General features: G+C 71.8%; 57 protein-coding genes (2 of these 57 cut by a window edge). 12 read left to right on the top strand and 45 right to left on the bottom strand.

Annotation, left to right across the window (positions count from 1 at the left end; all coding sequences use genetic code 11):
• From CWN80_RS16055 to CWN80_RS14135, 3 genes are all read left to right on the top strand, one after another.
• On the top strand, nt 1-1092 hold the final stretch of the coding sequence (locus CWN80_RS16055) for a DUF6421 family protein (RefSeq protein ID WP_337590151.1). The gene continues 1104 nt to the left of window position 1, outside the view; the window shows 1092 of its 2196 coding nt (coding positions 1105-2196); its start codon lies off the left edge, out of view; its stop codon occupies nt 1090-1092.
• Nucleotides 1089-2168, top strand: a complete 1080-nt coding sequence (locus CWN80_RS14140; RefSeq protein ID WP_007928936.1) for a threonine aldolase family protein — start codon at nt 1089-1091, stop codon at nt 2166-2168. Before CWN80_RS16055 ends, CWN80_RS14140 begins: the two co-directional genes overlap by 4 nt.
• Before the next feature lie 61 nt (nt 2169-2229).
• Nucleotides 2230-3132 carry a phosphatase PAP2 family protein gene (locus CWN80_RS14135; protein WP_007928934.1) on the top strand — a complete coding sequence of 301 codons (903 nt, stop codon included), beginning with the start codon at nt 2230-2232 and terminating at the stop codon, nt 3130-3132.
• A gap of 117 nt (nt 3133-3249) precedes the next feature.
• Here CWN80_RS14135 and CWN80_RS14130 read toward each other — a convergent pair whose 3' ends face one another.
• Genes CWN80_RS14130 through CWN80_RS14105 form a run of 6 tightly spaced genes read right to left on the bottom strand, consistent with a single transcriptional unit; the run spans nt 3250 to nt 10220 of the window.
• The gene (locus CWN80_RS14130) at nt 3250-4545 is read right to left on the bottom strand and encodes a saccharopine dehydrogenase family protein (RefSeq protein ID WP_007928932.1); all 1296 of its coding nucleotides are present in this window, start codon (nt 4543-4545) and stop codon (nt 3250-3252) included.
• Between the two features lie 14 nt (nt 4546-4559).
• Entirely contained in the window at nt 4560-5375 is an 816-nt protein-coding gene (locus tag CWN80_RS14125) for an ABC transporter permease (RefSeq protein WP_007928931.1), read from the bottom strand.
• 1 nt (nt 5376) lies between these two features.
• Nucleotides 5377-6288 (bottom strand): ABC transporter permease, encoded by a 912-nt coding sequence (locus CWN80_RS14120; RefSeq protein ID WP_051988057.1) that lies wholly within the window; start codon nt 6286-6288, stop codon nt 5377-5379.
• Entirely contained in the window at nt 6285-7460 is a 1176-nt protein-coding gene (locus CWN80_RS14115; protein WP_128277451.1) for an ABC transporter ATP-binding protein, read from the bottom strand. Before CWN80_RS14115 ends, CWN80_RS14120 begins: the two co-directional genes overlap by 4 nt.
• On the bottom strand, nt 7460-8716 hold the full coding sequence (locus CWN80_RS14110; RefSeq protein WP_007928927.1) for a polyamine ABC transporter substrate-binding protein: 1257 nt from the start codon (nt 8714-8716) through the stop codon (nt 7460-7462). The genes CWN80_RS14115 and CWN80_RS14110 overlap by 1 nt, the downstream gene beginning before the upstream one ends.
• 58 nt (nt 8717-8774) lie before the next feature.
• Complete coding sequence (locus tag CWN80_RS14105; RefSeq protein WP_007928926.1) at nt 8775-10220, bottom strand: gamma-aminobutyraldehyde dehydrogenase; 1446 nt, start codon at nt 10218-10220, stop codon at nt 8775-8777.
• 169 nt (nt 10221-10389) lie between these two features.
• Here CWN80_RS14105 and CWN80_RS14100 point away from each other — a divergent pair, with 169 nt between their 5' ends.
• A complete protein-coding gene (locus CWN80_RS14100; RefSeq protein WP_007928925.1) occupies nt 10390-10848 on the top strand; it encodes an Lrp/AsnC family transcriptional regulator in 459 nt (152 codons plus the stop codon).
• The gene (locus CWN80_RS14095; RefSeq protein ID WP_007928923.1) at nt 10845-12236 is read left to right on the top strand and encodes an aspartate aminotransferase family protein; all 1392 of its coding nucleotides are present in this window, start codon (nt 10845-10847) and stop codon (nt 12234-12236) included. Before CWN80_RS14100 ends, CWN80_RS14095 begins: the two co-directional genes overlap by 4 nt.
• A 231-nt stretch (nt 12237-12467) precedes the next feature.
• Here CWN80_RS14095 and CWN80_RS14090 read toward each other — a convergent pair whose 3' ends face one another.
• Nucleotides 12468-13646, bottom strand: coding sequence for a S8 family peptidase (locus CWN80_RS14090; RefSeq protein ID WP_007928921.1), 1179 nt, complete (start codon nt 13644-13646; stop codon nt 12468-12470).
• 267 nt (nt 13647-13913) lie between these two features.
• Between CWN80_RS14090 and CWN80_RS14085 the strand changes: the two genes are divergently transcribed.
• On the top strand, nt 13914-15065 hold the full coding sequence (locus CWN80_RS14085; RefSeq protein WP_128277449.1) for an LOG family protein: 1152 nt from the start codon (nt 13914-13916) through the stop codon (nt 15063-15065).
• Nucleotides 15066-15211: 146 nt separating this feature from the next.
• On the opposite strand, the gene purU is transcribed toward CWN80_RS14085, so the two are convergent.
• The 7 genes from purU to pyrH form a co-directional block, all read right to left on the bottom strand.
• Nucleotides 15212-16087: a formyltetrahydrofolate deformylase gene (gene purU, locus CWN80_RS14080; protein ID WP_007927474.1), complete on the bottom strand. Its 876-nt coding sequence runs from the start codon at nt 16085-16087 to the stop codon at nt 15212-15214.
• Nucleotides 16084-17304 (bottom strand): 23S rRNA (adenine(2503)-C(2))-methyltransferase RlmN, encoded by a 1221-nt coding sequence (gene rlmN, locus CWN80_RS14075; RefSeq protein ID WP_128277448.1) that lies wholly within the window; start codon nt 17302-17304, stop codon nt 16084-16086. Before rlmN ends, purU begins: the two co-directional genes overlap by 4 nt.
• A gap of 18 nt (nt 17305-17322) precedes the next feature.
• Nucleotides 17323-17640 carry a hypothetical protein gene (locus CWN80_RS14070; protein ID WP_007927470.1) on the bottom strand — a complete coding sequence of 106 codons (318 nt, stop codon included), beginning with the start codon at nt 17638-17640 and terminating at the stop codon, nt 17323-17325.
• A 33-nt stretch (nt 17641-17673) separates the two neighbouring features.
• Entirely contained in the window at nt 17674-18003 is a 330-nt protein-coding gene (locus tag CWN80_RS16130) for a GmrSD restriction endonuclease domain-containing protein (protein ID WP_371417910.1), read from the bottom strand.
• Nucleotides 18004-18241: 238 nt separating this feature from the next.
• Nucleotides 18242-19117, bottom strand: a complete 876-nt coding sequence (locus CWN80_RS14060; protein ID WP_007927469.1) for a phosphatidate cytidylyltransferase — start codon at nt 19115-19117, stop codon at nt 18242-18244.
• A 1-nt stretch (nt 19118) separates the two neighbouring features.
• Nucleotides 19119-19676 (bottom strand): ribosome recycling factor, encoded by a 558-nt coding sequence (gene frr, locus CWN80_RS14055; protein WP_007927467.1) that lies wholly within the window; start codon nt 19674-19676, stop codon nt 19119-19121.
• Nucleotides 19677-19752: 76 nt separating this feature from the next.
• Nucleotides 19753-20481: a UMP kinase gene (gene pyrH, locus CWN80_RS14050; RefSeq protein ID WP_007927466.1), complete on the bottom strand. Its 729-nt coding sequence runs from the start codon at nt 20479-20481 to the stop codon at nt 19753-19755.
• A 230-nt stretch (nt 20482-20711) separates the two neighbouring features.
• Between pyrH and CWN80_RS14045 the strand changes: the two genes are divergently transcribed.
• Nucleotides 20712-21293, top strand: coding sequence for an antibiotic biosynthesis monooxygenase (locus CWN80_RS14045; protein WP_040881259.1), 582 nt, complete (start codon nt 20712-20714; stop codon nt 21291-21293).
• Nucleotides 21294-21366: 73 nt separating this feature from the next.
• Here the strand turns inward: CWN80_RS14045 and tsf are convergent, their stop codons facing one another.
• Nucleotides 21367-22194, bottom strand: coding sequence for a translation elongation factor Ts (gene tsf, locus CWN80_RS14040; RefSeq protein ID WP_007927464.1), 828 nt, complete (start codon nt 22192-22194; stop codon nt 21367-21369).
• A 51-nt stretch (nt 22195-22245) separates the two neighbouring features.
• Nucleotides 22246-23139, bottom strand: coding sequence for a 30S ribosomal protein S2 (rpsB, locus tag CWN80_RS14035; protein WP_128277460.1), 894 nt, complete (start codon nt 23137-23139; stop codon nt 22246-22248).
• A gap of 219 nt (nt 23140-23358) precedes the next feature.
• Here rpsB and CWN80_RS14030 point away from each other — a divergent pair, with 219 nt between their 5' ends.
• The gene (locus CWN80_RS14030) at nt 23359-24507 is read left to right on the top strand and encodes a pyridoxal phosphate-dependent aminotransferase (RefSeq protein WP_007927461.1); all 1149 of its coding nucleotides are present in this window, start codon (nt 23359-23361) and stop codon (nt 24505-24507) included.
• Between the two features lie 87 nt (nt 24508-24594).
• Nucleotides 24595-25080 carry a murein hydrolase activator EnvC family protein gene (locus CWN80_RS14025; protein WP_007927460.1) on the top strand — a complete coding sequence of 162 codons (486 nt, stop codon included), beginning with the start codon at nt 24595-24597 and terminating at the stop codon, nt 25078-25080.
• 7 nt (nt 25081-25087) lie between these two features.
• On the opposite strand, the gene CWN80_RS14020 is transcribed toward CWN80_RS14025, so the two are convergent.
• The 9 genes from CWN80_RS14020 to rplS all read right to left on the bottom strand — a co-directional run bounded on the left by CWN80_RS14020 (nt 25088) and on the right by rplS (nt 32378).
• Nucleotides 25088-26032 carry a tyrosine recombinase XerC gene (locus CWN80_RS14020; RefSeq protein WP_007927459.1) on the bottom strand — a complete coding sequence of 315 codons (945 nt, stop codon included), beginning with the start codon at nt 26030-26032 and terminating at the stop codon, nt 25088-25090.
• A gap of 45 nt (nt 26033-26077) precedes the next feature.
• A complete protein-coding gene (gene dprA, locus CWN80_RS14015) occupies nt 26078-27265 on the bottom strand; it encodes a DNA-processing protein DprA (RefSeq protein ID WP_083853708.1) in 1188 nt (395 codons plus the stop codon).
• Nucleotides 27262-28797, bottom strand: a complete 1536-nt coding sequence (locus tag CWN80_RS14010; RefSeq protein ID WP_007927450.1) for a YifB family Mg chelatase-like AAA ATPase — start codon at nt 28795-28797, stop codon at nt 27262-27264. Before CWN80_RS14010 ends, dprA begins: the two co-directional genes overlap by 4 nt.
• Complete coding sequence (locus tag CWN80_RS14005; RefSeq protein ID WP_007927449.1) at nt 28794-29180, bottom strand: YraN family protein; 387 nt, start codon at nt 29178-29180, stop codon at nt 28794-28796. The genes CWN80_RS14010 and CWN80_RS14005 overlap by 4 nt, the downstream gene beginning before the upstream one ends.
• Before the next feature lie 105 nt (nt 29181-29285).
• Nucleotides 29286-29600 carry a DUF2469 domain-containing protein gene (locus CWN80_RS14000; protein ID WP_007927448.1) on the bottom strand — a complete coding sequence of 105 codons (315 nt, stop codon included), beginning with the start codon at nt 29598-29600 and terminating at the stop codon, nt 29286-29288.
• Nucleotides 29597-30379, bottom strand: a complete 783-nt coding sequence (locus tag CWN80_RS13995; RefSeq protein ID WP_238148254.1) for a ribonuclease HII — start codon at nt 30377-30379, stop codon at nt 29597-29599. The genes CWN80_RS14000 and CWN80_RS13995 overlap by 4 nt, the downstream gene beginning before the upstream one ends.
• Nucleotides 30376-31194: a signal peptidase I gene (gene lepB, locus CWN80_RS13990; RefSeq protein WP_007927446.1), complete on the bottom strand. Its 819-nt coding sequence runs from the start codon at nt 31192-31194 to the stop codon at nt 30376-30378. The genes CWN80_RS13995 and lepB (CWN80_RS13990) overlap by 4 nt, the downstream gene beginning before the upstream one ends.
• A gap of 109 nt (nt 31195-31303) precedes the next feature.
• Nucleotides 31304-31987, bottom strand: a complete 684-nt coding sequence (gene lepB / locus CWN80_RS13985; protein ID WP_007927445.1) for a signal peptidase I — start codon at nt 31985-31987, stop codon at nt 31304-31306.
• Nucleotides 31988-32021: 34 nt separating this feature from the next.
• Entirely contained in the window at nt 32022-32378 is a 357-nt protein-coding gene (rplS, locus tag CWN80_RS13980; RefSeq protein ID WP_007927444.1) for a 50S ribosomal protein L19, read from the bottom strand.
• A 183-nt stretch (nt 32379-32561) separates the two neighbouring features.
• Here rplS and CWN80_RS13975 point away from each other — a divergent pair, with 183 nt between their 5' ends.
• The gene (locus CWN80_RS13975; RefSeq protein WP_007927433.1) at nt 32562-32918 is read left to right on the top strand and encodes a hypothetical protein; all 357 of its coding nucleotides are present in this window, start codon (nt 32562-32564) and stop codon (nt 32916-32918) included.
• Nucleotides 32919-32921: 3 nt separating this feature from the next.
• On the opposite strand, the gene trmD is transcribed toward CWN80_RS13975, so the two are convergent.
• The 5 genes from trmD to CWN80_RS13950 form a co-directional block, all read right to left on the bottom strand.
• Nucleotides 32922-34121, bottom strand: coding sequence for a tRNA (guanosine(37)-N1)-methyltransferase TrmD (gene trmD, locus CWN80_RS13970; RefSeq protein ID WP_040881254.1), 1200 nt, complete (start codon nt 34119-34121; stop codon nt 32922-32924).
• 2 nt (nt 34122-34123) lie between these two features.
• A complete protein-coding gene (gene rimM, locus CWN80_RS13965) occupies nt 34124-34672 on the bottom strand; it encodes a ribosome maturation factor RimM (RefSeq protein WP_128277447.1) in 549 nt (182 codons plus the stop codon).
• A gap of 92 nt (nt 34673-34764) precedes the next feature.
• Nucleotides 34765-35007, bottom strand: a complete 243-nt coding sequence (locus CWN80_RS13960) for an RNA-binding protein (protein WP_007927429.1) — start codon at nt 35005-35007, stop codon at nt 34765-34767.
• Between the two features lies 1 nt (nt 35008).
• On the bottom strand, nt 35009-35506 hold the full coding sequence (rpsP, locus tag CWN80_RS13955) for a 30S ribosomal protein S16 (RefSeq protein ID WP_040881253.1): 498 nt from the start codon (nt 35504-35506) through the stop codon (nt 35009-35011).
• 174 nt (nt 35507-35680) lie between these two features.
• The gene (locus CWN80_RS13950; RefSeq protein ID WP_040881249.1) at nt 35681-36142 is read right to left on the bottom strand and encodes an RrF2 family transcriptional regulator; all 462 of its coding nucleotides are present in this window, start codon (nt 36140-36142) and stop codon (nt 35681-35683) included.
• A gap of 159 nt (nt 36143-36301) precedes the next feature.
• Here CWN80_RS13950 and CWN80_RS13945 point away from each other — a divergent pair, with 159 nt between their 5' ends.
• Nucleotides 36302-37228 (top strand): sulfite exporter TauE/SafE family protein, encoded by a 927-nt coding sequence (locus CWN80_RS13945; protein ID WP_007927426.1) that lies wholly within the window; start codon nt 36302-36304, stop codon nt 37226-37228.
• Between the two features lie 21 nt (nt 37229-37249).
• On the opposite strand, the gene CWN80_RS13940 is transcribed toward CWN80_RS13945, so the two are convergent.
• The 7 genes from CWN80_RS13940 to CWN80_RS13910 form a co-directional block, all read right to left on the bottom strand.
• Nucleotides 37250-38338 (bottom strand): amidohydrolase family protein, encoded by a 1089-nt coding sequence (locus CWN80_RS13940; protein WP_128277446.1) that lies wholly within the window; start codon nt 38336-38338, stop codon nt 37250-37252.
• An 87-nt stretch (nt 38339-38425) separates the two neighbouring features.
• Nucleotides 38426-39070, bottom strand: a complete 645-nt coding sequence (locus tag CWN80_RS13935) for an SDR family oxidoreductase (RefSeq protein WP_007927422.1) — start codon at nt 39068-39070, stop codon at nt 38426-38428.
• Between the two features lie 68 nt (nt 39071-39138).
• On the bottom strand, nt 39139-39939 hold the full coding sequence (locus CWN80_RS13930) for an alpha/beta fold hydrolase (protein ID WP_128277445.1): 801 nt from the start codon (nt 39937-39939) through the stop codon (nt 39139-39141).
• A gap of 7 nt (nt 39940-39946) precedes the next feature.
• Nucleotides 39947-41578 carry a signal recognition particle protein gene (ffh, locus tag CWN80_RS13925; protein WP_128277444.1) on the bottom strand — a complete coding sequence of 544 codons (1632 nt, stop codon included), beginning with the start codon at nt 41576-41578 and terminating at the stop codon, nt 39947-39949.
• 57 nt (nt 41579-41635) lie between these two features.
• Entirely contained in the window at nt 41636-43981 is a 2346-nt protein-coding gene (locus CWN80_RS13920) for a [protein-PII] uridylyltransferase (protein ID WP_128277443.1), read from the bottom strand.
• A gap of 12 nt (nt 43982-43993) precedes the next feature.
• Nucleotides 43994-44332, bottom strand: coding sequence for a P-II family nitrogen regulator (locus tag CWN80_RS13915; protein ID WP_007927419.1), 339 nt, complete (start codon nt 44330-44332; stop codon nt 43994-43996).
• Nucleotides 44329-45777, bottom strand: coding sequence for an ammonium transporter (locus CWN80_RS13910; RefSeq protein ID WP_051987974.1), 1449 nt, complete (start codon nt 45775-45777; stop codon nt 44329-44331). The genes CWN80_RS13915 and CWN80_RS13910 overlap by 4 nt, the downstream gene beginning before the upstream one ends.
• A gap of 212 nt (nt 45778-45989) precedes the next feature.
• Between CWN80_RS13910 and CWN80_RS13905 the strand changes: the two genes are divergently transcribed.
• Nucleotides 45990-46676 carry a DUF4333 domain-containing protein gene (locus tag CWN80_RS13905; protein WP_128277442.1) on the top strand — a complete coding sequence of 229 codons (687 nt, stop codon included), beginning with the start codon at nt 45990-45992 and terminating at the stop codon, nt 46674-46676.
• A 66-nt stretch (nt 46677-46742) separates the two neighbouring features.
• Here the strand turns inward: CWN80_RS13905 and ftsY are convergent, their stop codons facing one another.
• The 8 genes from ftsY to CWN80_RS13865 all read right to left on the bottom strand — a co-directional run.
• Nucleotides 46743-48185 carry a signal recognition particle-docking protein FtsY gene (ftsY, locus tag CWN80_RS13900; protein WP_007927415.1) on the bottom strand — a complete coding sequence of 481 codons (1443 nt, stop codon included), beginning with the start codon at nt 48183-48185 and terminating at the stop codon, nt 46743-46745.
• Nucleotides 48186-48288: 103 nt separating this feature from the next.
• Nucleotides 48289-48738, bottom strand: coding sequence for a DUF309 domain-containing protein (locus CWN80_RS13895; RefSeq protein ID WP_128277441.1), 450 nt, complete (start codon nt 48736-48738; stop codon nt 48289-48291).
• Complete coding sequence (locus CWN80_RS13890) at nt 48738-50726, bottom strand: M13 family metallopeptidase (RefSeq protein WP_007927410.1); 1989 nt, start codon at nt 50724-50726, stop codon at nt 48738-48740. The genes CWN80_RS13895 and CWN80_RS13890 overlap by 1 nt, the downstream gene beginning before the upstream one ends.
• The gene (locus CWN80_RS13885; RefSeq protein WP_007927408.1) at nt 50723-50938 is read right to left on the bottom strand and encodes a hypothetical protein; all 216 of its coding nucleotides are present in this window, start codon (nt 50936-50938) and stop codon (nt 50723-50725) included. The genes CWN80_RS13890 and CWN80_RS13885 overlap by 4 nt, the downstream gene beginning before the upstream one ends.
• Nucleotides 50939-51019: 81 nt before the next feature.
• A complete protein-coding gene (smc, locus tag CWN80_RS13880) occupies nt 51020-54613 on the bottom strand; it encodes a chromosome segregation protein SMC (protein WP_128277440.1) in 3594 nt (1197 codons plus the stop codon).
• Between the two features lie 90 nt (nt 54614-54703).
• Nucleotides 54704-55465 carry a type I methionyl aminopeptidase gene (map, locus tag CWN80_RS13875; RefSeq protein ID WP_007927831.1) on the bottom strand — a complete coding sequence of 254 codons (762 nt, stop codon included), beginning with the start codon at nt 55463-55465 and terminating at the stop codon, nt 54704-54706.
• A 4-nt stretch (nt 55466-55469) separates the two neighbouring features.
• Nucleotides 55470-55778, bottom strand: a complete 309-nt coding sequence (locus tag CWN80_RS13870; protein ID WP_128277439.1) for a chorismate mutase — start codon at nt 55776-55778, stop codon at nt 55470-55472.
• 44 nt (nt 55779-55822) lie between these two features.
• A protein-coding gene (locus CWN80_RS13865) for an acylphosphatase (protein ID WP_007927842.1) crosses the window boundary here: on the bottom strand, nt 55823-55935 show its final stretch. 178 nt of this gene lie beyond the right edge of the window; the window shows 113 of its 291 coding nt (coding positions 179-291); the start codon falls outside the window, past its right edge; its stop codon occupies nt 55823-55825.

Raw genomic sequence — 55935 nt, 5'->3', positions numbered from 1 at the left:
GCCTTCCGCCCCGACCAGCACCGCGTCGACGGCACGCAGCACCTCGCCGTCTTCCCGATGTACACGCAGAACGGCAGCCTCGACCGGGTCTTCGAGGCCGTGCTCTTCGACGTCATGTGGCCGCAGTGGCTCGCCGACGTCGAGGCGACCTACGACAACCCGATGTTCCTGCCGGTCCGCTTCATCGACTTCACCCCCGGCTATGACACCAACTCGGCCGTCCTCTTCCCCGAGACCGTCGCCGTGCGCGAGGTGCCGAAGTTCAGCTGGGGCGCGATCTTCTGCGACCGCGAGGCCGCGCGCTTCCGTCGCGTGACCTCCGCCTCCGCGGAGGTGCTCGGCCTCGACCTGCCGCCCGAGGGCGAGCGGCTCGTCGCCTCGCAGGAGGTCGCCCAGGCGACCTTCGCGATGTGGGACCTCATCCACGACCGCACGCACAGCCACGGAGACCTGCCCTTCGACCCCTTCATGATCAAGCAGCGCATGCCCTTCTGGATGTACGCCCTCGAGGAGCTGCGCTGCGACCTCAACACCTTCCGGCAGAGCGTGACGCTGGCTGAGCAGGGTCACCCCTACGCCCGCGCCGTGCAACTGGCGATCCTCTTCGACCGACTCTTCCGCTTCCCCGTCACCGGCGACCGGGTGCGCAACTACGACGGCCTCGGTGGGCAGCTGCTCTTCGCGTGGCTGCACAAGCGCGGGGCGATGCGCTGGACCGACAACACGCTGACCTTCGACTGGGCGCAGGTCCCGGCCGCAGTCGTCGCCCTGTCCGACGAGGTCGAGACCCTCTACCGCGAGGGCATCGACCGCTCGCGCGTCGGTCACTGGATGGCCGCGCACCAGTTCATCGCCGGCTACGTCGCGCCGCACCCGGCCTCGGCGTGGGCGAAGGGGGCCGAGCACCTGCCCCTCGACGGCCCGCCCAAGGGGCTGACCGATCTCGTCCAGCCCGACGAGTTCCCGCTCAACGTCTTCTACGAGGCGCTGCGCAAGAAGCTCGCGCCGGTCATCGAGGCCACCCGCGGCATCACCGGCACCCTCGACCCCCGCGCGGCGGAGGCCGCCGCGGCTGAGAGGATCCCCGCGTGACCGACACGACCACGCAGGCCGCCCCCTTCGCCCCGATCCACGACCCGTCCGTCCGCGGCTTCGCCAGCGACAACTACGCCGGCATCCACCCGGAGGTGCTCGCTGCGCTCGTCGCGGCCAACGGCGGCCACCAGGTGGCCTACGGCGAGGACGTCTACACGGCGCGTCTGACCGACGTGCTCGCCGAGGTCTTCGGCACGGCGGCGCAGGTCTACCCGGTCTTCAACGGCACGGGAGCCAATGTCCTTGCGCTGCAGGCCTGCACGCCGCGCTGGGGATCAGTCCTCACGACGACCAGCGCGCACATCCACGTCGACGAGGCCGCGGCGCCCGAGCGGGTCGGCGGGCTCAAGGTCAACGTCGTCGACACCCCCGACGGCAAGCTGACCCCGGAGCTCATCCGCGCCTACCCCGCGCGGGTCGGCGACGAGCACTTCGCCCAGGTCGGCGTCGTCTCGATCACCAACTCGACCGAGATCGGCACCGTCTACACGCCGACCGAGATCCGCGCCATCGCCGACGTCGTCCACGACATGGGGTGGGTGCTGCACCTCGACGGCTCCCGCCTGTCCAATGCCGCAGCCGCCCTCGGCGTCGAGCTGCGCGAGCTCACGACCGACGCCGGCGTCGACATCCTCTCCCTCGGCGGGACCAAGATCGGCGCGATGCTCGCCGAGGCGGTCGTCGTCCTCTCCCCCGACCGGGTGACGGGAGCGACCTTCCTGCGGAAGCAGTCGATGCAGCTGGCGAGCAAGATGCGCTTCGTCTCGGCGCAGTTGCTCGCACTCTTCGAGGGCGACCTGTGGCGGCGCAATGCGGAGCACGCCAATGCGATGGCGCGGCGTCTGGCGGAGGGGGTCGCCGGGGTCGAGGGGCTCACCCTGCCCCACGAGGTCGAGGCCAATGCGGTCTTCCCGATCCTCGCGCGCGAGTCGAGCGAGCGCCTCATGGAGTCCTTCCGCTTCTACTTCTGGGACGAGAGGACGGGGCAGGTCCGTTGGATGTGCTCCTGGGACACCACCGAGGGCGATGTCGACGCCTTCGTCGAGGCGGTGCGGGCCGAGCTGAGCCGGTGAGGTTGCTCACAGACCGGGGTTTCTTCAGGTTCTGCTCAGATTCATCTACTACACCTGAAGGGTGGCCCGCCTCCCTCGACTGACCAGCGCACCGGTACTCGCCGGTGCGCTCGTCGTCTTCACCCTCCTAGCGGCCGGGCCGCTCCAGCCGTACGACGAGCGCTTCCAGGGCTACTGGGCCAAGCGGTACACCCCCAACTGGTGGCAGTTCCTCGACCAGGTGCCCAATGCCGTCGCCGGTCAGGCGGTCTGCCTGCCCGTGCTGCTCCTCGTCGCCGTCACGCTCGCCTGGCGGCACCGCACCTGGCACCCGCTCGCGATCGTCGCCGCCGCCGAGATCGGCTTCTACGCCGGCATCGGCGGGTTGAAGGTCCTCCTCGGTCGCTCGGCCCCCATCCACGGCAATGGTGGCGGCTTCTGGGACGGTGGTCCCATCGCCCACGGCTGGTACGGCATCGCCTACCCCTCCGGGCACGCGGCCGAGGCGGTGCTCATCTACGGCGCCGCCGCCTACCTGATCCTCGCCTACGCGGGGCCGGACAACCGTCTGCGGCGGCGACTGACGTGGCTCGTCGGGCTCATCGCCGCCAATGCGATCGTCGTCGCCTTCTACCTCGGCTTCCACTGGCCCACCGACCTCGTCGCGGGGCTGCTCGCCGGCGGTCTCGTGCTGCGACTCATCGTCAACGGCGACCGGGCGCTGCAGCGACGGGGCCTCCCCTTCGGCTGGAGCTACGACCTGCCGGGCCGCCATGGCCGCGAGAGCGAGCCCGAGGCCGCCCCGGCACCGAGCCCGCGGCCCCAGCCGGTGCCCGTGCCGGCGGCGGTCTGGCTGCGCACCTCCCCCTTCGACCTGCCCCGGCCGTCGGTGCAGCACCTGCGCCCGCTCACGGCGCAGTGGTCGGTGCGCACCCCGGGCACACCCACCCACCGCCGCCCCGAGCGCGAGCTCCAGCTCCACTGATCCTGCCCCGCGACCCAGATGGTTGTGTGTTGAACCGGTAGGCCTGGAAGCCGGCAGGCGTTGGTGGGGGCTGCCGGCTCCCCCGGCTACCACTTCAGGACACAACCATCGACGAGATCAGCCGGGGGACCGGTTGGGGGCAGCCGGGTCCCGCTCCTCGAGCCCCCAGGGCGAGCCGTAGCCCTGCGGGGCGGGCGCGGCGAGCAGCTCGAGGAAGGGCCTCGCATCGAAGGCCTCCGGCCCCTTGGCCCCCGCACCCGACCAGACGCCTGTCGCGAGCAGCTCGAGCGCGACGACGGGGTTGATCGCCGTCTGCCACACCACCGCCTGGGCGTCGTAGTCGCGCATCGTCGCCTCGTTGTCCGCCACGTGGTGGAGGTACACGGCCCGGGGCGCGCCGTCCGTGGTGCCGGTGACGAGCACGCCCGCGCACGTCTTGCCGGTCATCCGCGGACCGATCGTCGCCGGGTCGGGCAGCACGGCCGCGACGACATCACGCGGGCTGACCCGCACACCCTTGACGTCCACCGGCTCGGTCGAGTCGAGGCCGAGCTCGTGGAGCACCTTGAGCATCGAGATCATCTGCTCGCCGAGGCCATACTTGAAGGTCACCCGCCCGGCATCGAGCCAGCGCGGCATGAGCAGGACCTCCTCGTGCTCGACGTGGACGCACTCGACCGGCCCGATCCCCTCGGGGAAGTCGAAGACCTCCGGCTCGGCGAAGGGAGGCAGGGTCACGAATCCCGCCTCGACGTCACCGCCGGCCCGCTCGCGCTCCCACACCACCGGCGGGTTGAGGCACTCCTCGATGATCGTCCACATCGAGAAGCCGGGGGCGAAGACCTCGTTGCCGTCGTCGTCGCGGACGACGAGGTTGGCCCCGTCGCGGGTGCCGAGCTCGTCGATCTCGTCGAAGAGCTCGTCGGCCGCGTACCGGGCGAAGACGTCGGACAGTCCCGGCTCGACCCCGATGCCGAGCAGCGCGAGCCGCCCCGCGGCCTCCCACTCCCTCGCGCGCGCCAGCTGCTGGTCACCGAGCTTGACCCCCGGCAGCTCGTACGGCCGCTGCGGGTGCGGGCTCGACAGCGACATCGCCATGTCGAGGTAGTCGGCACCCGCTGCGAGCGCCCCCTCGAAGATCGGCATGACGAACCGGGGGTCGACGGCGTTGAAGACGTGCGTCGCCCCGTGCTCCCGGGCCAGCGCCGTCACGGCCGCCGAGTCGGAGGCGTCGACCTGCGCCGCGACAAATGCTCCGTCACTCCCCCTTCGTGCCGTCGCCGCGGCGACCGTCGCCTCGGCTCGCTCCAGGGAGTAGTCGGCGACCACCCACCGCTCGAAGAAGTCGCGCTCGGCGGCGATCTTGGCCGCCGCGTCACCAACCCCGCCGGCACCGATCATGAGCACGCGCATGAGAGCCTCCCGACTCACTTCGAGGTCCGGCTGCTCGCCACCCGCTGGCCCACCACGACGAGGAGGACCGCGATGACGAAGAGCGAGAAGCCGATGACATTGGCCTGGGCGGGGATGCCGCGCAGGTAGCTGACGTAGACGAACTTCGGGAAGGTGCTCGTGTCACCCGAGACGAAGTTGGTGATGATGAAGTCGTCGAAGCTCAGGCTGAAGGCGAGCATCGCGGCGCCGACGATGCCCGGCAGCACGAGCGGCAGCGTCACCCGCCAGAAGGTCTCGCCCGGCCCGGCGTAGAGGTCCTGGGCGGCCTCCTCCATCCGCGGGTCGAGGCTCTGCAGCCGCGCCCGGACGGTGACGACGACGAAGCTCAGGCAGAACATGATGTGCGCGATGACGATCGTCCAGAAGCCCAGCCGCAGCCCCACCTGGGAGAAGCCCTGCACGAAGATCGTCAGCAGGCTCGCGCCGAGGACGATCTCGGGCGTGGCCATCGGCACGAAGACGAGGACATTGCTCGCGGACTTGCCGCGGAAGCGGTGCCGCACCATGGCGAAGGCGATCATCGTGCCGAGCACGGTCGCGACGAAGGTCGCGAGCAGCCCCACCTGCAACGACGTGGCGAGCGACTCGCAGATGCCGGGGGCGCCGCACGGGTTCTGCCAGTGCTTGAGCGTCGGGCCGGCGTTGGAGTTCCACGTGATGTTGGACTTGCGGTAGTCGTTGAAGCTGAAGACGAAGGTGTAGAGGACCGGCAGGAAGAGGTAGAAGAGCACGAGGAGTGCGGCGATCATCGCGAAGCGGTCACCGAGCCAGCGGGTCACGGTGCGCATCTCAGACCAGCTCCTCGGTGCCGAAACGGCGCACGTAGAAGAAGACGAGCACGAGGATCATCGCCATGAGCGTGAAGCTCAGCGCCGCGGCGGTGTCGTAGCCGCCCGGCACCTTGAAGAACTGGCTCTCGATGACGTTGCCGACCATCTTGGTGCTGCGGTCGGACCCGAGGAGCTCGGCGTTGACGTAGTCGCCGGAGGCGGGGATGAAGGTGAGCAGCGTCCCCGCGAGCACGCCCGGCATCGACATCGGCAGGGTCACCCGCGCGAAGGTCGTCATCCCGCTCGCGTAGAGGTCGCCCCCGGCCTCGATGACCCGCGGGTCGGCGCGCTCGAGCGAGGCGTAGATCGGCAGGACCATGAAGGGCAGGAAGTTGTAGGTCAGGCCCGCGACGACCGCCACCCATGTCTCGGTGATCCGTCCGCCCGGCAGCAGGTGCAGCGTCGTGAGCACGCTGGCGACGACCCCGTCGTCGGCGAGGATCTGGCGCCACGCGATCGTGCGCAGGATGAAGGAGGTGAAGAAGGGCGCGATGACGCAGATGAGCATCACCGGGCGCCACCGCCCCGCCTTGAAGGCCATCGCGTAGGCGAGCGGGTAGGCCAGGACGAAGGCGAAGAAGGTCGCCAGGGCCCCGAAGAGCAGCGAGCGCAGCATGTGCGGCCAGAACTCGACGAGCGCGTCGACGTAGTTGGAGAAGTTGACGTCGCGGTAGTAGTAGCCGGGCGCCCCGGGGTAGTCGCTCTGCAGCGAGACGGTGAAGAGCTGCACGACGGGCACGACGAAGAAGACGACGAGCCAGAGCACGCCGGGCAGGAGCAGCAGGTAGGCGATCCGGCGCGAGCGCCGGCCCTCGACGGCGTCGGGATCCGTTGCCGCCGAAGGGGGTCCGCCCGCAGTCGCGGTGGTCACGCCCTCTCCCCCGCGGTGGCGACGAAGGCCTTGTCCTGCGCTCCCTCGGGCAGGTCGTCGGCGGCGACGACGAAGGCGTGGGCGGGGTTCCACGACAGCCACACCTCGTCGCCGGGACGGGTCGCCTGCGGCTCGACGTCGAGGTTCTGCTCGTAGACCGACCAGGTACCCCCGGAGGGGACGGTGACGAGGTACTGCGTCGCGACACCGGTGAAGGAGACGTCGGTGACCGTCGCCCGCACGTCGCTCCCGGCCGCCTCGGGCCGAAGGGTGTGCAGCCGCACCTTTTCGGGCCGGACACCGAAGAGCACCCGCCCCTCGGTGACCGCGGCCCGGGCACCGGGCACCCGCACCGTGGTCCCGGCCGCGTCGGCGACGAGGTGGTCCCCGTCGCGGCCCGTGACGGTGGCGGGCACTAGGTTGGACTGCCCGACGAAGCCGGCGACGAAGGCCGTGCCCGGCAGGTCGTAGAGCTCCTCGGGGGCACCCATCTGCTCGATCCGCCCGCCGTTCATCACCGCGACGGTGTCGGCCATCGTCATGGCCTCCTCCTGGTCGTGGGTGACGTGGATGAAGGTCAGGCCGACCTCGGTCTGGATCCGCTTGAGCTCGACCTGCATCTGCCGCCGCAGCTTCAGGTCGAGCGCGCCGAGCGGCTCGTCGAGCAGGAGCACCTCGGGCCGGTTGACGATCGCCCGGGCCAGCGCCACCCGCTGCTGCTGGCCGCCCGACAGCTGGGCCGGGCGACGCCCGCCGAGGTGGGCCATCTGGACGAGCTCGAGCGCCTCGTCGGCGAGACGGGTCGCTGCGCTCTCCCCGCGGCGCTTCGGCCCGAAGGCGACGTTGTCGCGGATGCTCAGGTGCGGGAAGAGGGCATAGCTCTGGAAGACGGTGTTGACCGGGCGCTCGTAGGGGCGCGAGCCGGTGAGGTCGGTGTCGCCGATGAGCACCCTTCCGGCAGAAGGCTGCTCGAGCCCTGCCACCATCCGCAGGGTCGTCGTCTTGCCGCACCCGGATGGGCCGAGGAGGGCGAAGAAGGAACCCCGGGGAACCCGCAGGTCGAGGTCGTCGACGGCGGTGAAGTCGCCGAAGGTCTTGGTCACCGACGACAGGACGAGGTCGCCCTTCGCCTCGCGGACACCGCCGGCACCGGATCGTGAGAACAGGCCCATCAGTTGCCCACCGCCTTCGCCCACAGCGCGCTGTAGTCCGCGTCCTCCTGGGAGGACAGTGCCCTGAAGCCGACGATGTCGTGGTCGGCGATGTAGTCCTCGCTCGGGAAGATGAAGGGCGACTCCGCGAGGTCGGGGTCGATCTTTTCCATCTCCGCCCGGGCGCCCTCGACGGGGCAGATGTAGTTGACCCACGCGGCGACCTCGGCGGCCACCTTGGGGTCGTAGTAGTAGTCCATGACCTGCTGGGCATTGCGCCGGTGGTGGCTCGTGATCGGCACCATGAGGTTGTCGCTCCAGAGCATCCCGCCGGACTCGGGGATGACGAACTCCCAGTCGTCGTCCTCGGTCTCGGCCCGCAGGACGAAGAGGTCACCGGACCAGACGATGCCGGCCACGGCATTGCCGCTCTTGAGGTCGTTGAGATAGCTGTTGCCCTTGACCCGGCGGATGTAGCCCTCGGTGAGGCGCTTGTCGACCTCACCAATCGCCGCCTCGAAGGCGGCCTGATCGAAGTCACCGGAGGGGTCGACGCCCTGCGACTGCATGATCAGGCCGAGGGTGTCGCGGAACTCGCTGAGCACCGAGATGCGGCCCTTGAGGTCGTCGGCCCACAGGTCCTCGATCGCCTTGAGCTCCCGGCCGACCTTGCCCTTGTGGTAGCCGATGCCGGCGAAGCCGGACTGCCAGGTCAGGGAGTACTGCCGCCCGGGGTCGAAGGAGACGTCCTTGAGCGGGGCCAGGAGGTTGCTCGCATTGGGCATCTGGATCAGCTCGAGCGGCTGGCACAGCCCCTCGCGGATGATCCGGTTGGCCATCCAGTCGGTGAAGGTGAAAATGTCGCGGTTGATGTCCTGCTTGGCCCGCAGCTGCGGCGCGATCTTGTTGAAGTAGGTGTCGTTGTCGTCGACGTCCTCGGTGTAGGAGACCTTGATGCCGGTCTGCTTCTCGAAGGCGGTGAGCGTCGGGTAGGTCTTGCCCGCGTCGTCCATGTCGAGGTAGGCGGTCCAGTTGGCCCACCGCACCGTCTTCTCCCGCTCGGACCGGTCCTCGGGCAGGTCGAGCTCGGCGACGCCGCCGGCCGGCGGCTCGGGCGGGGCGCACCCTGCGAGGAGGGAGGCCCCGAGCCCGAGGGCGCCGGCCCCGAGCATCGTGCGTCGGCTCGGCTGGAAGGAGCCGCGCGAGCGGGCCGAGGCCTGCGCGGCCCGGATCAGCGCGGCGGTTCTGGGGTCGGCAGGTCGCCGGAGGCGGTCCATCTCGGACCTCGCTTCCGTGAGGAGGGACGAAGGGGGTGTGCCGCCGGCGAGGAGCCGGTCAGCTCTCGATGTTGGCCATGACGTGCTTGACCCGGGTGTAGTCCTCGAAGCCGTACATCGACAGGTCCTTGCCGTAGCCGGACTTCTTGAAGCCGCCGTGCGGCATCTCGGCGACGAGCGGGATGTGGGTGTTGATCCAGACGCAGCCGAAGTCGAGGCGCTTGCTCATGCGCATCGCGCGCCCGAAGTCCTTGGTCCACACCGACGACGCCAGGCCGTACTCGACGCCGTTGGCCCAAGCGACGGCCTGGTCCTCGTCGGTGAATCGCTGGACGGTGATGACCGGGCCGAAGATCTCGTCCTGGATCGCCTCGTCGTCCTGCTGCAGGCCGGAGACGACGGTGGGCGCGTAGAAGAAGCCCTCGCCCATCGCGGTGAGTCGCTCGCCGCCCTGCGCGAGGTTGGCATGGTCGGGCAGCCGGTCGATGAAGCCGGCGACCTTGGCCAGCTGGTTGCTGTTGTTGACCGGGCCGAGGAGCGCGTCGGAGTCGTCGGGCATGCCGACCTTGGCGTTGTCGCGGGCGTACTCGGCCAGGGCGGCGACGAAGTCGTCGTGGATGCCGGGGGCGGCGAGCACGCGGGTCGCGGCGGTGCAGTCCTGGCCGGCGTTGAAGTAGCCGGCCGTGGCGATGCCCTCGACCGCGGCCTCGATGTCGGCGTCATCGAAGACGACGACCGGCGCCTTGCCGCCGAGCTCGAGGTGGGCCCGCTTGAGGTTGCGCGCCGCGGAGGCGGCGACCTCGACACCGGCACGCACCGAGCCGGTGATCGCGACGAGGCCGGGGGTGTCGTGCTCGACGACCATGCGGCCAGTGTCGCGGTCACCGGTGATGACGTTGAAGGTGCCGGCGGGAAGGAACTCGCTGGCGACCTCTGCCATGAGCAGGGTGGTCTCGGGCGTGGTGTCGCTCGGCTTGAGGACGATCGAGTTGCCGGCCGCCAGCGCGGGGCCGATCTTCCACGCGGCCATCATCATCGGGTAGTTCCACGGGGTCACCTGGCCGACGACGCCGATGGGCTCGCGGCGGATCCAGCTCGTGTGGCCGGCCATGTACTCGGCGGAGGCGCGGCCCTCGAGCACGCGGGCGGCACCGGCGAAGAAGCGCAGCTGGTCGCACATGACCGGCACCTCCTCGATGGCGGTGAGGGCGTGCGGCTTGCCGGTGTTCTCCCCTTCGATCCGGATGAGGTCCTCGGCGCGGGACTCGAGGGCATCGGCGAACTTGAGCAGCGCACTCTGCCGCTCGCCCGGCGTCGCCTCGGACCACTTGGCGAAGCCGGACTCGGCGCTGGCGTAGGCGGCGTCGACATCGGCCTGCGTGGAGACGGGGGCGTGGGCAACGACCTGCCCGGTCGCGGGGTTGACCAGGTCGATGCTCGCATCGCCGGTGGCGTCGACGTACTCGCCACCGATGAAGTTGCGCAGGGTCCGGGGCTGGGTCACGACTGGGGTCCTTCCGATCGGGAATGTGACCCAGACGATAGTGCGCCGTCGACGAAATCGACAGTCTCTCGCACTCACATTTGTGAAAACATCAGCGATCACCCGTGTTTCGTGCGGATTTCGTCGTGCTCGGCTTGCCATGCGACCGGGATCGCGCCACCATGGCGACATGTCCTCCCCGGTCCACCTCGACGAGATGAGCAAGCAAATCATCGAGCACCTCCAGGAGGACGGACGCCAGTCCTACGCGACGATCGGCCGGGCCGTCGGCCTCTCCGAGGCCGCGGTGCGCCAGCGCGTCCAGCGCCTGCTGGACGCCGAGGTCATGCAGATCGTCGCGGTGACCGATCCCCTGCAGGTGGGCTTCCACCGTCAGGCGATGATCGGCATCACCGTCGACGGTGACCTGCGCCCCGTCGGCGACGCGCTCGCCGACATGCCCGAGGTGTCCTACGTCGTCACCACCGCCGGCAGCTTCGACATCCTCGCCGAGATCGTCTGCGAGGACGACGACGAGCTGCTCACCCTGCTCACCGAGCGCATCCGCACCCTGCCGGGCGTGCGCTCGACCGAGACCTTCGTCTATCTCAAGCTCAACAAGCAGCACTACAACTGGGGGACCAGATGACCCAACCGACCACCACCGCTCTCGGCACCGACATGCAGCAGGCGGCCCGCGACCACCTGTGGATGCACTTCAGCCGCCACTCCGTCTACGAGGAGGGCGGGCGCGTCCCGACGATCGTCCGCGGCGAGGGCCACAAGATCTGGGACGACCAGGGGCGCGAGTACATCGACGGCCTCGCCGGCCTCTTCGTCGTCCAGGTCGGTCACGGGCGCACCGAGCTCGCCGAGACCGCGCTCAAGCAGGCCGAAAAACTGGCCTTCTTCCCCATCTGGTCCTACGCCCACCCGGCAGCGATCGAGCTCGCCGAGCGTCTCGCTGCGGGTGCCCCCGGCGACCTCAACCGGGTCTTCTTCACCACCGGCGGCGGCGAGGCCGTCGAGTCCGCGTGGAAGCTGGCCAAGCAGTACTTCAAGCTCACCGGCAAGCCGAAGAAGCACAAGGTCATCTCCCGCTCCATCGCCTACCACGGCACCCCCCACGGCGCCCTGTCGATCACCGGCCTGCCGCCGCTCAAGGAGGACTTCGAGCCGCTCGTGCCTGGTGCCCACAAGGTGCCCAACACCAACATCTACCGCGCCTCCGAGGACCTGCGCGACGACCCCAAGGCCTTCGGCCGCTGGGCCGCCGACCGGATCGCCGAGGCGATCGAGTTCGAGGGTCCCGACACCGTCGCCGCCGTCTTCCTCGAGCCGGTGCAAAATGCCGGCGGCTGCTTCCCGCCGCCCCCCGGCTACTTCGAGCGGGTGCGCGAGATCTGCGACGAGTACGACGTGCTGCTCGTCTCCGACGAGGTCATCTGCGCCTTCGGCCGCATCGGCTCGATGTTCGCCTGCGAGGACTTCGGCTACACGCCCGACATCATCACCTGCGCGAAGGGGATGACCTCCGGCTACTCCCCCATCGGCGCGATGATCGCGAGCGACCGGCTCTTCGAGCCGTACAAGAGCGGGACCAACAGCTTCGCCCACGGTTACACCTTCGGTGGTCACCCGGTGAGCGCGGCCGTCGCCCTGGCCAACCTCGACATCTTCGAGCGCGAGGGGCTCAACGACCACGTGAAGGAAAATGCCCCGGCCTTCCGCCGCACCCTCGAGCGGCTGCTCGACCTGCCGATCGTCGGCGACGTGCGCGGCGAGGGCTACTTCTACGGGATCGAGCTGGTCAAGGACAAGGCGACCCGCGAGACCTTCGACGCCGCCGAGTCCGAGTCGATGCTGCGCGGTTACCTGTCCAAGGCGCTCTTCGACGCGGGCCTGTACTGCCGCGCCGACGACCGCGGCGACCCGGTCGTCCAGCTCGCTCCCCCGCTGACGGTCGGCCAGGCCGAGTTCGACGACATCGAGCAGCGGCTGCGCACGGTCCTCACCGAGGCACCCAACCACCTCTGACCTCCCTTCGCCCGCCCCTCCCTGCGCATTTCCCTAGGGAAATGCACACCCCGGCCGCATTTCCCTAGGGAGATGCGGCTCCGGCGGTCATTTCCCTAGGGAAATGCGGATTTCCGGCGGCGGGCGAGCAGCGGCGGGCCCGCCCCCTGTCGGTCCCTGAGGAGGTCGCGCAGCGACCGTCTCGAAGGGCTGACGAAGGGAGCGGACCCGCCGCTGTCGTGGGGTCGCCGATCAGCCGGCAGCCACCTGGAGCAGACCCCCGGTCGTGCCGGAGGGGGCATCGCCGATGACGTCGACGGCGCTGTCCTGCAGACCGCTCGTGATGGCGTCGGGCGTCGCACCCGGGTTGGCCTCGAGGTAGAGCGAGGCCGCGCCCGCGACGTGCGGGCTGGCCATCGAGGTGCCGCTGTAGGTGTCGGTACCGCCACCGGGCACGGTCGACTCGATGTCCTGGCCCGGGGCATAGCCCTCGACGACCGACCCGTAGTTGGAGAAGTCGGCGTTGCCGTCCCCGTCGGTCGAGGCGGCGGTCGTGAAGACCCCGTCCGCGCTCGCCGGGGAGACGTTGGCCGCGTCCTGCGACTCGTTGCCCGCCGCCACCGAGGTGAAGACGCCGCTGTCGACGAGGCCGCTGGCCGCGTTGTCCAGCGCCGGGTCCTTGGACCCGCCGAGCGACATGTTGGCGACGGAGGGACCGTCAGCCTGCTGCGCGACCCAGTCCATAGCCTCGATGATCCCGGCCGACGAGCCGCTGCCGCTGTCGTCGAGCACCTTGACCCCCACGAGGTCGACGCCCGGGGCGACACCGTAGCTCTCGCTGCCGATCGTGCCGGCGACGTGCGTGCCGTGGCCCTGACGGTCGAGGCCGTCCCCGCCGGTCACGTCGAAGCCGACGGACGCCCGGCCACCGAACTCGGTGTGGTCGGGGTCGATGCCGGTGTCGAGGATGTAGGCGGTGACGCCGGCACCCGTCCCCGCCGGCTCGTAGCTGCCGTCGAGGGGCAGCGCCGGGTCGTCGATGCGGTCCAGACCCCACGGGGTGTCGGCCGCGGCCTGCCCCTCGGAGGGGTCGACGCGGATGCTCATGTTTTCCGAGACGGCCGCGACGTCCGCGTCGGCGCGCACGTCGTGGAGCTGCTGCGGTGTGAGCCGTGCGGAGAAGCCGTCCATGACCTCGGTGTAGACGTGCGTCGGGGTCACGCCGAGGGAGGAGGCGACAGCCCGCGCGTCCTCGCCCTCGTCGAGCGTGACGACGTAGGTCGTCTCCCCCTGCATCTCCAGCGCTGCGTCACCGTGCGTGGTGAGCGGGGCGAGGTCCTCGCCGTGGGCCTGGGCTGCGAAGGGGGTCACCGCCAGCAGGAGTGCCGCCGAGGAGACGACAACACTGGCGCTCTTCGTCGAGTACTTCATGGGTTCCTTTCGTCTGCCGTCCCGGATCTCGGAGCGGCTGCTGCTGGACACTACGAGTGGCTCACGGGGGTGTCCACGGCTCGAGATCGACCCCTCCCTGGCGTCAACGAACGGTAAGAACCGGTGCGAGAGAGGCGATCTGCCGCGGATCCTGCGGCGGCCGGGCCCAGTCGCCGCAGGCCATCACCCACCCTCCGGAGCCCGATTTCCGGAGAGAATCCATACCGATCCCCGACGCCCCCGACACCCGCGGCTAGGTTGGGCGGCATGACGAGGGAGACCCGCCACCACCCCCTGCGGGACGTGCTCGGACGCCGTCCGGGCGACCCCGCCTTCCGCGAGGTCCACGACGAAGGGGGTCTGCGTCGCCTCATCGGAGCGGGCACCCCGCTCGCGGGCTGGCGCCTGCAGGGCCTGGACCTCGAGCCCCACGCGGAGCACCTCTCCCGGGCCGACGTGCGCGGTCTGGTCGTGCTCGGCGGTCAGGTCCCCGACGCGCTGGCCCGCGACCTCGTCGCGCGCGGCGCGGTCATCATCCCGCCCGACCCCACCTGCCCGGTCGAGGCCTTCCGCTCGCGGCTGTACACCCCCTTCGACCTCTACGACGGCATCGCCGAGCACGGCTACGCCAGCACCGTCGACGCCCGCGCCTACGCGTGGAGCCGTGAGGCGCGGACCCAGCACGATGCGTGGGCGACGCTGCTGCGGGCGGTGCACGACGACGCGGTGCAGGACGCCCTCGTCGAGGCGCTCCACGGTCGCGACGTCGTCGGCGTCATGGGCGGGCACGCGCTGGAGCGTGGGAGCAGCGACTACGCCGACGCCGCCCGGCTGGGCCACGCACTCGCCGCGAGCGGGCGCGTCGTGCTGACCGGCGGCGGGCCGGGAGCCATGGAGGCGGCCAACCTCGGCGCGCTCGCCCCGACCCCCGACGCGGTCGACGCGGCGTTGGGCCGGCTGGCCGCGGTGTCGAGCTTCCGCCCGTCGGTCGAGGCCTGGGCAGAGCTCGCGCTGCGGGTGCGCGACGACCTCGGGGCCGCGCCGGGTCGGGCCCGCAGCTACGGCATCCCGACGTGGTTCTACGGCCACGAGCCGCCCAATGTCTTCTGCGACGGCATCGCCAAGTACTTCTCCAACGCGCTGCGCGAGGACGTGCTGCTCGCCCAGAGCAGCGGCGGGCTCGTCGTGCTGCCCGGCGCAGCCGGGACCGTGCAGGAGATCTTCCAGGCCTGCACGCCGCTGTACTACGCGCCCGAGGGCGAGACGCTGCCGCCGCTCGTGCTGGTCGGCCTCGAGCACTGGACCGAGACCGTCCCCGTCTGGCCCGCCCTGCGCGCGCTGGGGACCGGACGGCCCCTCGGCGAGGTGCTGCACCTCGCCGAGACCCCCGAGGAGGCCGCCGCGCTGCTCGCCGCCTGAGGAGCCACCGCCCCAGTGCACATTTCCCTAGGGAAATACGGAACCCGTGCGCATTTCCCTAGGGAAATACGGCCCCCGCGCGCATTTCCCTAGGGAAATACGGCCCCCGTGCGCATTTCCCTAGGGAAATGCGCACGGGGGTGCGGTCAGTCGAAGACGATGGTGCGCCGGCCGCGCAGGACGACCCGGCGCTCGACGTGCCAGCGCAGGGCGCGGGCAAAGGCCATCGCCTCGAGCTCGGCGCCGGTGGCGGCGAGCTGGGCGGGGCTCATCCGGTGGTCGACCCGCCGGAAGTCCTGCTCGATGATCGGGCCCTCGTCGAGGTCGGAGGTCACGTAGTGGGCGGTGGCGCCGATGACCTTGACCCCACGCTCGTGTGCCTGCGAGTAGGGCCGCGCCCCCTTGAAGGAGGGCAGCAGCGAGTGGTGGATGTTGATGACCCGGCCCGGGAAGTCGGCGCACATGTCCTCGGAGAGCACCTGCATGTAGCGCGCGAGCGCGACCGTCTCGATCCGCTCGGCTGCGATGATCTCGCGCAGCCGTGCCTCGGCCTGGGGCTTGGTCTCCCGGGTCACCGGGACGTGGTGGAAGGGGATGCCGTGCCACTCGACCTCGGCCCGGAAGTCCTCATGGTTGGACACGACGGCCGGCACGACGACATTGAGCTGGCCGGTGCGCACCCGGAAGAGCAGGTCGTTGAGCACGTGGCCCTGCCGGCTGACCATGATGAGCAGCCGGTGCGGCTCCTGCGGGTCGTGCACGTCGACGTCGGCGCCGAGCTCGGTGACGAGCCGCTGGCGCTCGGCCTCGAGCCGGTCGGCGTCGATCGGGGTGTCGGCCTGCAGGTGCATCCGCAGGTGGAACTCCCCTGTCGACGGGTCGCCGAACTGCTGGCTGTCGAGGATGTTGAGGTCCAGCCCGACCATGGCGCCGGTCACGGCGTGGACGATGCCGCGCCGGTCGGGCCCGTTGAGGGTCAGGACGATCTCGCGGCCGAGGCCGCGGTCAATGGGCGCGCTCATTCGGCACCCGAGGTGGCCGCCGCGAGCTGCCCGCAGGCACCGTCGATGTCGCTGCCGCGGGTGTCGCGCACCGTCGTCGGGATGCCGTGTGCCCGCAGCCGCTCGACGAACTGCTGCTCGACGCCGCGCCGCGACGCGGTCCACTTCGAGCCCGGGGTCGGGTTGAGCGGGATCGGGTTGACGTGGACCCAGCCCTTGCCGCGCTCCGTGAGCTTCTTGCCGAGCAGGTCGGCGCGCCAGGCCTGGTCGTTGATGTCGCGGATCAGGGCGTACTCGATGCTCACCCGGCGGCCGGTCCGCAGGTAGTAGCGGTGGGCGGCGTCGATCGCCTCGTCGACCTTGAATCGGGTGTTGATCGGCACGAGCTCGTCGCGCAGCTCGTCGTCGGGAGCATGCAGCGACAGGGCGAGCGTCACGGGGATGCCCTCCTCGGTGAGCCGGTCGATACCGGTCACGAGCCCGACCGACGACATCGTGATGCCGCGGGCGCTCATGCCCAGCCCCTCCGGCGAGGGGTCGACCATGCGGCGGATCGCGCCGATCGCCGCCTTGTAGTTGGCCAGGGCCTCCCCCATGCCCATGAAGACGACATTGGTGACCCGACGCCCCCCGGACGAAGGGAGCGACTCCCCCTCGTCATCGGCCTCGGCCCCGAGCGCGGCCCCGGCGTCGTCGCCGAGCGACAGGTCGCCCGCCTCGGCGAGCATCCGGTTGGCCGCGACGACCTGGTCGACGATCTCGGCGGTCGACATGTTGCGGGTCAGACCCTCCTGACCAGTGGCACAGAAGGGGCAGTTCATGCCGCAGCCGGCCTGGCTGGAGATGCAGATCGTCGCCCGGCGCGGGTAGCGCATGAGCACCGACTCGACGAGCGCGCCGTCGTGCAGGCGCCACACCGACTTCAGGGTCGCGCCCCGGTCGGCGGTGATCGTGCGCACCGGCGTCAGCAGACGCGGGAGCATCGCCGTGACGAGCTCCTCGCGCGCCGTCTTGGGCAGGTCGCTCATCTGCCCGGGGTCGTCGGTGTGGTGGGTGAAGTAGTGCGTCGACAACTGCTTGGCGCGGAAGCCGGGTAGGCCGAGTTCCTTGGCCCACTCGACGCGACCGGCGAGGTCGAGGTCGGCGAGATGGCGCGGCGGCTTGCCGCGCCGGGGCGCGGTCATGGTCAGCTGGCCGGGCGCCGGTCGGGCGGTCGAGGGTGTGGGCAGATCGGTCATCGCCCCCAGTCTCTCAGGTCAGGAGCGTGCCCCGCCAAAGCTGCCCGCCGCGGGATCGGCGGCGTCCCGCCCTTCGCCCTCGCCGTGGGCCGCCTCGTCGGGCGCCGGGGACTCGTCCGGCCCGGAGAGGGCGCCGACGAGGGCGACGTGCACGGCCTCGGCACTACCGATGCTCGGCTCGTCGACGAGGTGGTACCACTCCTGAGCACCCTCGTAGCGGATGCGGTTCGCGACCCGGCCGTCGCGCTCGGTCGTCTCGAGCTCGACGCGACCGGTGGTCGTGCCGACCTCACGGGTGGCGACGCCGGCGCGGGTGGTGAAGGTGCTCGTGGGCACGATGGTCTCCTCAGCAGCTCTCGAGTCGGGTGCTCAGCGCCGTCTTCTCCGCGGACTGCAGGGCCAGGCCCCAGCGGTACTTCGTCGCCACCCACATCTTCGCGTAGGTGCACTGGTAGGCGGTGCGAGTGGGCCACCACGACGAGGGGTCCTGGTCCCCCTTCGACCGGTTGGACGAGGCCGAGACCGCGATGAGCTGCGGACATCGAGGTCGTTGGCGAAGTCCTCGCGCTCCTGGGCCGACCACGAGTCCGCGCCCGAGCGCCAGGCCTCGGCGAGCGGGACGACGTGGTCGATGTCGAGGTCGCTGCCGTCGGTGAAGGACGCGCCGTCGTACTCGCTGTACCAGTCCCCCGACGGCACCCGACCGCCAAGGACCCGCCATGCGCCTGCGCGCCACCTGCTCCCTCCTCGCCGCCACCTCGCTCGTGCTGGCGCCGGCGGCGTCGGCCACCGCCGCACCTCCCGGCATCCCGTCCACGGCCACCGCGATCAGCCAGCTCGACGCCCTCGGGGCACGAGCGACGCTAGGGCGACCTGTGGGACCGCGGGTGAACACGCGATCAGGCCCGGCCGGGGGCCTCGTCAGGGATCTACCAGATCAGTGGGGCGCGATGACCCGCAGCGCCACCCACACGAGCGGCACGACGAGCACGAGCGAGTCGAGCCGGTCCATCAGGCCGCCGTGGCCCGGGATGATGTTGGACATGTCCTTGATCCCGAGGTTGCGCTTGAGGCTGGACTCGATGAGGTCACCGATCGTCGCGACCGGGGCGACGAGGGCGCCGAGCACGGCACCCTGCCACCAGGGACCGTCGAGGGTGAGCGGGATCGCGATCGCCCCGACGAGCGCGCACGAGATGACCGACCCGGCGAAACCCTCCCAGGACTTCTTCGGGGACAGCTTCGGCGCCATCGGGTGCTTGCCGAGCAGGACCCCGAAGGCATAGCCGCCGATGTCGGAGGCGATGGTGATGATGATGAAGACGAAGATCCGCCACTGCCCCTGCGGCTCGGCGAGCATCATCGCGGCGAAGCCGGCCAGGAGGCACGGGTAGAGCAGGATCAGCGCGCCCGCGCCGACGTCACGCACGGCCCCGGCGAGCCCGTCGGCCACCCGCCACACGAGCGTGGCCACGAGCGTGAGCGCCGCCGCGAAGACGAGCGCCTCGGCCCCACGGACGTAGGCGGCGACGATCATGCTCACCGCACCGATGGCCACCGGGGCGAAGGGGGCGAAGAGCCCCCCTTCGCTCAGGGCCTGCCGCATCTCCCAGACCGCGATGACCATGGCGACGCAGATGACGACGACGAAGGCCACCGGGTGCGCCACCAGGGCGCCGGCCGCGCCGGCGCCGAGGACGACGCCAGAGGCGATGGCGACGGGCAGGTTGCGACCCGCCCGGCTCGACGGACCTGCGGCGGCGGGCGCAGCCGCCCTGATGGCGCGCCGGGTGGCGGGCTGGGGTTCGGTCACATCAGACCTCGGAGAGCTCGGCTTCCTTGGCCTTGAGGAGGGTGTCGACGGTCTCGACGTACTTCTTCGTCAGGGCGTCGAGGTCCTTTTCACCGCGGGTGCCCTCGTCCTCGCCGACCTCGCCGTCCTTGACGAGCTTGTCGATCGTGTCCTTGGCGGCGCGACGGACGTGGCGGATCGAGACCTTGGCGTCCTCGCCCTGCGAGTGGGCCAGCTTGATGTACTCCTTGCGACGCTCGGCGGTCAGCTCGGGCATCGTCACCCGGATGACGGTGCCGTCGTTGCTCGGGTTGGCGCCGAGGTCGGAGTCGCGCAGGGCACTCTCGATCGCGCCCATCGAAGACTTGTCGAAGGGGGTGATGAGCAGGGTGCGGGCCTCGGGGGTCTGGAAGGAGGCCAGCTGCTGCAGCGGCGTCGGGGACCCGTAGTAGTCGACCATGACCCCGCTGAAGAGGCCCGGGTTGACGCGACCGGTGCGGATGCCGGCGAAGTTGTCCTTGGCCACCTCGATGGCCTTGCCCATCTTGTCCTCGGCCTCGAGCAGTGCGTCCTCGATCATGTGCGTCCGTCTCCTTCTCCGGCCCCGGGGGCCTCGCGTGCGGCTGGGCCGCGGTGGTCTGGGGTCAGTCTCTCACTCAGGCCGTGACGACGGTGCCGATGGGCTCGCCGAGCAGGGCGCGGGTGACATTGCCCGGACCCTCCATGCCGAAGACGACCATCGGGAGGCGGTTTTCGCGGCAGAGGCTGAAGGCCGCGGCGTCGACGACCTTGAGGTTCTGCTGGATGGCCTCCTCGTAGGTCACCCGGTCGAGCTTGCGGGCGTCCGGGTTGGTCCGCGGGTCGGAGTCGTAGACCCCGTCGACGCCGTTCTTGGACATGAGCACCGCGTCGCACTTGATCTCCAGGGCGCGCTGGGCGCTCACCGTGTCGGTGGAGAAGAAGGGCATGCCGGCCCCCGCACCGAAGATGACGACTCGGCCCTTTTCGAGGTGGCGGATCGCCCGGCGCGGGATGTAGGCCTCGGCGACCTGACCCATGGTGATGGCCGTCTGCACGCGGGTGTCGACGCCGGCGTGCTCGAGGAAGTCCTGCAGCGCCAGGCAGTTCATCACCGTGCCGAGCATGCCCATGTAGTCGGCGCGGCTGCGGTCCATGCCCTGCTCCTGCAGCTCGGCGCCGCGGAAGAAGTTGCCACCCCCGACGACGATCGCGACCTGGATGCCCTCACGGACGGCCACGGCGATCTGTTCGGCGATCCCCCGCACGACGTCGGGGCTCAGCCCGACCTTGCCGCCACCGAAGGCTTCACCGGAGAGCTTGAGGAGGACCCTGCGGTCGGCCTGGGGGGTGGTCTGCTCGGTCACGTGGTGCTCCCTGGGTCGCGTGCGGGTTCGCCCGATCCTTCCACAGGTCCGGCCCCACCGAGGAACTCACCCGAGTCGCACGGGCTGCTTGACATGTGCTCTCCACTTGTCAAGTGACCGCGGGGTCACTAGCGTCGTCCGCACCTTGGCCGGCGCCACCGCCGACCACCCCCTGCGGGTCGTGCTCGAGGCGCTCCGCCCGCCCGCCTGAGCACCTATCCTTGCCCGTCGTGAGCACCGCACCCGCCGACCGGTCGGCCCCCGTCACCGTCTCGATCACCCGTACCGTCCGCCCCGAGGACGAAGCCCTCATGCAGGTCTGGGCCGACGCGGGCACCAACCTCGCCCGGCGCTTCCCCGGCTTCCTCGGCTCGGGCTGGGTGCGCCCTTCGCCCGGGTCCGAGCAGTGGCACATGCTCTACCGCTTCGCCGATGCCGACGCCCTCGAGCACTGGCAGCAGTCCCACGAGCGGGCCCGCTGGCTCGGCGCCGCCACCCGCCTCGTCGAGACGACCCGGATGGAGTCGCGCACCGGCATCGAGGGGTGGTTCGACGAGCCGCACGAGGTGACCGGCGGCGACATCGCCCCGCCCGCCCCGCCGCGGTGGAAGCAGATGGTCGTCATCTTCTGCGCCTTCTTCCCCACGAGCCTGGTGCTCACCTACGTGCTCGCCGTGGTGACCGAGGGGTGGCCGGCCTGGGGCCGCGTGCTGCTCACCTGCGCCATCGCCATCCCGTGGATGACGTACGTCTTCCTCCCCTTCGTCACACGGCTCTTCCTGCCGTGGACCCAGCCGCGGCGCTCGCCGTGATCTGGCGACGAGCATGACGAAGGGCGCCGCCCCCGGATGGGGTGCGGCGCCCTTCGGCGTGGTGCGGGGTTCGTCAGGAACCGACGCGGAAGCGCGCGAACTGCGTGGCGCTCGCACCGGCCTCCTCGAGGACCTTGCCGACGGACTTCTTGGAGTCCTTGGCGAAGGGCTGGTCGAGCAGGACGTTTTCCTTGAAGAAGCCGTTGACCCGGCCCTCGACGATCTTGGGCAGGGCAGCCTCGGGCTTGCCCTCCTCCTTGGCCGTCTCCTCGGCGATGCGACGCTCGTTGGCGACGACGTCGGCGTCGATCTCGTCGCGGGTGAGGACGTTGGGGCTGAACGCGGCGATGTGCATCGCGACGTCACGGGCCACCTGGTCGTCGCCACCCTCGGTGCCCAGGAGGACACCGATCTGGGCCGGCAGGTCAGGGCTGGTCTTGTGCAGGTACGCCGAGACGTTGGGGGCCTCGACGCGGGCGACCCGCTTGACCTCGATCTTCTCGCCGATGGTGGCGTTGGCGTCGTCGAGGAGGTCCTTGACGGTCTTGTCCCCGGCGGGGGCAGCCAGCAGGGACTCCGCGTCGGTGGCCTTGGCCGCGACGGCCGCGGCGAGGACCTCGTCCGCGAGGGCGCCGAACTTCTCGCCCTTGGCGACGAAGTCAGTCTCGCAGAGGACCTCGACGAGCGTGCCGACGCCGGCCTCGGCCTTGGCGACGACCAGACCGTTGGAGGTCGTGCGTCCCTCGCGCTTGGTGACGCCCTTGAGGCCCTTGATGCGCAGCAGCTCCTGGGCCTTGGACTTGTCGCCCTCGGCCTCGTCGAGCGCCTTCTTCACGTCGAGCATGCCGGCGCCGGTGCGCTCGCGCAGCTCCTTGATGTCAGCGGCGGTGTAGTTCGCCATGTGTGTCCCGTTCTCCTTCGTGAGGTGTGACGGTGGTCGGTGAGTGGAGGCTCAGGCCTCGGGGGCGGCCTCGGCGGCCGGAGCTTCCGGGGCGGCCTCGGCGGCGGGGGCCTCGGCAGCAGCCGGAGCCTCAGCAGCGGCGGGGGCCTCGGCAGCGGCCGGAGCCTCGGCAGCGGCCTCACCGGCGAGGAGCTCGCGCTCCCACTCGGCCATCGGCTCGGCCTCGGCGGAGGCGTCCGCACCGGACTTGCCGCCACCGCGGGCCATCAGGCCGTCGGCGACCGCATCGGCGACGACGCGGGTCAGCAGCGTGACGGAGCGGATCGCGTCGTCGTTGCCGGGGATCTTGTAGTCGACCTCGTCGGGGTCGCAGTTGGTGTCGAGGATCGCGATGACCGGCAGGCCCAGCTTGCGCGCCTCGTCGACCGCGAGGTGCTCCTTCTTGGTGTCGACGATCCACACGGCGGAGGGGACCTTCGACATGTTGCGGATGCCGCCGAGGGTCTTGTCGAGCTTGTCCTTCTCACGACGGAGGATGAGCAGCTCCTTCTTCGTGTAGCCCGAACCGGCCACGGTGTCGAAGTCGAGCTCCTCGAGCTCCTTGAGCCGGGTGAGGCGCTTGGAGATCGTCTGGAAGTTGGTGAGCATGCCACCGAGCCAGCGGTGGTTGACGTAGGGCATCCCGACGCGCGTCGCCTGCTCGGCGATCGGCTCCTGGGCCTGCTTCTTCGTGCCGACGAAGAGGATCGTGCCGCCGTGCGACACGGTCTGCTTGACGAACTCGTACGCGTCGTTGATGTAGGTCAGCGACTGCTGCAGGTCGATGATGTAGATGCCATTGCGCTCGGTCATGATGAAGCGCTTCATCTTGGGGTTCCAGCGACGGGTCTGGTGCCCGAAGTGGACGCCGCTCTCGAGGAGCTGGCGCATCGTGACGACGGCCATGCCGAAGTCCTCTCTCATAGGTTGTCAGTTGTTGTCCTGGTGCTCCGGCACGACCCCGCCCGACCGAGGTCGGGACTGCCGTGGTGTGCCCCGGATTCAGAGTCGGACTCGTCACCCGGCGAGGAACACGCGAATTCATCCAGACAGACTGGATGTGCACCCCATCCTACGGCCGCGGGGCGAAGGGAGGAAATCGTCCGGCGGCGTAGCCTGCCCGACATGAGCGCACCCCTCGTCGCCCGCATGGAGCCGCACGCCGAGACGATCTTCGCGACGATGTCGGCCCTCGCGGTCGAGCACGACGCGATCAACCTCGGGCAGGGCTTCCCCGACACCGACGGCCCCGCCGAGGTGCTCGAGGCCGCGAAGCACGCGATCGACGCGGGCCACAACCAGTACCCGCCGTCGATCGGCATCCCGGCCCTGCGCGAGGCGGTCGCCGAGCACCAGGCCCGCCACCACTCCCTTCGACTCGACCCGGCGGACGAGGTGCTCGTGACCTCGGGCGCGACCGAGGCGATCGCCGCGTCGCTCCTCGGCCTGCTCGAGCCGGGTGACGAGGTCGTCGTGCTCGAGCCCTCGTACGACAGCTACTCGGCCGTCATCGCGCTCGCCGGCGGGGTCAAGCGGACGGTGCCGCTGCGGCTGCCCGACCTGACGATCGACCCCGCGGCCCTCGCCCGCGCCTTCAGCCCCCGGACCAGGGTCGTGCTGCTCAACAGCCCGCACAACCCGACGGGCAAGGTCCTCGACCGGGCCGAGCTCGAGATGGTCGCCGAGCTCGCGCGTCGGCACGACGCGTGGGTCGTGAGCGACGAGGTCTACGAGCACCTGACCTTCGGGGTGCCGCACATCCCGATCGCCACCCTGCCGGGCATGGCCGAGCGGACCCTGACGATCGGCTCCGCCGGCAAGTTCTTCTCCGTCACGGGGTGGAAGGTCGGCTGGGTCAGCGGGCCCGCGCACCTCGTGCGGGCCGCTCGGGTCGTCAAGCAGTACCTGACCTTCACGACGGCCTCTCCCCTCCAGCACGCGGTGGCGCACGCGCTGCGTCTGGGGCCGGCGCCCCTCGACGCGCTGCGCGAGTCGTTGCGGGCCCGGCACGACCTGCTCGTCGACGGTCTGCGGTCGGCCGGGCTCGAGGTGCGGCCCTCCCAGGGCACCTACTTCGTCGTCGCCGATGCTGCGCCGCTCGGCGTGACCGACGCTCTCGAGTGGTGCCTGCGGCTGCCCGAGTCCGCAGGGGTGGCCGCCGTGCCGGTCTCCGTCTTCTGCGACGACCCGGCACCGACGGCCTCGCTCGTGCGCTTCGCCTGCTGCAAGCACGAGTCGCTCCTGCGCGAGGCCTGTCAGCGCCTGGCCGCGTGATCCACAGGCGGCCCCGGCCCGCGGTCACCGTCCACCGCTGCAGGCTGGAGCCGGCACCACGGCCCGACAACGGCCACGCTCCCCGTCATGAGCACCGTCCCCGTCGTCGCCCTCCTCGCTGCCGGAGCCCTCGTCGGGCCGGCGCCGCCGCCGCGGGCGATGTGGTCCTGGCCGGTCGGCGACGGTGGACGCCCGGTGGTGGCGGCTCCCTTCGATGCCCCCGAGGAGCGGTGGGGGGCGGGCCATCGCGGCATCGACCTCGCGGCGTCGAAGGGCGACCCCGTCACCTCCGTCGACGACGGCGTCGTCACCCATCGCGGTCGGATCGCCGGCCGCGGGACGGTGAGCATCACGCACGGCGACGGTGTCCGCAGCACGTACGAGCCCGTGGACTCCTCCCTCACCGTGGGTGATCGGGTCCGCCGAGGTGAAGAGATCGGCCGGGTCGGTCCCGAGCCCGGGCACTGCGAGCCCGCCACCTGCCTGCACCTGGGCGCCAAGCGCGATGACACCTACCTCGACCCCATGGGCTTCTTCGGGGCCCGGCGGGTCGTGCTGCTGCCGGTGGCGTGACGGCAGCTCAGGCGCGGGGGTGCGCCTGCTCGTAGCTGCGACGCAGCCGGTCGAGGGAGACGTGGGTGTAGATCTGCGTCGTGGCGAGCGAGGAGTGCCCCAGCAGCTCCTGCACCATGCGCAGGTCAGCGCCGCCCTCGAGCAGGTGGGTCGCGGCGGAGTGGCGCAACCCGTGCGGACCGATGTCCGGGGCGTCGGGCACGTGGGCGAGCAGGCCGTGCACGACCTCGCGCACCTGACGAGGGTCGACACGACGACCACGGCGCCCGAGGAAGAGCGCCGGGCCCGAACCGTCGACGACCACCCGTGGGCGTCCCCGCTCGAGCCACTCCCCCAGGGCCGCGTCCGCGGGGGCGCCGTAGGGCACGGTCCGTTCCTTGCGCCCCTTGCCGAGCACCCGGACGACGCGCCGCGAGCGGTCCACGTCGTCGACGTCGAGCCCGGTGAGCTCGCTGACCCGGATCCCGGTGGCGTAGAGCAGCTCGAGCACGGCCCGGTTGCGCAGGTGGATCGGGTCGTCGTCGTCGGCCGCGACCGCCGCGACGTCGAGCACGGCGGTCGCGCTCTCGCGGCTCAGCACGTCGGGCAGGGTGCGCTGCCGTTTCGGCGAGGTGAGCCGCAGCGCGGGGTCGGCCTCCACCCGACCACTGCGTCGCGCCCAGGCGAAGAAGGTGCGCACCGCGGCGGAGCGTCGGGAGAGCGTCGCCCGGGCCGCGCCACCGGCGGACAGCTCACCGAGCCAGGCGCGCAGCTGCTGCAGCGTGACGTCGCCCAGATCGTCGGCACCGTCTGCCGCGCACCATGCGAGACAGGCCCGCACGTCGCCTGCGTAGGCCCGGATCGTGTGCGCGGAGCGGTCCCGCTCACGCTCGAGGTGGCCGACGAAGGCCTCGATGCACTCGAGCGCCCAGTCAGGCGGGGCCGGCGCGGAGTCGATCGGTTGCCTGCTCACCCCACCACCGTGCCACGCAGCGTGCCGACCACGAGGCAGCGACCCTCACCCGGGTCCGGCTCCGCGCACCCAACCGCCGTCGTCGGTCTGCTCGACCCAGCCCTCGAGCGCGAGGACCGACAGCTGTGCGAGGACCTCGTCGACCGGGAGGACGAGCTCGTGGGCCACCGCGCCGACCCCTCGGCCAGACCTGCGGGTGAGGACGTCGTGGATGCGTCGCTGTGGTGGCGTCAGCGCGTCCAGCGGACGCCCCGGCCCGAGCAGCTCGTCGGGCTGGTCGGCGGCCTCTCCGACCCGAGCCGCAATCGCGAGGACGTCGTCGGTGTCCGTGACGAGGGCAGCTCGGCCCTTCTGGATGAGCTCGTGGCAGCCGGCCGACGACATCTGCGTCACCGGCCCGGGCACCGCCCCGACGGGGCGCCCGAGCGCCTCCGCCCACCCCGCCGTGTTGCGCGACCCGGACCGCAGCCCCGCCTCCACGACGACCGTGGCACCCGACAGGGCCGCGATGATCCGATTGCGGGCGAGGAACCGGTGCCGCATCGCCACCGTGCCCGTCGCGAGCTCGGTGATGACGACCCCGCGCTCCGCGACGGCGTCGACGAGCCGGCGGTTGCCCTCGGGGTAGGCGCGCTCCGGGCCGCACGGGAGCACCGCGATCGCGGGCCCGTCGCCCGTGAGTGCCCCCTGGTGGGACGCGGCGTCGATGCCGTAGGCGGCCCCGGACACGACGGTCCACCCTCGACCGGCCAGACCGGCGCCGAGCTCACGGGCGATCGCCTCGCCGTAGCCGGTGCTCGCCCGTGAGCCGACGACGGCCACCGACCGGGTGACGAGGTCCGCGAGGCAGGCATGACCACGCACGTGCAGCAGATGCGGGGAGACGAGGGGGTGCGAGAGCGACTCCGGCCAGTCCGCGTCGCCGGGGACGACGACCCGGGCCCCGACGCGCTCGACCCGGTCGAGCTCGGCGTCGACGTCGACGCCTGCGACGTGGGCGCGGGCACTCGCGCACTTGGGCAGGTCCCCGTCGACGAGGCGGTGCCAGGCCTCGACGTGGCCCAGGGAGATGACCTCGAGGAGCAGTGCGGGCAGCACGTCGCTGGCTCGTTCGCGGCGATTTTCGAGGACCCGGCTCCAGGCGACCCGGGCCCGCCGCTCGTCCGTCCCCACCTGGGCATGGGCGCGAGCTGCCTCGGCCGCCGTGGGCGCGGCACCCCTCGAGCGACTCATGCGGCCACCGCTCCCTGGGTGCGGTACATCAGCGCGAGCCCCACGTCGGTCGGACTCGGCGTCGCTCGTCCGTTGACGTCGGCGCTCGTCCAGGCCAGTCGGAGAACCCGGTCGTAGCCGCGCACGGTCACCTGCCCCAGGTCCAGCGCCCGGTCGAGCATCGCTGTCGTGCTCGACGGCAGCCGCCAGGGCGCCCGCCGCAGGAAGGGGCCGGGCACCTGGCTGTTGAGCGTCCATCCCTGCGGCCCCCAACGACGGGCCTGGGCCTCCCGCGCCGCGAGGACGCGCTCCGCGACCGCGGCGCTCGAGTCCGGCGGCGCCTCGGTCAGGTCCGCCAGGCTCACCTTGGGCACCTGTACCTGGATGTCGACCCGGTCGAGCAGTGGTCCGCTCAGGCGGGCGGCGTAGGCCCGCCGCTCGGTGGGTCGGCACCGGCAGGACAGCCCCTTGCCGTACCCCTCGCCGCAGGGACAGGGGTTCGCCGCGAGCACGAGCTGCACCCGGGCCGGGTAGGTCACCTGCTCGCGAGCGCGGGAGACGACGATCCGGCCGGACTCCAACGGCTGGCGCAGCGCCTGGAGGACCGCGCCACCGAACTCGGCCGCCTCGTCGAGGAAGAGCACTCCGTGGTGCGCCTGCGAGACCGCCCCGGGCAGGACCGCCCCAGATCCCCCGCCGACGAGTGCCGCGACGCTCGCCGAGTGGTGCGGCGCGACGAAGGGAGGCACGAGGTCGATCCCCGTCGGCATGGCGCCGACGACCGACCGCACGGCGAGGGACTCGAGGGCCTGCTCCCGGGTGAGCAGGGGCAGGATCGTCACGAGACGCTCGGCGAGCATCGTCTTGCCCGACCCCGGTGGGCCGTTGAGCAGCATGTGGTGACCACCCGCCGCCGCCAGGAGGAGAGCCGCCCGCGCCTCGTGCTGCCCGGACACGTCGGCGAGGTCCAGCCGACGCCGACCCGCCGGTGGCGCGGCCGCCGGCTCCCCATCCGCCTCGGTCAGACGCCCACCGCGCGGTACGCACCGGTAGGCCGCGACGAGCTCCGCGAGGGTCTGCGCCGTCGAGACCCGCACCCCGTCAACGAGGCGGGCCTCCCCCACGTCCTCGGGGGCGACGACGACGTGCTCGCAGCCGGCCCCCTGGGCGGCCAGCACTCCGGGGAGGACTCCCGCGACGTGCCGCAGCCGTCCGTCGAGGCCCAGCTCGGCGAGGTGGACGACTGGCCGGACGGGCTCGGCCGGCAGCTCCCCGCAGGCCGTGAGCGCTGCGACGACGAGGCCCAGGTCGAAGCCGGTGCCGTGCTTGGGCAGGGAGGCGGGTGACAGGTTGAAGGTGAGCTGTCGCGCGTTGAGCGAGACCTCCGCGGAGAGCGCAGCGGCCCGCACCCGCTGCGCCGCCTGGCGCAGCGCCGTGTCGGGCAACCCGCTGATGTCGAAGGCCGGCAGCCCGCGACCGACGTGGCACTCGATGTCGACGAGGTGCCCGCTCACCCCGCGCAGGGCCACGCCCCGCGTCACCCCGACGCTCACAGCCCTGCCCCCGCGACGTGTCGCACCTGGTAGGCCTCGGTCGCGGGGTCGAGGTGGAGCGCGACGACGTCGAGGCGCACCCCACCGCAGGAGACCTCGTGCTCGGCCAGCCAGCGACCGGCGAGTCGACGCAGCCGGGCCAACTTGGCCCGGGTGATCGCCTCGATCGGCTCGCCAAAGGCCTTGCTGCGCCGCGTCTTGACCTCGCACACGACGACGATGTCGCCGTCGAGCAGCACGAGGTCGATCTCACCTGAGCTGCACCGCCAGTTGCGGTCCAGCACCCGCATGCCTCTGCCCGTGAGATAGCGCTCCGCGAAGGCCTCGCCCTCTGCTCCGATGCGCGCCCTCGTGGGCTGCTCACTCGTCCCCGACCGGGTCATGTCCGACCACCTCCGGCACCCAGTCAAGGTGGGAGCGGGGACCCGTGGCGGACCCGTCGACGGTCTGTGGACACCCCCTTCGCCCGGGGCGGGGCTGTGGACGGGCTAGAAGCCGCCGTCGGGCATCTCGAGCTCGGACTTGGCGAGCTCCTCGACGTTGACGTCCTTGAAGGTGACGACCCGCACCTGCTTGGCGAAGCGCGCCGGACGGTAGATGTCCCACACCCACGCATCCTGCATGGTCACCTCGAAGTACACCTCGGCCCCCTCGCCGCGAACCTTCACGTCGACGCTGTTGGCGAGGTAGAAGCGCCGCTCGGTCTCGACGACGTGGCTGAAGAGGTGCACGACGTCGCGGTACTCGCGATAGAGCGCCAGCTCCATCTCGGTCTCGTACTTCTCCAGGTCCTCCGAGCTCACCGGGACCTCCCTTCGCTCGTCGTGCCGGCGAGGAGCCCACGGTCCCCGCCCGGTCGTTCCTCATCATCCCCTACGTGTGCGGCGGCCGGCAGCGGGGTCACCCCGGGCAGGGACCACGAGCGTCGGTGCTGCTCGCTCGCCCCGTGCACCGCGAGCGCATCGAGGTGGGCGCTCGCCGAGTAACCCTTGTTGTCCGCCCAGCCGTAGTGCGGGTGCTCACGGTCGAGATCGACCATGTGGGCATCGCGCTCCACCTTGGCCAGCACGCTCGCGGCAGCGACCGAGCTGCAGCGCATGTCGGCCTTGATCATCGTGCGCACCGGCGGTGTCGACGCCCCACCGACGATCTCGGCGAGCAGGCCGACCTCCTGCGGGTCGGTCAGCCAGTCGTGGTTGCCGTCGAGCAGGACGAGGTCGGGGACGACGTCGATCTGCCCGAGCGCCCGCTGCCCCGCGAGGCGCAGCGCAGCGATGATCCCGATCTCGTCGATCTCTGCGGGCGAGGCGTGCCCGACCGCGTGGCCCACGGCCCAGCGCCGCAGGCGCGGCACCATGGCGACGCGGGCCGCCGGGGTGAGCAGCTTGGAGTCGCGCACGCCGGCTGGCGCGCTGCGGCAGGTCTCGTCGATGACGACCACGCCGACGCTGACCGGGCCGGCGAGCGCCCCCCGGCCCACCTCGTCCATGCCGGCGAGCACCCGGTGACCGGCCCGCTGCAGCTCCCGCTCGACGCGCAGGCTGGGCCGACCGGAGCGCGGTGTGCGGCGCCGGGTCGTCACGAGGTGTGCGGCTCGCGCCCGGGCGGTGCCAGCGAGTGGGTGCCCGGTGCCCGCACGTCGGTGAAGACCTCGTCGTGCCCGGACAGGCCGGACATCCGGTCGAAGGGCCACACGGTCACGACCGCCTTGCCGACGACGAGGTCGAGCGGCACCGACCCCTTGGCGCCCGTGCCGCCGGGGTCGTGGAAGCGCGAGTCCGAGGAGTCGCTGCGGTTGTCACCCATGACCCACATGCGGCCATCGGGGACGGTGATGTCGAACTCGATGTCGCTGGCGCTGACACCGGGCTTGAGATAGGGCGTCTCGTCGATCGGCTCGCCGTTGAGGAGCAGCCGTCCCTCGGCGTCACAGCACTGGACCCGGTCGCCCGGCAGCCCGATGACCCGCTTGATGAGGTGCCCCTCGGAGGTGTCGGGCAGCAGGCCGACGAACATCAGGGCGTCACGGACCCCGTCGAGCACCGGGCCACGGCTGGCCTCTGGGGTCGGGCTGAGCCAGTCGCCGGGGTCCTCGAAGACGACGATGTCCCCTCGCTCGAGGTCGAAGGGCCCGGGGGTGAGCTTGGACACGACGACCCGGTCCCCGACGAGCAGCGTGTCCTGCATCGACTCGCTCGGGATGAAGAAGGCCTGGACGAGGAAGGACTTGACGATGAAGGACAGCGTCAGGGCCATGGCCAGGACGACGACGAGCTCGCGGACGGCCGCGCCGAGGCGGGCGCCCATCCCCCGCTCGTCGCGCGCCCGCTCCTCGCGGGCGCGGTCCTTTTCCTCGCCCTCGGCCTCGGCGTGCGCCGAATCGGGATCGTGTGCCACGGGTCTCTTCCTCTTGCGCGCCCAGCAGTGTCGGGGCGTCATCCGGTCCAGTATGCGTGCTCCGGGCGGCCGCGGTCGTCAGCGAGCGGCTCGTGTCCGCGCTGCGGGCTCAGTGCCCCAGCCCGCCGATGCGGTCGATGGGCCAGTAGCGCCACGACACGTGGCCGACGACGTCATCGATCGGCACCATGCCCCCGCCGGGGTCCCCGAGGTGGCTGCGGGAGTCGGCCGAGTCGCTGCGGTTGTCCCCGAGCACGAAGAGGCGCCCCTGCGGCACCTTGACGTCGAAGGGGGTGTCGCAGGCCGTCGTGCCCGGCGCAAGCCACGGCTCGTCGACCGGCGAGCCGTTGACGACCAGTCCCCCCTTCGGCGTGCACGAGACCCGGTCGCCCCCGACGCCGGCGACCCGCTTGAGGAAGTCCTGCTCCCCGAGGTCGATGGACAGGGTCGAGGCGATCGATGACAGGGTGCGGCCGATGAGTCCGTCGGAGGCGAAGGGGGTGCGATCCCCCGCCGCGAAGGTCGTCGTCCCGTCGAAGACGATGACGTCGCCGCGCTCGACGTGCGAGGCCCCGATCTTCGTCACGACGACCCGGTCACCGGGCTGGATCGTCGGGGCCATCGACCCGCTCGGCACGTGGAAGGACTCCATGACGAAGATGCGCAGGAGCATGACGAGCAGGACGGCCACGCCGATCTCCAGCAGGAGGCGGCGGGCGGGACGCACGTCGACCCCCGCCGGGTCTCCGGCGGGGGTCGAGGCGTTGGCGTCCTGGGCGGGCTCGGTCGACATCGGAGTCAGCCTACGGCCCGCTGGGCGGCAGCGGTCAGTTCGCGGGGGTCTCGCGACGCTCGCGGATGCGAGCGGCCTTGCCGCGCAGGTTGCGCAGGTAGTACAGCTTCGCGCGGCGGACGTCGCCGCGGGTGGCGACCTCGATCTTCTCGATGACCGGGGTGTGGAGCGGGAAGGTCCGCTCGACGCCGACACCGAAGGAGACCTTGCGAACGGTGAAGGTCTCGCCGATGCCACCGCCGTGGCGGCGGATGACGACGCCCTGGAAGACCTGGATACGGGAGCGGTTGCCCTCGATGACCTTGACGTGGACCTTGACCGTGTCACCGGCGCGGAACTCGGGGATGTCGTCCCGCAGGGACGCCTTGTCGATCTCGTCGAAACGCTGCATGGCGCTTGTCGCTTCCTGCGGACGCCACAGGCCGTCCGCCCTCGTCAGTAGTGTGTGAGGTGTCGCGCCCACCGCCGCGTGCTGTGGGTCGGTCCGCCGTGCTGGTGGGCCGGTCTCGGCACTCCCCCTGTGGCAGGGGCGGTGTCGTTGAGCGCGATGTCCGATTCTGCCAGAGGGGAGCGCGTGACCAGAAATCGTGCCGGGGCCCATCGTCGTCCCCGATCGACCGGCGAGCACCACTGGCACCCGGTCGGCGGCCTGCTCACCCTGCTGCTCGTCGCCCCCGCTGCCGCCGTGCTCACCTCGCGGCTGCGGGGGCTGCTCGAGCTTGACCGGCTCGGTGCGGCGTGCACCGGCACCGACCTCCTCGGTCCGCTGCTGCTCCAGGGCCTGCCCGTCGTCGTCCTGATCATCGCGATCCCCGCGGCGCTGCTGTCCCTGGCGCACCGCGCCACGGGGTGGACCTGGCTGCTGCTGGTCCTCGGTGTGACGGCACTGCTGGAGGTCGGCCTGCGCGTGTGGCTGCCCCAGTGCGCGTGAGCCTCAGCGACGGACGGGTCGACTGAGGTCGACCGTCCCCGGCCCCTCGCCGGGACCGCGCACCCGGTAGCCGGCCTTCTTGTACAGCCGCAGCAGACGCTCCTGGTCGGCGCCGGTGTTGAGCCACAGGGTCGTCACGTCGCTCGGGGCGAGCGCCTCGGCATGGGCGAGCAGCGCGCGACCGAGGCCGCGCCCCTGCAGGTCGGGGGCGATCATCAGGCGCCCGATCTGCCAGGTCGTCGGCTCCTGCGGGTCGCGACGCACCCGGACCGACCCGACGAGCCGACCCTCGCTGCGGAAGAGGTGGGTCGTCCAGTGCTCGAGGCCGGCCGCGACCGCGGCGGCGTCCTCCGCCGGGGCTCCCCACCAGTGCTGCTCCGGGGTGACCATCTCGATCCAGCAGGCCTTCTGCAGCACGGTCAGCTCGGCGGCATCCGCTCGGGTGGCGACCGAGTGCTCGAGCCCGGCGAGCTCGGAGGTCGTCGCCGCGACGTGGAGCAGGTCGGGGCGGCGGGCCGCGGTGCGGGCCAGACGCTGCTCGTGCCGCCACGCGGCGACGGCCGCGTGGTTGCCGCCGAGGAGCACCTCGGGCACGGCCCGCTCCACGCCGTCACCATCGGTCCACACCGACGGCTTGGTGTAGATGGGGTACTCGAGCAGACCCCCTTCGTGCGACTCCTCGACGAGTGACTCGGCATTGCCGACCACGCCCGGCAGGAGCCGGCCGATGGCCTCGACCATCGCGAGGACGGCGACCTCGCCGCCGTTGAGCACGTAGTCGCCGAGCGAGATGACCCGCACGGGCATCCGCTCGGCGGCCCACTCGTAGACCCGCTCGTCGATCCCTTCGTAGCGGCCGCAGGCGAAGACCAGCCAGGGCGCCTGTGCCAGCTCTCGCGCCGTCGCCTGCGTGAAGCGCTCCCCGCCCGGCCCCGGGACGACGAGGATCGGGGCCGGTCCGCTCGTCTCGTCGGCGGAGGCGAGGACGTGCTCGAGCGCCTCGCTCCACGGCTGCGCCTTCATGACCATGCCGGCTCCCCCGCCGTACGGGGTGTCGTCGACGGTGCGGTGACGGTCGTGCGCGTGGTCGCGCAGGTCGTGCACGCGCAGGTCGATCAGGCCCTCGCGGCGTGCCTTGCCGATGAGCGAGATGTCGAGGGCGGCGAGATAGTCGGGGAAGATCGAGACGGCGTCGATGCGCAAGGTCACTCTCCTGCCGCGTCGAGGTCGAGCAGGCCGGGGGGTGCGTCGACGACGAGCCGGCCGGCCTCCGGGTCGACCTCGGGGACGATCGCCTCGACGAAGGGGACGAGCGTCTCGCCGCCGTCCGGTCGCCGCAGCCGCAGGCGGTCCTGGGCGGCGCCGAGCTCGAGGGCGACGACCTCCCCGACGACCGTGCCGGTGGGGTCGACGGCCGTGAGCCCGACGAGGTCCTCCTCGTACCACCCTTCGTCGTCCTCGGACGGGTCCGGCTGGTCGGCGGCGAGCACGAGCCGGGTGCCGCGGAGGGACTCCGCGCCGGTGCGGTCGGGGATCTCCTCGAAGCCGAGCAGCCAGATCCCCCGGTGCACGCGGGTCGTCGCGAGCGTCAGCTGACGGGGCACACCCGACCCGGGCTGCGCGCGGGTGTCGAAGACGGTGCCGGGCACCAGGCGGGACTCCGGGTCGTCCGTATGCAGCTGGACGGTGACCTCGCCACGCAGCGCGTGGGGCTTGCCGATGCGGGCGACGACGTGACCGTCAGGAGATGCCATGCGGGACAACCTACGTATCCGGGGCCCGGGATGGCGAATGGCCGCCCTCCCCGAGGGGAGGACGGCCATCCGCTGGACGTGGAGCGCCGGGCTCAGCGCTCGCGGTCGGTGTCGACGATGTCGATCCGCACGTTGTCGCCGCCCGAGAGGGCGCCGAGCACGGTGCGGAGGGCGGACGCCGTGCGACCGGAGCGACCGATGACGCGGCCCAGGTCGTCGGGGTGCACGCGCACCTCGAGGATCTGACCGCGACGCAGGTTCTTGCTGCGCACGACGACGTCGTCCTTGTGGTCGACGATGCCGGTGACCAGGTGCTCGAGCGCCTCGTCGAGCATCTCAGGCCTCGGTGGTCTCGGCCTCGGCCGGGGTCTCCTCGGCGGGAGCCTCGGCAGCAGCCTCGGCCTCGGCCTTCTCGGCGGCGGCCTTGTCGTCCGCAGCCTTCTTGTCGGCCTTCTTCTTGGCGGTGATGGCCTCGTGCTCAGCGCCCTCCTTGTCGGAGTTGGCGAGCGCGGCCTCGTAGAGGTCCTTCTTGGAGGGCTTGGCCTCCTTGACCTTGAGGGTGCCCTCGCCGCCGGCCTCACCCTTGAACTTCTGCCAGTCACCGGTGACCTTGAGCAGCGCGGCGACGGCCTCGGTGGGCTGGGCGCCCTGGGAGAGCCAGTACTGCGCGCGCTCGCTGTCGATGTCGATGAGCGAGGGCTCCTCGGTGGGGTGGTACTTGCCGATCTCCTCGATGGCCCGGCCATCGCGCTTGGCGCGCGAGTCCATGACGACGACGCGGTAGAACGGAGCGCGGATCTTGCCCATCCGCTTGAGACGAATCTTGACGGCCACGGTCGTGGTCCCTTCAGTCATGAGCACGGCGAGACCGTGCGCGGTTCGCACGGGGTATCGAGCTCGGGGTGTAGGCATCCGGCGCACGCAGGAGAGATCCCCGGCGCGGACGGGTACGGAGGGGATTGTTCCACGCCTCCCCTCCCCGGCCCAAACCGGGACGAAGGGAGGGCCTCAGCGGTTTTCCCAGGCGTCGGGGGCCGCGAGGGCCTCCTCGACGGCGGCAGGGAAGTCGCCGCTCAGCACGTCGGCGAGGCTCGTCCCGTCGAGGACGGAGCGCACGCTCGAGCGGACGGCGACCCAGACCGTCCGCAGGTGGGTGGCGGCGCCGTCGTAGGTCATGGCCTGGGGGCGCTCCCCCCGCACCTCGGCGAGCGGGCCGTCGACGGCCCGGATGACCGCACCCACGGAGATCTGCGTCGCCGGGCGAGCGAGGAGGTAGCCGCCGCTGGCACCCATCCTGCTGACGACGAGCTCGGCCCGGCGCAGGTCGGCGAGGATCGCCTCGAGGAACTTGCGCGGCAGCTCCTGCTCGGCGGCGAGCCGGACGACCGAGACCGGCGTGCCCCCGTCAGCGGCCGCGGCCAGGGTCAGCATGGCGCGCACCGCGTAGTCGGATCGGGCGGAGATGTCCATGCCCTCAGTATCGCGGGCGGGGCCGGGGGTGGTGACCACGACCTGAGACATAACGTGACGTTACTTGACCGATAACAGGATGTTCGGTGAAACTCCTGCTCATCACGTGGGACATACCCCACGGAGCGCCGCACACTCCTCACGGAAAGAGTCCTCCGTATGCGCAAGCTCGTCCTCCTGGCCGTCGTCGGCCTGCTCGCCCAGCTCGTCGACGGATCGCTCGGCATGGCATACGGCGTTACGACGACGACGCTGCTGCTCGCGATCGGGACCAACCCCGTCGCCGCCTCGGCCACCGTCCACCTCGCCGAGATCGGCACGACGCTCGTCTCCGGCGCCTCGCACTGGCGCTTCGGCAACGTCGACTGGCCGGTCGTGCTCAAGATCGGCCTCCCCGGGGCGGTCGGCGCCTTCGCCGGCGCGACCTTCCTCGCCAGCCTCGACACCTCGACGGCCAAGCCGATCATGTCGGGCATCCTGCTCGCGCTGGGTCTCTACGTCCTGCTGCGTTTCACCTTCAAGGGGCTGCGCAAGGACCGTATCGGCACCCCGCTGCGCAAGCGCTTCCTCGCTCCCCTCGGGCTCTTCGGCGGCTTCGTCGACGCGACCGGCGGCGGCGGCTGGGGGCCGGTCGGCACCCCGGCGATCCTCGCCAGCGGCCGGATGGAGCCGCGCAAGGTCATCGGCTCGATCGACACCAGCGAGTTCCTCATCTCGGTCGCCGCGAGCATCGGCTTCCTCGCCGCCCTCGGCTCCCAGGGCATCAACTTCTCCTGGGTCGCGATGCTCTTCATCGGCGGGGCGGTCGCCGCGCCGATCGCCGCCTGGCTCGTGCGCACGATCCCCCCGCGGATCCTCGGCTCGCTCGTCGGTGGCCTCATCGTCCTGACCAACTCCAAGACCATCATGGGCAAGGGCGGTCTCGCCCTCGACGACGCCGCGAAGTGGGTCGTCTACGGCCTCGTGTGGGCCGTGTGGATCGCCGCAGTCGCCTACAGCATGCGGGCCCACCGGGCCGAGGTGGCGGCCGAGGCGACCGCAACCCGCGACAGCGACGAGCGAGAGCTCGTGGGCGAGCCCGTCTGAGGGACGGGGCGACGAAGGGGGTCAGCGCCCCCCGACGCGGGCCCCCCGCAGGATGACGTGCGCCGGCGTGCCGCAGGCGCGCACGTCCTCACGGGGGTCGTCGGCGAGGACGACGAGGTCGGCGTCCTCCCCTTCGGCGATGGCGGGGTGACCGAGCCAGTCACGTGAGCGCCAGGTGCCCGCGGCCAGTGCCTCACGGGTGCTGAAGCCCGCTCGGGTGAGCAGCTCCATCTCCTGGGCGACGAGCCCGTGCGGCAGGGAGCCGCCGGCGTCGGTACCGACGTAGACGTCGATCCCTGCGTCGCGGGCGGCGGCGACCGTCTCGAAGCGCCGCTCGTGCAGCTCGAGCATGTGCCGGTGGTAGTCGGGGAACTTCTCCGCGGCGGGTGCCGCGATCTTGGGGAAGGTCTCGATGTTGACGAGGGTCGGCACGATCGCGATGCCCTGATCGGCGAAGGCGGAGATCGTCTCCGGCACCAGGCCGGTCGCGTGCTCGATGCAGTCGGTGCCGGCCGCCGCGAAGTCCGCGAGCGACTCCTCGCCGAAGCAGTGCGCGGTGACCCGGGCACCCTCCTCGTGGGCGGCCGCGATGGCCTCGACGAGCACCTCCCGGGGCCAGCAGGGGGCCAGGTCACCGACGCCGCGGTCGATCCAGTCCCCGACGAGCTTGACCCAGCCGTCACCCGCGCGAGCCTCGGCGCGCACCCGGGAGACGAGCTGCTCGGGCTCGACCTCGTGCGCGTAGTTGCGGATGTAGCGCTTGGTCCGCGCGATGTGACGGCCGGCCCGGATGATCTTGGGCAGGTCGTCGCGCTCGTCGATCCAGCGGGTGTCCGCCGGCGAGCCGGCGTCACGGATGAGCAGGGTGCCCGCGTCGCGGTCGGTCACGGCCTGGGCCTCGCTCGTCGCGACATCGGCCGCCCCGTGCGCATCGAGCCCGACGTGGCAGTGCGCGTCGACGAAGCCGGGCAGGACGTACCCGGTCACCGTCTCGACGTCACCGCTCGTCGGCGGCGTGAAGGAGACCTTGCCGTCGATGACCCACAGCTCCGGCACGCTCTCCTGCTCGGAGACCAGCACCTCGCCCTTGACGTGCAACACATCAGCCATGGTCCGACGCTATCGTGCCCAACCGCGGGGACAAGACCGGGAGCCTACTGCTCCCGGTCGTGCGGCGCACTCTCCCGCGCCCCACCGTCAGCCGGAGATCGCCTCGTCGATCGGGGTCTGGCCGTCGTGGAACTCGATGGTCCGCCCGACAGTCGCGTTGGCGGCGAGCGTCGCTGCGATGACCCGGGCGACATTGGCTCGCGAGACCTGGCCGCTCCCCTCCCGGCCGACCTGGATCTTGCCGGTCGGCGGGTCAAGGGTCAGGCTGCTCGGCCCGAGGACGGTCCAGTCGAGGTCGGTGCCGCGCAGGTGCTCGTCGGCCGCGGCCTTGGCCTCGGCATATGCGTGGAAGGGGTTGCTCGGGTCGACGCCGTGGTCGGGCCCGGCACCGCAATAGCTCAGCATGACGTAGCGCCGCACGCCGGCCTGTCGCGCGGCCTCCATCGAGCGGATCGCCGCGTCCTGGTCCACGGCCCGGGTGCGCTCGGGGTCTCCCCCGCCGGCGCCGGCGGACCACACGACCGCGTCGTGGCCCGCGAGGACCTCGGCGATGCCGTCGGTGTCGAGCATCTCGACATCGGCGACGTGCGGGGTCGCCCCTGCCGCCTCGACGTCGGCGGCGTGATCGGGGTTGCGGATGACGGAGGTCACCGAGTGCCCGAGTTCGGCGAGGATCGGGGTGAGCAGCAGGGCCACCTTGCCGTGGCCACCGATGACGACGGTGCGGGACATGATCAGGTCCTCTCGGTCGGGGTGCCCGGCAGCTCCGCCGGGCCCCTCTACTGCATCACACTCCGGCGTCAGCGTGACGAGGTGATGAGCGCCCGCAGCGACTGGAGCGTCACCTCGGGCGCCTCCGAGTGCACCCAGTGCCCGACACCCTTGACGGTCACGAGCCGCACCCGGGGGAAGAGCCGTCGCATCTCGGCGAGGTCGTCGTCGGTGACGTACAGCGATCGCTCGCCAGCGAGCCACAGCACCGTCTTGTCGAAGGGGGCGAGACCCGCCACCTCGTCGGTGGGCCAGCCGCCGATGGTGGCGATGTCGCGGCCGAGCACCTCGAGGTTGGGCTGCCAGCGCCAGCCGTCGCCCTCCCGGCGCAGGTTCTGCAGGAGGAAGGCCCGCACCCCCGGATCGGGTGCGGCCTCGCGCATCGCCGCGTCGGCCTGCTCACGGGTGGTGATGCTGCCGAGGTCCATCGCCTGCATCGCGGCGATGTAGGTCTCGAACTCGCTGAAGCTCGTCGTCGCGGCCGGCGAGATGTCGACGACGCACAGCCGGTCGACGAGCTCGGGGTGGCGCAGGGCCACGAGCATCGCGATCTTGCCGCCCATCGAGTGCCCGACGACGACCCACGGCTCGTCCGAGTCGATCGCCCGCAGGTTGTCGGCGACGATGTCGGCGGCCGTCGGGTAGTCGAAGCGCTCGGTCCACGGCGACCGTCCGTGGTTGGGCATGTCGAGCAGGGTCGGCCGGCTGATGTCGGCCAGACCCTTGGCGATCTGGGTCCAGTTGCGCCCCTGGCCGAAGAGCCCGTGGCAGAAGGCGACCCGGGGTCCTGAGGTCCCCGAGGTCACCGCGTGGAGCGTCGGCGAACCCATCGGTCGGTCAGCTGCCGCCGCCGAGGAACTTCTCGAAGCCCTTCGGCAGCTGGCTCGGGTCGAGGTCGGCGGGGTCGAGGCCGGCACCCCCGCCCGCGGGGCCGCCACCGAAGGCCGAGCCCGCCGGCCCGGAGCGCCCCCCGCCGGCCGCGCGCTCGGCTGCCTCGCGCTCCTGCTGGGCGCGCTTGGCGGGGTTGCCCGACTTGCCCTTCTTCTTCTGCTGCTGCTTGCCCTTCTTGCGGCCCGCACCGCCACCCATGCCGGGGACGCCGGGCATGCCCGGCATGCCACCGCCCCGGGCGAGCTGCTTCATCATCTTCTGCGCCTCGGTGAAGCGCTCGAGGAGCTGGTTGACCTCGGAGACGGTCACGCCCGAGCCCTTGGCGATCCGCGAGCGGCGGGAGCCGTTGATCTGCTTGGGGTGCGTGCGCTCGAAGGGGGTCATCGAGCGGACCATGGCTTCGACCCGGTCGAACTCGCGCTCGTCGAGGTTGTCGAGCTGCGCCGACATCTGCCCCATGCCGGGCATCATCTTGAGCATCGACTTCAGCGAGCCCATCCGCTTGATCGCGGACATCTGCTGCAGGAAGTCGTCGAAGGTGAAGTCCTCCTCCGCGAGGAACTTGCGCTGCATCTCCTCGGCCTGGCCGCGCTCGAAGGCGCGCTCGGCCTGCTCGATGAGCGTGAGGACGTCACCCATGTCGAGGATGCGCCCGGCCATCCGGTCGGGGTGGAAGACCTCGATGTCCTTGGTCTGCTCGCCCGTGGAGGCGAACATGATCGGCCGCCCCGTCGTGCCGGCGACGGACAGGGCCGCACCACCGCGGGCGTCACCGTCGAGCTTCGAGAGCACAACACCGGTGAAGTCGACCCCTTCGGCGAAGGCCCGTGCGGTCTCGACGGCGGCCTGACCGATCATCGAGTCGATGACGAAGAGGACCTCGTCGGGCTCCACGGCGGCCCGGATGTCCGCGGCCTGCTGCATGAGCTCGGCGTCGACCGCGAGACGGCCGGCGGTGTCGACGATGACGACGTCGTGCATCTGCGACTGGGCGTGCGCGATGCCCGCGCGGCTCACGGCGACGGGGTCACCGAAGGAGCGGGTGCCCTCCCCCGACTCCAGGACGGCGTCGTGCCCACCGGTGTTGCCCCGCTCGGGAGCGAAGACCGGGACGCCGGCTCGCTGACCGGTCACCTCGAGCTGGGTGACGGCATTGGGGCGCTGGAGGTCTGCCGCGACGAGGATCGGGGTGTGGCCCTGGTCCTTGAGCCAGGCGCCGAGCTTGCCGGCGAAGGTCGTCTTGCCCGAGCCCTGGAGACCGGCGAGCATGATGACCGTCGGCGGCCGCTTGGCGAACTGGATCGTCCGGGTATTGCCGCCGAGGATCGTCACGAGCTCCTCGTTGACGATCTTGATGACCTGCTGGGCCGGGTTGAGGGCCCCACTCACCTCGGCGCCGGTGGCGCGCTCGCGCACGGCGGAGGTGAACTCCTTGACGACGGGCAGGGCGACGTCGGCGTCGATGAGGGCCATCCGGATGTCGCGGACGGTCTTGTTGACGTCGGACTCGGACAGGCGCCCCTTGCCGCGGAGGTTCTTGAAGGTCGCGGTCAGGCGGTCGGACAGGCTGGTGAACACCCGGCCAAGGGTACTTGCCCGCGGTTCCTCCCTTCGCCTCGTGGTGGCACGGGCGCCTCAGGCGCCGTCACAGGCGTCGATGACGACCGCCAGCGCCCGCGCCACCGCCGCCGGCCCGAGCTCGCTGCCCCGACGATCGGTGACGTAGAAGGTGTCAAGGGTCTGCCCGGCGAAGGTCGAGATGTGTGCCGACCGCACGCTCAGCCCCTCCTCCGCGAGGACCTGCCCGAGGTCGTGCAGCAGTCCCGGCCGGTCCTGCGAGCGCACCTCGAGGACCGTGGCGCCGCTGCCGGCGCTCGGCAGGACGAAGGCCCGCGCTCCCCCGGCCGCACCGGCCGGGGCGTCCCCGCGCCGGCGTCGGGCGAGCGCCCCGAGCGCGGCGCGATCCCCGGCCTCGAGCCGGGAGAGCCCCGAGGCCACCCGCACGGCCTCGGGCTGGTCCCCTCCCGGCGACTCGACGAACCACTCGTCGACGGCGATCCCGTCCACGGTGGCCAGTCGGGCCCGCCGGACCGTCATGCCGTGCGCCGCCAGCAGACCGGCTGTGTCGGCGAAGAGCCCGAGCCGGTCCCGGCAGTGGATCGTCAGGGCCCACCCGCCGGGCGCCCGCTCGACACGCACGTGCGGGCGTCCGGCGACGACGTCACCGAGCGCCTCGTCGTCGACCTCCGGCGCCGGCGCGAGCGGCGGGACCGGAGGCGTCTGGCCCGTGAGCCGCTCGCGCACGCGGCCGGTGAGCGTGTCGACGAGCCCCGCCCGCCAGTCGGTCCAGGCAGCCGGCCCGGCGGCCCGGGCGTCGGCGATGGTCAGCGCCCGCAGCAGCTCGAAGGTCTCCGCATCACCCTCGACGAGGTCGCACACGGCGCTCGCCGTGGCCGGGTCGGCCAGGTCGCGCCGGGTCGCGGTCTCGACGAGCGTCAGGTGCTCCCGCACGAGCAGCACGACCCGCTCGCGGTCGTCGTCGGGCACGCCCCACCGACGCAGCACGCGGTCGCTGATGTCGGCTCCCGTGCGCGAGTGGTCGCGGGCACCGGCGACCTTGCCGATGTCGTGGAGCAGGGCCGCGAGGAGCAGCAGGTCGGGGCGGGCGACGTCGCGCGCGAGGCTCGAGGCGCGGGCGACCGTCTCCAGCAGGTGCCGATCAACGGTGTGCCGGTGCACGGGGTTGTGCTGGGGCCGGCAGCGCACGTCGGCCCACTCCGGCAGCCAGCGCTCGATGATGCCGACCTGGTCGAGCCCCTCCCACACGGGCGGCAGCCCGGGGCCGGCAGCGAGGAGGTCGCCGAGCAGGTCGCGGACGTGCTGGTCCCACGGCAGGGAGGGCTCGGGGCAGGCGGCGAGGTTTGTCAGGGTCTGCGGCGCCAGCGGCAGACCGTGGCGAGCCGCCACGACCGCAGCACGAAGGGGGAGGCTCGGGTCGACCCCGACCAGCCCGGTCGACCCGAGCACCGCCTCGCCGTCGTGCTCGAAGAGGCCGTGGCCGAGGGGCTTCATGAGCGGGCGGCGCGGCCCGACGCGCAGGGTCCGCGCACGCTGGCTCTGGCCGGCCCGCCTCATCGTGGACTCCAGGGCCCACGCGATGGTGCGGGCCGAGGTCGAGACGCTGGTGAGCAGCTCGTCGGCGTCGCCGAGGCCGAGCAGTGCGGCCACGGCGTCGTGCTCCTCGCGCAGCAGCCGGTCACGGCCGCGACCGGTGACGACGTGCAGGGCATCACGCACGTCGAGCAGGTGGTGCAGGGCCGGCTCGACGGCCCCGTGGGGGCGGTCGGTGAGCCAGGCTCGAGTGAGGGCGTCGAGCACGGTGACGTCGCGCAGACCCCCGAGGGCCTCCTTGAGGTCGGGCTCGACCTGCTGACTCAGGTCACCGTGCCGGTGGTGACGGGCCCGCACCGACTCGACGAACTGCGGCAGCCGGGTGCGGGCCCCCGAGCGCCAGTCGTGGGAGACGGTGGAGCGGACCCCCGCGACGAGCTCCTCGTCGCCGGCGACGAGGGAGAGGTCGAGCAGGCCGACCGCCGCTGAGAGGTCCTCCCGGGCGACGCTGCGGCACTCGGCCGCGGAGCGGACCGAGTGGTCAAGCGCGAGCCCGGAGTCCCAGATCGGGTACCAGAGCCGGTCGGCCATGGCCGTGAGGTCGTCGGCGCGGATGCTGCGGCCGTCGTGGACGAGGACGAGGTCGAGGTCGCTGAGCGGGCCGGACCAGCCACGCCCCAGGGAGCCCACCGCGGCGAGCGCGATGCCGGGGCGCTCCCCCACGGCGTCGAGGTGGAGATCGGTCAGCCAGCTGCGGGTCGCCTCGCTGATCGCGGCGCGGCGGGCCTCGCCGGCACCCGGGAGCGTGAACTCCCGGGTGCCGGCGAGATCGAGCCGCGCGGATCGCATGTCGCTTCCGGTGCGGGTCATGGTGTCCGAGGCTCAGATCGCCTCGACTCCCTTCTCCCCGGTGCGCACGCGCACGACGTCGTCGATGGGGGTGACCCAGACCTTGCCGTCACCGATCCGACCGGTGCGGGCCGCCGAGACGACGACGCCGACGACGGACTCGGCGTCGATGTCCTCGACGAGGACCTCGAGGCGGATCTTCGGGACGAAGTCGACCGTGTACTCGGCCCCGCGGTAGACCTCGCTGTGGCCGCGCTGGCGGCCGTAGCCGCTCGCCTCGCTCACGGTCATGCCGGTGATGCCGAAGGACTCGAGGGCCTCCTTGACGTCGTCGATCTGGTGGGGCTTGATGATGGCGGTGACGAGCTTCATGCTCGGGCTCCTTCGATGGTCTCGTCCTGCTGGCGGGCGTGCGCGGCTGCGGTGGCGACACCGGCCCCGGCCGACCCGAGGCGACCACCGCGGGAGGCGAGGTCGTAGCCGGACTCGGCGTGCTCGGCGGAGTCGATACCGGACACCTCGTCCTCCTCGCTGATGCGCCAGCCCATCGTGTGCTTGAGGACGATGGCGATGACGTAGGTGAGGACCGCGGAGATCACGAGGCTCACGAGGGCGATGACGACCTGGACGACGGTCTGCTGGACGCCGCCGCCGTAGAGCAGCCCGCCGTCGGTGGCGAGCAGCCCGGTACCCACGGTGCCCCAGAGGCCGGCGACGAGGTGGACGCCGACGACGTCGAGCGAGTCGTCGTAGCCGAAGCGGTACTTCAGGCCGACGGCCAGGGCGGCGAGCGCACCGGCGACGGCGCCCAAGCCGAGCGACCCGACGGGTGAGAGGCTGCCGCAGGCGGGGGTGATGGCGACGAGGCCGGCGACGACACCGGAGGCGGCGCCGATCGAGGTGGCGTGCCCGTCACGCAGCTTTTCGACGAGCAGCCAGCCGAGGATCGCGGCGGCGGTGGCGGCCGTGGTGTTGACCCACACGAGGCTGGCCACACCGTCGGCGGCGAGCTCGGAGCCGGCGTTGAAGCCGAACCAGCCGAACCACAGCAGACCGGCGCCGATCATGACGAGCGGGACGTTGTGGGGGCGCATGGCGGTCTTGCCGAAGCCGAGTCGCTTGCCGACGACGAGGGCGAGGACGAGGCCGGCCATGCCCGCGTTGATGTGCACGACGGTGCCTCCGGCGAAGTCGATCGGAGCGACGGTCGCCGCGCCGTCGGCCGTGCCGAAGAGCCAGGCGGCGAAGCCGCGCTCTGCACCGGACAGCAGCCCGCCGCCCCACACCATGTGGGCGATCGGGAAGTAGACCAGCGTGAGCCACACCGGGACGAAGACCATCCAGGTGGAAAACTTCACGCGGTCTGCGATGGCCCCGCTGATGAGCGCGACGGTGATGATCGCGAAGGTCAGCTGGAAGCCGGCGAAGAGGACCTCGGGGATCCACACGTCGGCGCCGAAGACGTCGATGACGGGCATGCCGTCGGCGCCGACGGTCCCGGTCACCCCGTCGACGGTGCTCGCGACGCCGCGCAGACCGAACTTCTCGAATGGGTTGGCCAGGATGCCGCCGATGTCGGACCCGCCGAAGGACATCGAGTAGCCCCACAGGACGTAGACGACGCCCGCGGCGCCCATGGCACCGAAGCTCATCATCATCATGTTGAGGACGGACTTGGCGCGGGTCATGCCGCCGTAGAAGAGGGCCAGGCCGGGCGTCATCAGGAGCACGAGGGCTGCGCAGATGATCATGAAGGCGGTGGCCGACGTGTCGATCGCTGGTGGTGTCGCCGCGAGGGGCGCGATGGTTGGACTCATGACGGCAAGAGTCCGCCGGTGCCGTTTCGTCAGCGGATGCCCCGTGTTACGTCGGTGTTTCCCTTGCGGCGCAGGCGTTACGACCCGGTGACACCACGCCCTCCGTCCCGCGTGATGAGACGCCGGCCATGGCATACGGTGGGCGGGCACGCACTTCATGCCGGGGGGTCAGCTGCCTGCGTGCCCCTCGGTCACGACGAGCAGGAGCCTCGATGACCGCGCCGCCCCCGGGACCGGGACAGCACCCTCCGTACGGCCAGCAGCCCTACGGTCAGCAGCCGTACACCCCACCGCCGTCGAAGGGGGTCCCGGCCTGGGTCTGGGTCGTCTCGATCCCCGTCGTCATCGCGCTGCTCATCTGCCTGTGCGGCGGGGTCGGCTACGTCGCCATGCAGGGTGGCGACGAGACGAGCACCGGTGCACCGCCCCCCATCTCGGGCGAGTCGACCGGAGGCCCGACGAGTGATCCCACGAGCGAGCCGACGAGCACCTCGACGAGTGGCGAGCCGAGCACGAGCACGAGCACGAGCACGTGGACCTCGACGTCCACGTCGACCTCGACGTCGTACGGGTCGACGACCACGACACCGACGAGTGTGCCCAGCGCGAGCGTCCCGCCGCCGCCGGCGGGGACGCCCAACACCGACGCGTCCCTGACGATCTCGTCGGACGAGGTCGAGCGGCAGATCGCCCGGGGCATGAAGCAGGTGGGGCACAAGGTCTCCGACATCTCCTGCCCGTCGCGCCTCGTGCTCATCAAGGGCCGCACGACGACGTGCACGGCGCCCGTGCCCGGGACGAGCCGGCGCTCGGACGTCAAGGTCAAGGTGGCGTGGGCGGTTATGACCTCCTCGACGGACAGCCGGTACTACCTGACCTTCGAGCAGTCGCTGCGCTGACGCCCGACGCATGCACGAGGCCCCCGACCACCGTGGTGGTCGGGGGCCTCATCGCTCGGTCCGGAGTCAGCCGACGATCGCGTCGACGAAGGCCTCCGGCACGAAGGGGGCCAGGTCGTCCGGCCCTTCGCCGAGGCCGACGAGCTTGACCGGCACCCCGAGGGTGCGCTGGACGGCGACGACGATGCCACCCTTGGCCGTGCCGTCGAGCTTGGTGAGCACGACACCGGTGATGTCGACCGCCTCGGCGAAGACCTTGGCCTGGGCCAGGCCGTTCTGCCCCGTCGTCGCGTCGAGGACGAGCAGCACCTCGTCGATGGGGGTCTGCTTCTCGATGACCCGCTTGACCTTGGACAGCTCGTCCATGAGGCCGACCTTGTTGTGCAGGCGCCCCGCGGTGTCGATGATCACGGCATCGACCTCGGCGTCCGCCGCGGCCTTGACCGCGTCGAAGGCGACGGCGGCCGGGTCGGCACCCTCGCGGTCGCTGCGGACCGTCGGGACACCGACGCGGGCCCCCCACGTCTCGAGCTGGTCGGCGGCCGCGGCGCGGAAGGTGTCGGCAGCACCGAGCAGGACGTCCCGGTCGTTGGCCACGAGCACTCGGGCGAGCTTGCCGACGGTCGTCGTCTTGCCCGTGCCGTTGACCCCGACGACGAGGATGCAGGCCGGGCGGTCGTCGACCCTGGAGGCGGCCAGGCCGCGGTCCATGCTCGGGTCGACGAGCTGGAGCAGGTCGTTGTAGAGCCAGTCCTTGGCGACCTCGGGGTCGGTCGTGCCGTCGACGGAGACGTGCTCGCGCAGCGAGTCGACGAGCTCGGTCGTGGGCTCCATGCCGAGGTCGGCGACGAGCAGGGTGTCCTCGACCTCCTCCCAGTCCTCCTCGGAGAGCTTGCCCTGGGAGAGCAGGGCGAGCAGCCCCTTGCCGATCGCGCCGTTGGAGCGCGCCAGGCGCGAGCGCAGGGCCCGCATCCGGTCGCGGGTGGGAGCGGGGGTGTCGACCGGCGCCTCGGCGGGCACCTCCGGCCCGACCGGGGACTCAGGCTCAGCCCGGGCGTCGGGCTGGGTCGGGGCCTCGGGCTCGGCGGGCGCCTGCGGCTCGGTGGCGAGCGGCGGCACGGTGCGACCCCGGTCGGCCTCCTCGTCCGAGGGGACGGGGGTGAGCTCGTCGTCCGCGGCTGGGGTCTTCGTCTCAGGGGCGGCGGTCTCCGGCGCGGCCGCCTCGGGGGCGGCGGGCTCCTCTGCCGGCGGGCTGGCTGGCTCGGGGTCCTCCCCCTTCGTCTCCTCCGGCGGGGCCTGCGGCTTGGCGTGGTCGCTCGGACGGTCGAGGACGATCGTGCCGCTGCGGTGGTCGGTGCTGCCCTTGGGCCGCTCCGGGGGGCGCCGCTCCGGCGGCAGCTCCTTGGTCCCACCGCGCCCGCCGCGCAGGAGGCCGATCGCCAGGCCCCCGAGCAGGAGCAGCAGGCCGACCGCGACGGCGATGTACTCAGTCAGTGTGTCGATACCCATCACCCGGCCATCTTCGCAGGCTACGCGGACCGCGCCGAACCCGTGGCGGCGTCACCGCTCTCGACCGCCGCCCGGAGGCACCCGCACCGAAGTTACCCGCAGGTCACGAACGAAGGGAGGGCACGGCCACCTCGGCCGCCGGGTCCGCGGCGAGCTCCGCGGCCCACGCCACGAGCCCGGCGACGTCGATGCCGTGGGGCGCGATCGCCGCGTAGCGCTCGATGGCGGCGGCACCCCGCCTCGTCACGCTGGCCGCCCCACGCGCATTGCCGCGCCGCTGGTGGGTCAGGCCGACGGCGAGCTGCGCCAGACCCTGCCAAAGCGCACGCTCAGGGTCGGGCGCCGCCTTCCACTGCTCCTCGAGCACCTCGTGGGCGTGGAAGGGCATCTCGCGGTCGAGGTAGTCCTGGGCCAACGCGAGCGCCTCATCGGCGGTGCGCTCGCCGGGCGCGACCCGCTCGACCCCGGCGCTGCCGTAGGGCAGGGGCCGGCCGAGCCCGTCACGGGGCCGGGCGTTTTCGGCCCGACCCCGGGCGTCGCGGTCTCGGGGCATCAGAAGAGCGAGACCCGCTCTTGCGGGTCGAGCCACATCTCGTCACCCTCCTGCGTGCCGAAGGCGGTGTGGAAGGCGTCGATGTTGCGCACCGCATTGGCCCGCACGTCCTGGGGGCTGTGCGGGTCGATGGACAGCAGCCGCACCGCCTCCTCCCGCCGGGCGTCGCCGCACCAGACGCGAGCCCAGTTGCTGAAGAAGCGCTGCTCCCCCGTCAGTCCGTCGGCGTCGCTCTCGCACGCGGCGTCGCCCGCGGCGATGAGGTAGGCCGCGTGACCGATGGCCAGGCCACCGATGTCGCCGATGTTTTCGCCGACCGTCAGGGCGCCGTTGACCGTATGGCCCGGGGCATTGCGCGTCGAGTAGGAGTCGAACTGGCGCACGAGGGCGTCGCGCCGCTCCTCGAAGGCCGCGCGGTCCGCCTCGGTCCACCAGTCGCGCAGGTTGCCCTGACCGTCGAAGGTGGAGCCGGCGTCGTCGAAGCCGTGGCCGATCTCGTGGCCGATGACCGCACCGATGCCGCCGTAGTTGTCGGCGTCGTCACCCTCGGCGTCGAAGAAGGGCGGCTGGAGGATCGCGGCGGGGAAGACGATCTCGTTGAGCCCCGGGTTGTAGTAGGCATTGACCGTCTGCGGGGTGAGGAACCACTCGTCACGGTCAACCGGCCCGCCGAGCTTGGCGAGCGCCCGGTCGACCTCGAAGGCCGCGACCCGGCGCACATTGCCCACGAGGTCGTCCTCGCGGATCTCGAGGCTGGAGTAGTCACGCCAAGTGCTCGGGTGGCCCACCTTGGGGGTGAAGGCCTCGAGCTTGGCGACGGCCTCCGCCTTGGTCTCCTCGCTCATCCAGTCGGATGCGGCGAAGGACCGGCGGAAGGCCTCGACGAGGTTGTCGACGAGCTCGCCCATCCGCTCACGGGCAGCGGGCGGGAAGTGGCGGGCGACGTAGAGCTCGCCGACGGCCTCGCCGAGCGAGTCGTCGACGAGGGAGACGCCACGCTTCCAGCGAGCCCGCTGCTCGGGGATGCCCGAGAGGGTCCGCCCGACGAAGTCGAACTCCGCGGCGACGACGTCGGACCCGAGGTAGGCGGCGTGGGCCTGGACGATGCGCAACCGCAGCCAGTCCTTCCACGTCTCGAGGTCAGTGGTGTCGAGCGTGAGCGAGAGCCCGCGCAAGAAGTCGGGCTGGCGCACGACGACCTCGGCGAAGGGGGACGACGCCCCGAGCCCGGAGGCCCAAGCACCCCAGTCGATGGCCGGGGCCAGCTCGGTGAGGGCAGCCGAGTCGAGGAGCGTGTACGTCCGGACGGGGTCGCGGTTGGCGACGCGGTCCCAGTGGTCACGGGCCAGCTCGGTCTCGAGGGCCACCACGCGCTCGGCGGTCTCGGCCGCCGCCTCGTCGTCGCGGCCGAGGACGAGACGCAGCAGGCGGGCGACGTGGGCCCGGTAGGCGCCGAGCGTCTCGGCGTGCTGCTCGTCGCGGTAGTACGACTCGTCGGGCAGGCCGAGCCCGCCCTGCTCGAGGTAGAGCACGTAGCGCGAAGAGTCCTTGTCGTCGGTGTTGACGAAGGGGAGGACGAAGCCGCTCACGCCGTCGCGCGCCAGACGCCCGGTGAGCGCCACGAGGTCGGGCGTGCTCGTCACGCCGTCCACAGCGTCGAGCAGGTCGGCGATCGGTGCGCTGCCCAGCTCGTCAGCCCGCTGCTCGTCGACGAAGGAGCGGTAGAGCGCCCCGACCTTGCCGGCGACGTCGTCCGGGGCCAGCTCACCGGCCTCGACCCGGTCGCTCACCTCCTCGATGAGGTCGCGCACGTCCTGCTCGGCACGCTCGCGCAGGACGTCGAAGGCCCCGTAGCGACCGCGGTCCGCCGGGATCTCCACCGCCTGCAGCCAGTGGTTGTTGACATGTCCGAAGAGGTCGTCCTGGGGTCGGACCGCAGGGTCGACGGGGCCTCGGAGGCCGGGGATGGTCTCGGAGGTGGAGCTCATGAGGCCTTTCGCTTGGAGGACGACGCGCTGGAGACCAGGCCGGAGGTGCGGGTCGCGGCACCGTCGGCGCTCTCGCGGACCTTGACGACGACCCGCTCGCCCCGGGCGGTGAGGATCTCGCGACCCTCGCGCCTCGCGGGGATGGCCACCAGGCCCATCACGGCGAAGGACAGGACAAGGCAGAGGATCAGCCCCACGATCATGGCGGTCATACCCCCATCGTCCCCCGTGACGACGGGCCGCTCAACTCGACCCGCCGCCCGGCACGGGCGTCATCGAGCGCCTGCGGGGCCTCAGGCCGGCTGGGCCTCGCCCGCCGGTGCGACGTCACGCAGGCGCTGGCTGACCACGGTCGTGATGCCGTCACCACGCATCGAGACGCCGTAGAGCGCGTCGGCGACCTCCATCGTCTTCTTCTGGTGGGTGATGACGATGAGCTGGCTGGAGTCGCGCAGCTCCTCGAAGAGCATGATGAGGCGGCCGAGGTTGGTGTCGTCGAGGGCAGCCTCGACCTCGTCCATGATGTAGAAGGGCGAGGGCCTGGCCTTGAAGATCGACACGAGCAGCGCGACCGCGACGAGCGAACGCTCACCACCGGAGAGCAGCGACAGGCGCTTGACCTTCTTGCCCGGAGGACGAGCCTCGACCTCGATGCCGGTGGTCAGCATGTTGCTCGGGTCGGTGAGGACCAGTCGCCCCTCGCCGCCGGGGAAGAGGCGGGAGAAGACCCCTTCGAACTGCTCGGCGGTGTCGGCGAAGGCCTCGGAGAAGACCTGCTCGACCCGCTCGTCGATCTCGGCGACGATCTCGAGCAGGTCCTTCTTGGACTGCCGCAGGTCCTCGAGCTGCGTCGTGAGGAAGGTGTGGCGCTCCTCGAGCGCCGCGAACTCCTCGAGCGCCAGCGGGTTGACCTTGCCGAGGGCCTTGAGTCCGCGCTCGGCGGTGCGCAGGCGCTTTTCCTGCACCTCGCGCACGTAGGGCTGCGGCTGCGGGAAGTCCTCGGACTCCGGGTCCTCGTCGGGACCGGCGACGTGGGGCACGAGCTGGTGCGGGCCGAACTCCTCCATGAGGACGTCGGGGTCGACTCCCAGCTCCTCGATGGCCTTGGCCTGCAGCTGCTCGATGCGGGCGATCTGCTGGGCGCGCGCGACCTCGTCGCGGTGCACCTCGTCGGTCAGCTCGCGCAGCGCGTCCTGCTGCTCGGTCAGCTCGGTGCGCAGCCCGCGCAGCGCCGCGTCGCGCTCGGCCCGGGCGGCCTCCCCCGCGTCGCGCTGCTGGCCGGCCACCGCCGCGGCGGCAGCGATCCGCTCCCCCGACCAGGTGGCGGCACTCTGCACGGCTGCCGCGACCTCGGCCTCGCGTCGGCGACGCTCGCGGCGGGCCCGCAGTCGCTCCCGGGCGGCGATCTCGTTGCGGGCGGCCCCCTCGAGCGACTCGGCCCGGCCGTGCAAGGAGCGGGCCCGCTCCTCCTTGGTGCGCAGAGCCAGACGCACCTCGGTCTCCGCGGTGCGCGCCGCGCTCGCCTCGAGCTCCAGACGCTCGCGGTCGTCGGTGTCGTCATCCGTCTCGTCGTCGGCCGGGGCCGCGGAGGCCTCCTCGAGGCGCTGCTCGAGCTCGGCGAGCTCGGCACGCTCGGACTCGAGCGCGGTCGTGACCTCGGTGATCTTGGCGCGGGTGCGCTCGGCCTCGCTGCGGGCGGTCCGGGTCGTCGTGCCCAGGCTGCCGAGCTGCTCGGCGACGGCCGCCATCCGGGCGTCGGACTCGTGCAGGGCCTCCATCGCGGCATCGCGCGCCTCGACGCACTCGGCGAGGGTGGCGCGGGCGCGGGTCAGGGCAAAGGCCGACTCCTCGCTGCGCCGGGTCGCGTCGTCGAGGCGGGTGCGGGTCTCGTCGACGGCGGCCTGCAGCTCGAGCAGGCTCGGTGCGGCGCTGGACCCGCCCCGCACGAAGCCCGGTCCGTAGACGTCACCCTCCTCGGTGACGGCGGTGACCTCGCCGACCCGCTCGAGGAGGGCCAGCGCGGCGGGCGTGTCCGAGACGACGGCGACCCGCTCGAGGACCTGCTCGACTGCGGGGCGGATGTCGTCGGGGGCCTCGAGCACGTCGAGCGCCCAGACGGCGCCGTCCGGCAGGGTGGGCCAGCTGCTCCGGTCCGAAGGGCGGGCCGTTGCGCCGACGACGAGCGTCGCCCGACCGGCGTCATCGGTGCGCAGCTGCTCGACGGCGCGGGCCGCCGCCGCGACGCTGCCGACCGCGAGCGCATTGCCGGCCTGGTCCAGCGCCGCGGCGATGGCCGCCTCGTGCCCCCCACGGACCGTGACGAGCTCGGCGACCGAGCCGATGATCTCGTGCTCCCCGGACGCGGCCTCGCGCAGCGCCTCGACCCCGTCCTTGCGGCGCAGGCTGAGCTCGAGGGCCTCGAGGCGGGCCTGGGCGGACTGGCGGTCGCGGTCGGCCGTGCGCCCGGCCTCGACGATCTGCTCGACCTCCTGGGTAGCGGAGTCGTGGGCGGCGGCGGTGCGTTCGTAGGCCTCGTCGAGGCCCTCCTCGCTCCCCTCCTCGTCGGCGATGGTCCCCTCGAGCCGGGTGAACTCCCGCTCGGCCTCGTCGGCGCGGGCGAGTGCCGTCGAGACGATCTCCTCGAGGCGCCCGACCTCGGCCTCACGGGCCTCGATGCGCGACCGGCGAGCGCCGACCTGCCCGGCGAGGCGGGCCAGGCCCTCACGCCGGTCGGCCGCGCGCTGGGCGAGGGTCGCGATGCGCTGCTGCTCGGCGGCGTGCGCCTGCTCCGCAGACTCGCGGGCGGCGACGGCTGCGGCGAGCTCCTCCCCCACGCGGGCGATGTCGGCGCGCAGCGTCTCCTCGTCGGCACGTGCCCTGGCCGCCTGCTCACGCAGAGCGTCCGGGTCGCGGCCGCTCGTCGTCTCGACCTCCTCGTCCTGGCCGAGCAGGCGCACCCGCTCGGCGGCGAGGGAGGCGGTCGCGGCGAGGCGGTCGGTGAGCGTCGCCAGCCGGGTGGCGCGCTGCTGCGCGGCGACGAGCTCGGCAGCGGCGGCGGCCCCGGCCTCCTCGTGCTCGGTGATGCGGGTGCGGGCGGCGAGCACGGCCTGCTCGAGGGTCTTGCGCCGCTCGAGCATGGCCTGCTCGTCGGCGACCTCCTGCTGGAGGGCCGAGGTCATCCGCACGAGGTCGTCGGCGAGCAGGCGGTGACGAGCATCGCGGGCGTCGGCCTGGATGACCGCTGCCTTGCGGGCGGTCTCGGCCTGGCGGCCCAGCGGCCCGAGCTGGCGACGGATCTCGGTGGTCAGGTCCGCGACGCGCGAGAGGTTGGCCTCCATCCCCTCGAGTTTGCGGATCGCCTTTTCCTTGCGCTTGCGGTGCTTGAGGACGCCGGCGGCCTCCTCGATGAAGCCGCGGCGCTCCTCGGGGGTCGCCCGCAGGACGGCATCGAGCTGGCCCTGCCCGACGATGACGTGCATCTCCCGGCCGATGCCGGAGTCGGAGAGCAGCTCCTGGATGTCGAGCAGCCGGCACGAGGTGCCGTTGATCGCGTACTCCGAGCCGCCGTTGCGAAACATCGTGCGGCTGATCGTCACCTCGGTGTAGTCGATCGGCAGCGCACCGTCGGTGTTGTCGATCGTCATCGTCACCTCGGCGCGGCCCAGCGGCGCCCGGCCGGCCGTCCCGGCGAAGATGACATCCTCCATCTTGCCGCCGCGCAGCGACTTGGCCCCCTGCTCGCCCATGACCCAGGCGAGGGCGTCGACGACATTGGACTTGCCCGACCCGTTGGGTCCGACGATGCACGTGATGCCCGGCTCCAGGCGCATGTGGGTCGCCGAGGCGAACGACTTGAAGCCCTTGAGGGTGAGGCTCTTGACGTACACGAGCGAGGCGCTCCTCGGGCCGGCGGCGGGATGAGTTCGGGCCACTCTACTTCCGGGCAGCCGGAGGCCGGGGCGCTGCGCCCCCTTCGCTCAGGCGGTGAGGATGATCGGGTCGCCGTCGGTGATGGCGACCGTGTGCTCGCTGTGGGCACCACGCGAGCCGTCGACGCTGCGCAGGGTCCACCCGTCGGGGTCCGTGTAGATCTCGTCGGTCGTCGCGAGGAACCACGGCTCGATGGCGATGACCAGGCCCGGCCGCAGGGGCATGCCCCGGCCCGCCCGACCGTCGTTGGCGACGTGCGGGTCCCCGTGCATCTCGCGGCCGACACCGTGCCCGCCGAAGTCGGTGTTGATCGAGTAGCCCTCGCCGCGGGCGACGGCTGCGATCGCCGCACCGATGTCGCCGATCTTCTTGCCGGGGCGGGCGACCTCGATCGCCGCCGCGAGCGCTCGCTCGGTCGTGTCGATGAGCCGCAGGTCCTCGGGGTCGGGCGTACCGACGACGAAGGACCGGGCCGCGTCGCACACCCAGCCCTCGACCGACACGGCGAAGTCCACGGACAGCAGGTCACCGTCGCGCAGCCGGTAGTCGTGCGGCAGGCCGTGCAGGACGGCGTCGTTGACCGAGGTGCACAGGACCTTGCCGAAGGGGCTGGCCCCGAAGGAGGGGTGGTAGTCGATGTAGCACGAGGTCCCGCCGGCGGCGCGGATCATGTCGTGCGCGATCGCATCGAGCTCGAGGAGGTTGGTGCCGACCTCGGCGACCTCGGTGAGGCGCTGCAGCACGTCTCGCACGAGCCGCCCGGCGGGGCGCATCTGCTCGATCTCGCGGGGGGTCTTCAGCTCGATCATGCGATCAGTCCTCGTCCGGGCCGGCCTGCTGGCTGGCGATCTGCTCGTGGTGGTGGATGACCTCGGCGATGACGAAGTTCAAGAACTTCTCCGCGAAGACCGGGTCGAGGCCGGCCGTGTCGGCGAGGTCGCGCAGTCGCGCGATCTGGCGCTCCTCGCGCGCCGGGTCGGCGGGCGGCAGGTCCATGCGCGCCTTGAGCACCCCGACGCTCTGCGTCGCCTTGAACCGCTCGGCGAGCAGGTGGATCAGCGCCGCGTCGATGTTGTCGATGGACTGACGCAGTCGCAGCAGCTCGGGGGGTGTCTCGCTCACCCGGTCAAGGCTAGGTCACGTGCCCGGCTCGGCTCGAGGGCCTCTCACTTCTCGACGAAGCCCGCGACTCCTCCCTTCGCGCTGCCGTCCTGACGCACCACCGACGTGACCTGACCGGGCCGGCGCGTCGTCGAGGGCTCCTCCCGCAGGAGCCGGT

The sequence above is a fragment of the Janibacter hoylei PVAS-1 genome (genome assembly GCF_004025845.1).
In the GTDB taxonomy this organism is placed as follows: domain Bacteria; phylum Actinomycetota; class Actinomycetes; order Actinomycetales; family Dermatophilaceae; genus Janibacter; species Janibacter hoylei.
Note: the sequence above shows the minus strand (reverse complement) of the source record. Positions and strands in the feature narration are given on the sequence as shown.

Bases quoted from the DNA above. Each gene is read 5' to 3' on its own strand.
- CWN80_RS14090 (WP_007928921.1), bottom strand. From the start codon at position 13,646: ATGAAGTACTCGACGAAGAGCGCCAGTGTTGTCGTCTCCTCGGCGGCA.
- CWN80_RS14030 (WP_007927461.1), top strand. From the start codon at position 23,359: ATGAGCGCACCCCTCGTCGCCCGCATGGAGCCGCACGCCGAGACGATC.
- CWN80_RS13960 (WP_007927429.1), bottom strand. From the start codon at position 35,007: ATGCTCGACGAGGCGCTCGAGCACCTGGTCACCGGCATCGTCGACCAC.
- CWN80_RS14125 (WP_007928931.1), bottom strand. From the start codon at position 5,375: ATGCGCACCGTGACCCGCTGGCTCGGTGACCGCTTCGCGATGATCGCC.
- CWN80_RS13940 (WP_128277446.1), bottom strand. From the start codon at position 38,338: ATGGCTGATGTGTTGCACGTCAAGGGCGAGGTGCTGGTCTCCGAGCAG.
- CWN80_RS13910 (WP_051987974.1), bottom strand. From the start codon at position 45,777: ATGAGTCCAACCATCGCGCCCCTCGCGGCGACACCACCAGCGATCGAC.
- rlmN (WP_128277448.1), bottom strand. From the start codon at position 17,304: ATGACCGATCTGCCCACACCCTCGACCGCCCGACCGGCGCCCGGCCAG.
- ftsY (WP_007927415.1), bottom strand. From the start codon at position 48,185: ATGGGTATCGACACACTGACTGAGTACATCGCCGTCGCGGTCGGCCTG.
- CWN80_RS14005 (WP_007927449.1), bottom strand. From the start codon at position 29,180: ATGACCCGGTCGGGGACGAGTGAGCAGCCCACGAGGGCGCGCATCGGA.
- CWN80_RS13920 (WP_128277443.1), bottom strand. From the start codon at position 43,981: ATGACCCGCACCGGAAGCGACATGCGATCCGCGCGGCTCGATCTCGCC.
- CWN80_RS14100 (WP_007928925.1), top strand. From the start codon at position 10,390: ATGTCCTCCCCGGTCCACCTCGACGAGATGAGCAAGCAAATCATCGAG.
- rplS (WP_007927444.1), bottom strand. From the start codon at position 32,378: ATGCAGCGTTTCGACGAGATCGACAAGGCGTCCCTGCGGGACGACATC.
- CWN80_RS13935 (WP_007927422.1), bottom strand. From the start codon at position 39,070: ATGTCCCGCACCGTCGTCATCGGTGGCCACGGCAAGGTGGCCCTGCTG.
- rimM (WP_128277447.1), bottom strand. From the start codon at position 34,672: ATGGCATCTCCTGACGGTCACGTCGTCGCCCGCATCGGCAAGCCCCAC.
- CWN80_RS14115 (WP_128277451.1), bottom strand. From the start codon at position 7,460: ATGGGCCTGTTCTCACGATCCGGTGCCGGCGGTGTCCGCGAGGCGAAG.
- CWN80_RS13950 (WP_040881249.1), bottom strand. From the start codon at position 36,142: ATGGACATCTCCGCCCGATCCGACTACGCGGTGCGCGCCATGCTGACC.
- frr (WP_007927467.1), bottom strand. From the start codon at position 19,676: ATGATCGAGGACGCACTGCTCGAGGCCGAGGACAAGATGGGCAAGGCC.
- map (WP_007927831.1), bottom strand. From the start codon at position 55,465: ATGATCGAGCTGAAGACCCCCCGCGAGATCGAGCAGATGCGCCCCGCC.
- CWN80_RS13885 (WP_007927408.1), bottom strand. From the start codon at position 50,938: ATGACCGCCATGATCGTGGGGCTGATCCTCTGCCTTGTCCTGTCCTTC.
- CWN80_RS14130 (WP_007928932.1), bottom strand. From the start codon at position 4,545: ATGCGCGTGCTCATGATCGGTGCCGGCGGGGTTGGTGACGCGGCGGCC.
- CWN80_RS14095 (WP_007928923.1), top strand. From the start codon at position 10,845: ATGACCCAACCGACCACCACCGCTCTCGGCACCGACATGCAGCAGGCG.
- tsf (WP_007927464.1), bottom strand. From the start codon at position 22,194: ATGGCGAACTACACCGCCGCTGACATCAAGGAGCTGCGCGAGCGCACC.
- purU (WP_007927474.1), bottom strand. From the start codon at position 16,087: ATGAGCGCGCCCATTGACCGCGGCCTCGGCCGCGAGATCGTCCTGACC.
- CWN80_RS13905 (WP_128277442.1), top strand. From the start codon at position 45,990: ATGACCGCGCCGCCCCCGGGACCGGGACAGCACCCTCCGTACGGCCAG.
- CWN80_RS14025 (WP_007927460.1), top strand. From the start codon at position 24,595: ATGAGCACCGTCCCCGTCGTCGCCCTCCTCGCTGCCGGAGCCCTCGTC.
- CWN80_RS14110 (WP_007928927.1), bottom strand. From the start codon at position 8,716: ATGGACCGCCTCCGGCGACCTGCCGACCCCAGAACCGCCGCGCTGATC.
- rpsB (WP_128277460.1), bottom strand. From the start codon at position 23,139: ATGGCCGTCGTCACGATGCGCCAGCTCCTCGAGAGCGGCGTCCACTTC.
- CWN80_RS14085 (WP_128277449.1), top strand. From the start codon at position 13,914: ATGACGAGGGAGACCCGCCACCACCCCCTGCGGGACGTGCTCGGACGC.
- CWN80_RS13945 (WP_007927426.1), top strand. From the start codon at position 36,302: ATGCGCAAGCTCGTCCTCCTGGCCGTCGTCGGCCTGCTCGCCCAGCTC.
- lepB (WP_007927445.1), bottom strand. From the start codon at position 31,987: ATGTCGACCGAGCCCGCCCAGGACGCCAACGCCTCGACCCCCGCCGGA.
- CWN80_RS13930 (WP_128277445.1), bottom strand. From the start codon at position 39,939: ATGGGTTCGCCGACGCTCCACGCGGTGACCTCGGGGACCTCAGGACCC.
- CWN80_RS13895 (WP_128277441.1), bottom strand. From the start codon at position 48,738: ATGCCCCGAGACCGCGACGCCCGGGGTCGGGCCGAAAACGCCCGGCCC.
- CWN80_RS13915 (WP_007927419.1), bottom strand. From the start codon at position 44,332: ATGAAGCTCGTCACCGCCATCATCAAGCCCCACCAGATCGACGACGTC.
- CWN80_RS13890 (WP_007927410.1), bottom strand. From the start codon at position 50,726: ATGAGCTCCACCTCCGAGACCATCCCCGGCCTCCGAGGCCCCGTCGAC.
- dprA (WP_083853708.1), bottom strand. From the start codon at position 27,265: ATGAGTCGCTCGAGGGGTGCCGCGCCCACGGCGGCCGAGGCAGCTCGC.